Annotated in this window: 53 protein-coding genes and 1 riboswitch (2 of these 54 only partly in view); of the genes, 15 read left to right on the forward strand and 38 right to left on the reverse strand. The window is 68.6% G+C overall.

Translation table 11 applies throughout. The features are described 5' to 3' along the window. The 11 genes from IFT87_RS08015 to IFT87_RS08065 form a co-directional block, all read right to left on the reverse strand. Window positions 1-162, reverse strand: partial view of a hypothetical protein gene (locus IFT87_RS08015; RefSeq protein WP_192008077.1) — the 5' portion only. It extends 909 nt beyond the left edge of the window; only the first 162 of its 1071 coding nucleotides appear in the window; its start codon is at window positions 160-162; its stop codon lies beyond the left edge, outside the window. Then, entirely contained in the window at window positions 155-1609 is a 1455-nt protein-coding gene (locus IFT87_RS08020; RefSeq protein WP_042467778.1) for a lipopolysaccharide biosynthesis protein, read from the reverse strand. Before IFT87_RS08020 ends, IFT87_RS08015 begins: the two co-directional genes overlap by 8 nt. A 3-nt stretch (window positions 1610-1612) precedes the next feature. Further along, window positions 1613-2443 carry a polysaccharide pyruvyl transferase family protein gene (locus IFT87_RS08025; RefSeq protein WP_197975168.1) on the reverse strand — a complete coding sequence of 277 codons (831 nt, stop codon included), beginning with the start codon at window positions 2441-2443 and terminating at the stop codon, window positions 1613-1615. Then, a complete protein-coding gene (locus IFT87_RS08030) occupies window positions 2440-3168 on the reverse strand; it encodes a WecB/TagA/CpsF family glycosyltransferase (RefSeq protein ID WP_157840529.1) in 729 nt (242 codons plus the stop codon). The genes IFT87_RS08025 and IFT87_RS08030 overlap by 4 nt, the downstream gene beginning before the upstream one ends. Window positions 3169-3182: 14 nt before the next feature. Continuing rightward, entirely contained in the window at window positions 3183-4070 is an 888-nt protein-coding gene (locus IFT87_RS08035; RefSeq protein ID WP_037530233.1) for a CpsD/CapB family tyrosine-protein kinase, read from the reverse strand. Beyond that, on the reverse strand, window positions 4067-5443 hold the full coding sequence (locus IFT87_RS08040) for a GNVR domain-containing protein (protein ID WP_052149186.1): 1377 nt from the start codon (window positions 5441-5443) through the stop codon (window positions 4067-4069). Before IFT87_RS08040 ends, IFT87_RS08035 begins: the two co-directional genes overlap by 4 nt. Beyond that, window positions 5427-6740 (reverse strand): ATP-binding protein, encoded by a 1314-nt coding sequence (locus IFT87_RS08045; protein WP_192008079.1) that lies wholly within the window; start codon window positions 6738-6740, stop codon window positions 5427-5429. Before IFT87_RS08045 ends, IFT87_RS08040 begins: the two co-directional genes overlap by 17 nt. 106 nt (window positions 6741-6846) lie before the next feature. Further along, window positions 6847-7929 carry a glycoside hydrolase family 5 protein gene (locus IFT87_RS08050; protein WP_249403276.1) on the reverse strand — a complete coding sequence of 361 codons (1083 nt, stop codon included), beginning with the start codon at window positions 7927-7929 and terminating at the stop codon, window positions 6847-6849. A gap of 280 nt (window positions 7930-8209) precedes the next feature. Continuing rightward, a complete protein-coding gene (locus IFT87_RS08055) occupies window positions 8210-9028 on the reverse strand; it encodes an SLBB domain-containing protein (RefSeq protein WP_183936973.1) in 819 nt (272 codons plus the stop codon). A gap of 10 nt (window positions 9029-9038) precedes the next feature. Further along, window positions 9039-10283: an outer membrane beta-barrel protein gene (locus IFT87_RS08060; protein ID WP_081874419.1), complete on the reverse strand. Its 1245-nt coding sequence runs from the start codon at window positions 10281-10283 to the stop codon at window positions 9039-9041. A 207-nt stretch (window positions 10284-10490) separates the two neighbouring features. Continuing rightward, on the reverse strand, window positions 10491-11213 hold the full coding sequence (locus IFT87_RS08065; RefSeq protein ID WP_051916620.1) for a FadR/GntR family transcriptional regulator: 723 nt from the start codon (window positions 11211-11213) through the stop codon (window positions 10491-10493). 164 nt (window positions 11214-11377) lie between these two features. Further along, a riboswitch (TPP riboswitch) is annotated at window positions 11378-11466 on the forward strand. A 70-nt stretch (window positions 11467-11536) separates the two neighbouring features. On the opposite strand from IFT87_RS08065, the gene IFT87_RS08070 reads away from it, so the two are divergent. From IFT87_RS08070 to pnuC, 3 genes are read left to right on the forward strand one after another with little or no spacing between them, the layout of a single operon-like run. Next, window positions 11537-13849: a TonB-dependent receptor domain-containing protein gene (locus IFT87_RS08070; protein WP_192008200.1), complete on the forward strand. Its 2313-nt coding sequence runs from the start codon at window positions 11537-11539 to the stop codon at window positions 13847-13849. A 14-nt stretch (window positions 13850-13863) separates the two neighbouring features. Further along, a complete protein-coding gene (locus IFT87_RS08075; RefSeq protein ID WP_037530237.1) occupies window positions 13864-15015 on the forward strand; it encodes a phosphotransferase enzyme family protein in 1152 nt (383 codons plus the stop codon). After that, a complete protein-coding gene (gene pnuC / locus IFT87_RS08080; RefSeq protein ID WP_052149181.1) occupies window positions 15012-15629 on the forward strand; it encodes a nicotinamide riboside transporter PnuC in 618 nt (205 codons plus the stop codon). Before IFT87_RS08075 ends, pnuC begins: the two co-directional genes overlap by 4 nt. On the opposite strand, the gene IFT87_RS08085 is transcribed toward pnuC, so the two are convergent. The 12 genes from IFT87_RS08085 to IFT87_RS08140 all read right to left on the reverse strand — a co-directional run bounded on the left by IFT87_RS08085 (window position 15560) and on the right by IFT87_RS08140 (window position 28096). Further along, complete coding sequence (locus IFT87_RS08085) at window positions 15560-16681, reverse strand: copper resistance protein B (RefSeq protein WP_192008202.1); 1122 nt, start codon at window positions 16679-16681, stop codon at window positions 15560-15562. The two genes, pnuC and IFT87_RS08085, sit on opposite strands and share 70 nt — an antisense overlap. Window positions 16682-16734: 53 nt before the next feature. Further along, window positions 16735-18528 (reverse strand): copper resistance system multicopper oxidase, encoded by a 1794-nt coding sequence (locus IFT87_RS08090; RefSeq protein ID WP_192008080.1) that lies wholly within the window; start codon window positions 18526-18528, stop codon window positions 16735-16737. Between the two features lie 80 nt (window positions 18529-18608). Beyond that, window positions 18609-19214: an RNA polymerase sigma factor gene (locus IFT87_RS08095; protein WP_446740630.1), complete on the reverse strand. Its 606-nt coding sequence runs from the start codon at window positions 19212-19214 to the stop codon at window positions 18609-18611. Next, window positions 19211-19651, reverse strand: coding sequence for a periplasmic heavy metal sensor (locus IFT87_RS08100; RefSeq protein WP_306286500.1), 441 nt, complete (start codon window positions 19649-19651; stop codon window positions 19211-19213). The genes IFT87_RS08095 and IFT87_RS08100 overlap by 4 nt, the downstream gene beginning before the upstream one ends. Then, entirely contained in the window at window positions 19648-19926 is a 279-nt protein-coding gene (locus IFT87_RS08105; RefSeq protein ID WP_037531885.1) for a hypothetical protein, read from the reverse strand. The genes IFT87_RS08100 and IFT87_RS08105 overlap by 4 nt, the downstream gene beginning before the upstream one ends. A 99-nt stretch (window positions 19927-20025) precedes the next feature. Beyond that, window positions 20026-20937, reverse strand: coding sequence for an HNH endonuclease (locus IFT87_RS08110; protein ID WP_037531877.1), 912 nt, complete (start codon window positions 20935-20937; stop codon window positions 20026-20028). Between the two features lie 63 nt (window positions 20938-21000). Continuing rightward, window positions 21001-22245, reverse strand: a complete 1245-nt coding sequence (locus IFT87_RS08115; protein ID WP_031441721.1) for a putative DNA modification/repair radical SAM protein — start codon at window positions 22243-22245, stop codon at window positions 21001-21003. Between the two features lie 61 nt (window positions 22246-22306). Beyond that, window positions 22307-22492 carry a hypothetical protein gene (locus tag IFT87_RS08120; RefSeq protein ID WP_031394247.1) on the reverse strand — a complete coding sequence of 62 codons (186 nt, stop codon included), beginning with the start codon at window positions 22490-22492 and terminating at the stop codon, window positions 22307-22309. Window positions 22493-22539: 47 nt separating this feature from the next. Further along, window positions 22540-25935 (reverse strand): chromosome segregation SMC family protein, encoded by a 3396-nt coding sequence (locus IFT87_RS08125; RefSeq protein ID WP_192008081.1) that lies wholly within the window; start codon window positions 25933-25935, stop codon window positions 22540-22542. Window positions 25936-26070: 135 nt separating this feature from the next. Continuing rightward, window positions 26071-26805 (reverse strand): thioredoxin domain-containing protein, encoded by a 735-nt coding sequence (locus IFT87_RS08130; protein ID WP_192008082.1) that lies wholly within the window; start codon window positions 26803-26805, stop codon window positions 26071-26073. A 19-nt stretch (window positions 26806-26824) separates the two neighbouring features. Further along, entirely contained in the window at window positions 26825-27487 is a 663-nt protein-coding gene (locus tag IFT87_RS08135; protein WP_192008084.1) for a DsbA family protein, read from the reverse strand. Then, a complete protein-coding gene (locus IFT87_RS08140) occupies window positions 27488-28096 on the reverse strand; it encodes a DUF721 domain-containing protein (protein ID WP_084215154.1) in 609 nt (202 codons plus the stop codon). A 26-nt stretch (window positions 28097-28122) separates the two neighbouring features. Between IFT87_RS08140 and IFT87_RS08145 the strand changes: the two genes are divergently transcribed. Genes IFT87_RS08145 through nudC form a run of 3 tightly spaced genes read left to right on the forward strand, consistent with a single transcriptional unit; the run spans window position 28123 to window position 31434 of the window. Then, the gene (locus IFT87_RS08145; RefSeq protein WP_037529879.1) at window positions 28123-29154 is read left to right on the forward strand and encodes an A/G-specific adenine glycosylase; all 1032 of its coding nucleotides are present in this window, start codon (window positions 28123-28125) and stop codon (window positions 29152-29154) included. Between the two features lie 10 nt (window positions 29155-29164). Beyond that, window positions 29165-30532, forward strand: coding sequence for a serine hydrolase domain-containing protein (locus IFT87_RS08150; RefSeq protein ID WP_192008086.1), 1368 nt, complete (start codon window positions 29165-29167; stop codon window positions 30530-30532). Continuing rightward, window positions 30529-31434, forward strand: coding sequence for an NAD(+) diphosphatase (gene nudC, locus IFT87_RS08155; protein ID WP_037529880.1), 906 nt, complete (start codon window positions 30529-30531; stop codon window positions 31432-31434). Before IFT87_RS08150 ends, nudC begins: the two co-directional genes overlap by 4 nt. A gap of 1 nt (window position 31435) precedes the next feature. On the opposite strand, the gene IFT87_RS08160 is transcribed toward nudC, so the two are convergent. Next, window positions 31436-32338, reverse strand: a complete 903-nt coding sequence (locus IFT87_RS08160; RefSeq protein ID WP_037529881.1) for a prephenate dehydratase — start codon at window positions 32336-32338, stop codon at window positions 31436-31438. Window positions 32339-32476: 138 nt separating this feature from the next. Here IFT87_RS08160 and IFT87_RS08165 point away from each other — a divergent pair, with 138 nt between their 5' ends. Then, window positions 32477-33181: a c-type cytochrome gene (locus IFT87_RS08165; RefSeq protein WP_031396507.1), complete on the forward strand. Its 705-nt coding sequence runs from the start codon at window positions 32477-32479 to the stop codon at window positions 33179-33181. A 105-nt stretch (window positions 33182-33286) separates the two neighbouring features. Here IFT87_RS08165 and IFT87_RS08170 read toward each other — a convergent pair whose 3' ends face one another. Both IFT87_RS08170 and IFT87_RS08175 read right to left on the reverse strand, forming a co-directional pair. Next, complete coding sequence (locus IFT87_RS08170) at window positions 33287-34171, reverse strand: LOG family protein (protein WP_031439794.1); 885 nt, start codon at window positions 34169-34171, stop codon at window positions 33287-33289. A 46-nt stretch (window positions 34172-34217) separates the two neighbouring features. Next, window positions 34218-34883 (reverse strand): extensin family protein, encoded by a 666-nt coding sequence (locus tag IFT87_RS08175; protein ID WP_037529882.1) that lies wholly within the window; start codon window positions 34881-34883, stop codon window positions 34218-34220. A gap of 233 nt (window positions 34884-35116) precedes the next feature. Between IFT87_RS08175 and IFT87_RS08180 the strand changes: the two genes are divergently transcribed. The 4 genes from IFT87_RS08180 (at window position 35117) to IFT87_RS08195 (ending at window position 40513) form a co-directional block, all read left to right on the forward strand. Further along, the gene (locus tag IFT87_RS08180) at window positions 35117-36271 is read left to right on the forward strand and encodes a phosphoserine transaminase (protein ID WP_037529883.1); all 1155 of its coding nucleotides are present in this window, start codon (window positions 35117-35119) and stop codon (window positions 36269-36271) included. Window positions 36272-36475: 204 nt separating this feature from the next. After that, window positions 36476-38053 carry a phosphoglycerate dehydrogenase gene (serA, locus tag IFT87_RS08185; RefSeq protein ID WP_031439797.1) on the forward strand — a complete coding sequence of 526 codons (1578 nt, stop codon included), beginning with the start codon at window positions 36476-36478 and terminating at the stop codon, window positions 38051-38053. A 39-nt stretch (window positions 38054-38092) separates the two neighbouring features. Beyond that, a complete protein-coding gene (locus IFT87_RS08190) occupies window positions 38093-39193 on the forward strand; it encodes an ATP phosphoribosyltransferase regulatory subunit (RefSeq protein ID WP_056674010.1) in 1101 nt (366 codons plus the stop codon). Window positions 39194-39223: 30 nt separating this feature from the next. Beyond that, window positions 39224-40513, forward strand: a complete 1290-nt coding sequence (locus IFT87_RS08195; protein ID WP_031440105.1) for an adenylosuccinate synthase — start codon at window positions 39224-39226, stop codon at window positions 40511-40513. Window positions 40514-40582: 69 nt separating this feature from the next. Here IFT87_RS08195 and IFT87_RS08200 read toward each other — a convergent pair whose 3' ends face one another. The 6 genes from IFT87_RS08200 to IFT87_RS08225 form a co-directional block, all read right to left on the reverse strand. Further along, window positions 40583-41080 carry a hypothetical protein gene (locus IFT87_RS08200; RefSeq protein WP_192008088.1) on the reverse strand — a complete coding sequence of 166 codons (498 nt, stop codon included), beginning with the start codon at window positions 41078-41080 and terminating at the stop codon, window positions 40583-40585. 56 nt (window positions 41081-41136) lie between these two features. After that, window positions 41137-42204 (reverse strand): chorismate synthase, encoded by a 1068-nt coding sequence (gene aroC / locus IFT87_RS08205; protein ID WP_192008090.1) that lies wholly within the window; start codon window positions 42202-42204, stop codon window positions 41137-41139. Beyond that, window positions 42201-42617: an endonuclease domain-containing protein gene (locus IFT87_RS08210; RefSeq protein WP_192008092.1), complete on the reverse strand. Its 417-nt coding sequence runs from the start codon at window positions 42615-42617 to the stop codon at window positions 42201-42203. The genes aroC and IFT87_RS08210 overlap by 4 nt, the downstream gene beginning before the upstream one ends. Window positions 42618-42694: 77 nt before the next feature. Next, entirely contained in the window at window positions 42695-43498 is an 804-nt protein-coding gene (gene fabI / locus IFT87_RS08215) for an enoyl-ACP reductase FabI (protein ID WP_107930438.1), read from the reverse strand. After that, window positions 43495-44460, reverse strand: a complete 966-nt coding sequence (locus IFT87_RS08220) for a YhjD/YihY/BrkB family envelope integrity protein (protein ID WP_192008094.1) — start codon at window positions 44458-44460, stop codon at window positions 43495-43497. The genes fabI and IFT87_RS08220 overlap by 4 nt, the downstream gene beginning before the upstream one ends. A gap of 7 nt (window positions 44461-44467) precedes the next feature. Then, complete coding sequence (locus IFT87_RS08225) at window positions 44468-45400, reverse strand: DnaJ C-terminal domain-containing protein (protein ID WP_192008096.1); 933 nt, start codon at window positions 45398-45400, stop codon at window positions 44468-44470. Between the two features lie 95 nt (window positions 45401-45495). Between IFT87_RS08225 and IFT87_RS08230 the strand changes: the two genes are divergently transcribed. Beyond that, on the forward strand, window positions 45496-45642 hold the full coding sequence (locus IFT87_RS08230; RefSeq protein ID WP_156360378.1) for a hypothetical protein: 147 nt from the start codon (window positions 45496-45498) through the stop codon (window positions 45640-45642). Between the two features lie 117 nt (window positions 45643-45759). Here the strand turns inward: IFT87_RS08230 and IFT87_RS08235 are convergent, their stop codons facing one another. The 4 genes from IFT87_RS08235 to ku form a co-directional block, all read right to left on the reverse strand. Further along, window positions 45760-46662 (reverse strand): transglutaminase family protein, encoded by a 903-nt coding sequence (locus IFT87_RS08235; protein ID WP_192008098.1) that lies wholly within the window; start codon window positions 46660-46662, stop codon window positions 45760-45762. Then, on the reverse strand, window positions 46659-49166 hold the full coding sequence (locus IFT87_RS08240) for a circularly permuted type 2 ATP-grasp protein (protein ID WP_192008100.1): 2508 nt from the start codon (window positions 49164-49166) through the stop codon (window positions 46659-46661). Before IFT87_RS08240 ends, IFT87_RS08235 begins: the two co-directional genes overlap by 4 nt. A gap of 239 nt (window positions 49167-49405) precedes the next feature. Further along, window positions 49406-51907, reverse strand: coding sequence for a DNA ligase D (gene ligD / locus IFT87_RS08245; protein ID WP_192008102.1), 2502 nt, complete (start codon window positions 51905-51907; stop codon window positions 49406-49408). Between the two features lie 65 nt (window positions 51908-51972). Continuing rightward, window positions 51973-52860 carry a non-homologous end joining protein Ku gene (gene ku, locus IFT87_RS08250; RefSeq protein WP_192008103.1) on the reverse strand — a complete coding sequence of 296 codons (888 nt, stop codon included), beginning with the start codon at window positions 52858-52860 and terminating at the stop codon, window positions 51973-51975. Window positions 52861-52973: 113 nt separating this feature from the next. On the opposite strand from ku, the gene pdxH reads away from it, so the two are divergent. Genes pdxH through IFT87_RS08265 form a run of 3 tightly spaced genes read left to right on the forward strand, consistent with a single transcriptional unit; the run spans window position 52974 to window position 55324 of the window. Beyond that, entirely contained in the window at window positions 52974-53552 is a 579-nt protein-coding gene (gene pdxH / locus IFT87_RS08255; RefSeq protein ID WP_037529979.1) for a pyridoxamine 5'-phosphate oxidase, read from the forward strand. Next, on the forward strand, window positions 53549-54496 hold the full coding sequence (locus tag IFT87_RS08260) for a cation diffusion facilitator family transporter (protein ID WP_037529981.1): 948 nt from the start codon (window positions 53549-53551) through the stop codon (window positions 54494-54496). Before pdxH ends, IFT87_RS08260 begins: the two co-directional genes overlap by 4 nt. A 36-nt stretch (window positions 54497-54532) precedes the next feature. Continuing rightward, window positions 54533-55324, forward strand: a complete 792-nt coding sequence (locus IFT87_RS08265; RefSeq protein ID WP_031393117.1) for a PhzF family phenazine biosynthesis protein — start codon at window positions 54533-54535, stop codon at window positions 55322-55324. Window positions 55325-55442: 118 nt separating this feature from the next. Here the strand turns inward: IFT87_RS08265 and IFT87_RS08270 are convergent, their stop codons facing one another. After that, entirely contained in the window at window positions 55443-55691 is a 249-nt protein-coding gene (locus tag IFT87_RS08270; RefSeq protein WP_031393116.1) for a UvrB/UvrC motif-containing protein, read from the reverse strand. Between the two features lie 15 nt (window positions 55692-55706). Further along, window positions 55707-56579, reverse strand: the 3' portion of a protein-coding gene (gene mnmA / locus IFT87_RS08275; RefSeq protein ID WP_192008105.1) for a tRNA 2-thiouridine(34) synthase MnmA. It continues 252 nt past the right edge of the window; the window shows 873 of its 1125 coding nt (coding positions 253-1125); the start codon falls outside the window, past its right edge; it ends in the stop codon at window positions 55707-55709.

Genomic DNA, 56579 nt, shown 5'->3' on the forward strand with positions numbered 1-56579 from the left:
GATATGGAAGATGTCCGCGGCGGGGATGCGCCGCATCAGCGGACGGAACGCGGTGACCGAGGCCGCGGGCGCGCGGAACGCGCCGTACATGCGGCGGACATAGGGGTTGAGGTCGCTCGGATCACCGGCGGGCCAGGCGAGGACGCGGAGCGGATCAGCCACGGGCCACCGCCGTCCGCGCGAAGCGGATGAGTGCGAGCATGTCGCGGCGGCCGATCACGAACAGCGCGGCGGCATAGACGACCGCGCCGACCGCGACGTGGATGACCAGCGCGAGCAGCGGGGAGGGGACGTCGATCGTCCGGTGCAGCAGAAGCAGCGCCCCGACCATCACCGCGGATGCGGCAAGCGAGGGTGCTATGCGGGCAGCATAGGCCATCGGTTTTATCCTCAGCAGGTGGAGGGCCGCGCCGACCGAAAGCGGGTAGAGCAGGACGGCGCGGACGGTGAAGCCGATCGCGAGCGCCTGGAGACCATAGCGCACGACGACGAGGAACAGCGATATGTTGCTGACCGCGTAGATCGAGGTGAGGACCGTCTGCCAGTGCGGCTTGTCCTTCACCAGGATGATCGCCTGATTATACTGGCCGATCGTCGTCAGATAGGCGGTGCCGGCGATGATCGAGATGATCGGTGCCGCCTCCATCCATTTCGCACCGAGCGCGACGCGCACGACCAGATCGCTGACCGCGATGAGCGACAGGAACATCGGCGCGGTGATCGCGGTGGTGAAGGATACCGCGTTCAGAAACGCGCCGCGAAGCCGTTCCTCGTCGTCGCGAAGCCCGGCAAAGGTCGGCAGCGCGACGCGCGACAGCGCGGATGCCATCAGCTGGTTGAGGCCGAGCAGGATGCGCTTGGCAGCGTTGTAGATTCCCGTCGCCGACGCGCCGAGATAATAGGACGAGAAGAAGGTGTCGCTCTGCGTATTGGCGAAGTTGGTGAAGCCGGTGATCGCGACATGGCGGCCATAGCGCCAGGTCGCGAGCAGCTTGGCGCGTTCGACGCGCAGGCTCGGCCGCCAATCGCTGACGACCCAGAGAAGGATCGTCGACAGCAAGGAGGTGGTGAGCTGCTGGACGACAAGCGCGGTCAGGCCCCAGCCGTTCATCGCGAGGAACAGGCCCGCACCGCCGCCGACAAGCAGCGCGAGGATCGAGCGGATCGCGAGCGGCTTGAACAGCAACTGGCGCGTCATCCACGCCTCATGCGTGCGCGACAGCCCCGAACTGAGCAGCAGGACGGAGGTCAGCCGGAGCGCGAACTCGATCCGCTCATTGTGCATGATCTCCGAGATGAACTGCGCCGACAGCAGCATCAGCGCCGCGCCGATCACCGCGCCGATCTGGATCAGCAGGAAGCAGGCGTTGTAGTCGCCGGCGTCGGGCGCACCGCGCGAGACGATCGCGGTGGCGAAGCTCTCGACCGAGATCTGCTTGAACAGCTCGACGAAGAGCAGGCAGGTGGCGAGGATGCCGAAATCGGCGACCGGGACGAACCGTGCGGTCACCAGGAAGACCAGGAGGTTGATGACCTGGACGAGCGCGCTGTTGACGACCGACCAAATTGCGCCGCGTCCGACCTGTTTACCTAATGAGGGGGCAGCCATAACTCACTCCCACAAATCGTGCGGGAATGTCGCGAGCAGCGCCTGGGGATCGAAGGATATCGGCGGTGCGCCCCCCATTTCGAGCGCTTCGGCGACGCTGTTCGCGGAGTCGATGCCGGATCGTCCGGTCCCGCGCGCATAATCGTCATATTTGAACGGCGGTTCGGTCTCGGTCAGGCGGACATGCCGCGCGGGAATGCCGAAGGCCTCGGCGATCACGACGCCATGGAGCGAGCTGGCGAGCACCAGATCAGACCCGACGATCTGCTCGACCACCGCATTCCAGCCGCGCAGGGGCGACACGAACGGCAGACCGAGCGTCGGCGCGAGCGTGAGGTCGTGCAGGTTGGGGACGAACAGGACCGGCAGGGCGCTATGCCGCTTGAACCGGTCGGGGAACAGCGTCGGCAGCAGCAGCGCGGGGTCGCCATAGACCGCCGGGACGTCCAGCCCGCGCTCCGAAAGGAACGCCGCCGTCAGCGGACCGCGGACCGCGCGGATGTCGAGTGCGTCGAAAGCGTGACGATCGGCGGGGATCTTGCCGTTGACGCCCGAGCCCCAGACGGTGTCGCCGGTCTTGGCGAAATGCATCACCGATCCGACCGTGAACAGCGTCGCGTCGCGCGCCGTCTCCTCGTCGAGGCTGCGGCCGTGCAGCGCGAGGACACGCTCGGCGACGACCGTCGCCAGCCGGTCGCCGAAATTGATCGCGCTGCCCGCTGGACGCCATTCGAACACGTCGACGCGCGGATAGCGGTCGTCATAGGACGGCGGTGGCGCATGGCGCAGACGCGAGAGTGCGCGGTGCAGGCGAGGAGGCATCATCTGTTTCATCGCTTCATCCGTTGTCCGAGCGTCGCGGCCAGGAAGGTCGCGTTCCCGACGAGATAGCGTGACGCCATCCGTCGGGGCTCTTGCAGAAGGCGGAAGGTCCATTCGATGCCCGCGCGCTGCATCCAGAGCGGCGCGCGGACGAACTGGCCCGCAGTGAAATCGAGAAAGGCGCCGATGCACAGGATCACCGCACCGACGGTGCCCGCATTGGCGGCCGCCCATTTTTCCTGCCGCGGCTGTCCCATGCCGGCGAGCACGAGCCGTGCCCCCGATGCGCGGATCCGCTCCGACAGCGCGGGTGCCTCATCGGCGCTGAAAAAGCCGTGATGGCTGCCCGCGATGCGGATGTTCGGGAAGCGCTCCGCCAGGATCGCAGCGGCCTTTTGCGCGACGCCTGGCGGGCTGCCGAGCAGGAAGACGCCCGTTCCCGCCGGCAGCGCGGCGAGCACCGCGGGCGTCAGGTCGGTGCCATTGAGATTGGCCGGGAAGCGCGTGCCGTAGAGCAGCCGGCTGGCGATATCGACGCCGCTGCCGTCGTTGAAGAACACGCCCGCCCGCGTCGCGGTCACGAAGGCGGGATCCGCCCGCGCAAGGTTGACGCTGTGCGCATTGCAGAAGCCAAAGATGGCTGGACCGTCGCCTTCTACCGCGGCAACCACCTGTGCAACGGCACCCGGTACATCGGTGGCGACCACATCGATGTGGCCGATTCGCCGAATCTCCATCATGCCCACCATGCTCAATCGATCAGGATCGAGCCGAGAACGGGGGTGGCATGCTCCTGCAGCACGGCCGCGGCGTTGCGCAGCGCGCGTGCGTCCGACCGGTTGCGGCGCGCGACGATGATCGCCGCGTCGAGCCCGAAACACGCCTCGAGCTGTGTCGCGCTGGCGGGGCCGGCGTCGAAGATCACCAGCCCATAATGATCGCGCAGCGGATCGAGCGTGTTCGCAAGCCGCTGGCGGTCGAAGAGCTCGGACGCGTTGGGGACGCTCGGACCCGCCGACAGCAGCGACAGGCCGGGGATCGCGGTCGTCTGGGCGATCGCCTCGACGCGGCCGCCCGACGACAGCAGCGTCGACAGCCCGGTCCGGTTGGGCAGGCGGAACAGCCCGTGCTGACGCGGCGCGCCGATGCCGCCATCGACGAGCAGCGTCGAATAGCCGGCCTGGGCGCACGCGACGGCCAGATTGGCGGTGAGCACGGTGGTATGCAGCGTCTCGTCGTCGATCCCGATCATCGCGATCCCCTGAAGCGGAGAGCCGTCGGGACGGACGTCGCGCGTCACGATCGCGCGAATGTCACGCGCGGTGACCGCGATGGGATCGTCGGGCGCGAATGCTGCGACGACCAGCGGATCGACGCGCTCATCGCCCTCGGGAAGAACGGTGAAGCCCTGCTGCAGCTCGATCGCGCGGCGCACCTGCTCCTCGGTCGCAAAGCCGAGCTGGACCGCCGCCTCGCCGAACAACAGCCCGGTTTCAGCCTGGCGATGCTCGATCTGGCGATGCGCCTCGGGCGACAGCGACAGCAATTTGCCCAGAAGCTGCCGCTGGCTGGGCGCTTCGGCGCCCGGCGCGACCGCGGGACGAACGACATTTGCCGTTTCGCTCGAACGAAGCCTCATGACGTCTGCCTTCCACCCAGCAGCGACGCGACGCGCGACTGCGAAAACGATACCGAGCCCAGCACGGGCACACCCATGGCCGTCGCTGCGCCACTCGACGTCCGCACCCGCGGCCGCCACAGTTCGAGCGCCAGCGCCGTCCCCGCCGCCAGCATCCCGCCCAGCACTAGGCCGAGCGCCAACCGCATCGGTACGTTGGGCGAGGAGGGGAACATCGGCGGCTGCGCGACGTCGAGCTGGACGACGTTGGTCGACGGCGCCTCGCTCTGCAGCCGCATCGTGCCGAGACGCTGGGTTACGGTGTCATAGGCCGCGCGCGCCGAATCGACGTCACGCTGAAGCACGTCGAGCTCGGCGCGGTCTCCCGCGAGCGACAGCATCTTGCCGCGCTGCTGGTTCAGCAGGGCGCGCATCTGGCTTTCCTTGCTGCTCGCCGCACCGCTGGCGACGCGCACCGCATTGGTGCTCGTCCCGGTCTCGACCGCGAGCCGGCGACGCAGCGCCGACAGTTCCGCCTCGGCGGCCTGACGCTGCGGGTGGTTCGGACCGAGATCCGCGCTGAGCTGTGCGACTTCGGCCGTCTTGGCCGAGATCTGCGTGCGCAGACCCTGGACGACACCGGCCGACTGCACGTCGAGCCCGGTGCTGCCGCCGCCCGCCCGCGCGCCGGCATCCGCCGCCGCCGCTTCGGCCGCGGTTAGCTGGCCGGACAATTCGGTCAGGCGCGCGGCGTCGGTGTTGTTGGTCGTCGTGTCGACGATCCCGGTGCGACGCTGGAACGCGGTCAGCCGGCCCTGCGCCTGCTCGAGCGCGGTGCGGACCTCGCGCGTGCGATCCTCGAACCAGCGCGAATAGGTGCGGGCGGGATCGGTCTGCAGTTGCAGGCGCGCATCTAGGTAGCTGGTGGCAAAGCCATTGGCGACCTGTGCCGAGAATTGCGGATCGGCCGATTTGAAGCGGATCGCGAGCACGCGCGAGGTCCGGCCCGGTATGACCTCGAGCCCGCCGAGCAGCTGGCGACCATACCAGGCGTTGACGTCGCCGGCGCCACCGGTGCGCGCACGCCACTGGTCAGCAACCTGCGGGTTGGCGGCAAGCTTCAGGTCGCGGACGACCGCGGCGGCGATCGCCTCGCTCTGCAGGACGTCGGCCTGGGTCGCGACGAGCGCGGCCACGCCATCCTGCTGCGGCGCCGCCTCGTCGGTAACCGACTGGGCCGGGCCGCCGTCGAACAGCAGCGAGGACTGCGCGACATAGGTCTTGGGCGTGACGGCCGTCCAGAGTGCGACCAGCACGACGATCAGCAGAATGATCGCCAGCTCGATACGCCAGCGCGCCTTGAGCGACGCGATCAGATCAGCGGGTATTAGCAAGGTTGCTCTCCTGCGGTGCGCCAAGCCGGGCCGCCGTGGTGGAAACAGGGGTCGTCATCAACAGCGCGATCAGCATCTGCGGCGCGGTACTGTCACGGAAATACACGCCATCGTGTTCGCCGTCATTGCCCCGTTCGCGGACCAATGCGGGGTCTAGCATCGAAATGGCACGATCATATCGATCGGTATCAAGCAAAACGACGTCCATCGTCGCGGCAGTGCGGGCCAAGGCCTCGAGCGCATCGCGCTGTTCGAGCGTGCAGCCGAGCACGACCTTCGCGAACAGCCGCGCATCGGGTTCGTTCATCTGCGCCCAGTGGCTGAACGCATCGACGAAGCCGGTGCGGGTATGCGCCTTGGTGACGATATCCGCGTCGCTGCTGACAGCGGCGAGCGATGAATGCCCGGCCAGCATGCGCAGGTGATAGGGCGAGCCACAGGCGGCATCGGCGATCATCACGCGCGCATCGGTATCGAAGCGGACGCCGGTATTGGCCTCGCCACGTGCGATCAGCGCGTCGACGCTGTCGGCGCCGATCCGGCCCAGCGACACGATCCGCATGTGCCGGCGCAGCGACGGGTGGCCAGCGACGACGTCGGACACGGTCCGCGCGATTCCCACCAGCACGAACAGCACCGGCACGAGCGCGTCGGACAGCAGCTTCATCGCCGCAGCGACGTCGCTCTTCACGCTCGCATCCTCGATCCGGTCGAACTCGTCGAAGATCAGGATCGTCGGCGCGGTGACGCGGTCTGCCACCAGATCGACGAACGCCCGTGGGCCGAAATTCTCCGGCATCTGTTCGAGCTTCTGCGCAAAGGCACGCTGTCCGCCGGGCGCGAAGGCTGCGGGCGGGAGCGCGTCGAGATAGAGCCTGATGATGTCGGCGAAGGTCGCATGCGGTTCGCACGCGAAATAGAGCACGACGGCGCCCGATTCATCCGCATGCTCGCCGAGCACGCGCACCAGCGACGTCTTGCCCGAGCCGCGTGCGCCGTGGATCACCGCATGCTGGTGAAAGTCGAGCGTCGCGGCGAGCAGATGGTCGAGCTCGACCGCGCGTCCGAACAGCTCGCCGCGGGTCCGCACCGGGCGTGCGGCATCGAACGTGTCCGCGATCCTGCGCCGGTCGCCGATCAGCCGCGTCGCGGTGCTTGCCGGGACGGGATCCGCGGGCAGGTCGACGACCGGCGCGGCGGGCGGGGTGTAGCGATGCGTCAGCTCGATCACGGGGGGCTCGGCCCATCCGCGGCCGTCCAGCCAGCGCGTCAGCGATGCAATCCATGACTTCAACATAATTCTTGTATCTGCCTTGCCGATCCGGGGAGCGGGTACGCGACGTTGCTGCAACGCACAATAGGATTGCCGTACGGCTCCACGGGGCCACTATACCCTGTGATCATTAAGATTTGTGCCGTATCAGGATAGACATTTGCGGTTTGTCCCCGGTCTTGTCGGGTTGCACGCTGTACATATACGGCCCCCACAGGGCGCCGCCTGCCCAATAGGTCCAACCGAGCCAGACGTCCGAGCCCGCGTCAAGTGTGCCGAGCACCGCATCGAGCGCGGCGAGGCAGTTCGGGTCGCTGCTCGCGCCGAATTCGCCGAGAAATCCCCGTGCCTTGTTGGCGCGCAGCCAGGCGGTGGCCGAATCGAACGCCTGTGCGGCGGCCTTTGGCGACACGCATTCCGGATGCGTGCCCGAGGAGTCGGCATCCGGATATTGGTGCATCTCGAACGCCATGTTGTTCGCCGGGTCGACGAGCGTTTTCAGCGCCTCGCCGTTCGAGTCGCTGCCTTTCGTCCAGGAATGGGCACCCGACCAGTTCGTTCCCGGGACGAGCACCAGATTGCGCGCGCCCGTCGCGCGGATTGCTTGCAAGGACGCCTCCGCAATCGGTCGCCACGCCGTGGCGGACAGGCCATTGGGTTCGTTCATCACGCCGAACCCGATACGCTTGTCCCCGGCATAATGGCGGGCGAGGCGGGTCCAGAGGTCGGCGAGCATCGCGCCGCGCGGGTCGATCTGGTCGAGCCGTTGGCCGCGGTATTTGGCGTAATTGTGCACGTCGAGGATGATCAGGCCGAACCCGCCGAGCCCAGCGATCGATTCGTCGAGCCGCGCGAGTTCCGCGGCGTCGATCGGGGCATTGGGCTGCGGTTGCAGCCGTTCCCAGAGAACGGGCACGCGGATCGCATTCATGCCCGCGGCGACGAAGGGCGCGGTCTCCTGTGGCTTGGGGTAGAAATAGTCGAAGCCGTAGCGCCCGGGAATGCGCTTGGAGGCAAAGCCGCCCGTCGCGATGTTGACGCCGGTATAGCGCGGATGCGCGGGCTTGCGCGGCCCTGTCGCGGAGGGGGCATCGGCGGCGGGATCGAGCGTGATCGGCAGACCGGTGCGCGCGGGCGCAATCATGACCGCAACGCCAGCCGTCGCGACCAGCGCAGCGCCTCCCAGCGCAATGAACAGGCCGTTATGTCGCATCGGCACGCCCATCACCCAAGCCGGTGACCCGTGCAAGCGTCACTCGACCAACGCCGGGGGAATCGCGACGGCTGGCCCGGATGGCAAGGCGTGCTGGTGCGGGCGGCGACGGACATGGCGGGGCAGTAGGGCATGAAAAAGGGCGCCCCGTTGCCGGAACGCCCTCTTCTCAGGCCGTGACCGCAGACGTCAGGCTGTTGCGAAACGGACCTGGCGACGACGAACGCGCAGGGCATCGCATGAAACGAGACATTCCGACCCCCGGACGCCGATCACTGATTTAGAGCCATTTTTCATTGATGAAGACCGAGTCCTCGGCCTTCAGTTCGCCGTCGAGATCGACCTTCTTCAGCTTCTCGCCGTCGCGGAAGATCGTGACGTTCCGCGTCGATCCGGCGAGCGTCGGACCACCGGCGCGGGCAAGCGCCTGGCGAACCGTCATCCCGGTCTTTAACGGGAAGGATCCGGGCGAATTCACCTGACCATAGACATAGATGACGGGCGCGACCGGAACGAAGAGCGTGTCCTTCGCCTCGAGCAGCGTCGCCGCGCTCCATTCGCCGCTGAGGTCCGAGAGGAGGATACGGTGTTCGACCGGATCGCCGACCCGCTTCAGGATCGCATAGTCCGCGCTGGTCCCACGCGTGCCGCCCGCGCGGGCGAGCGTCATGCCGACGGTCAGCTGCAGATCGAGCGGATAGATGCCGGGGGTTCCGACCTCGCCGAACACGGTCACCGAACTGCTGACGAACTGCGTGACCTCGACATTGACGACGGGCTTGACGAAATAGCCGCCGCTCCGCAGCCGGGCGGCGATGTCCGCGGCCAGTTCACGCGCGGTCTGGTTGCGCACCTGGACCGCGCCGAGGAACGGCAGGGTGATCGTGCCATCGCTTTTGACGCGCGTCTTGACCACCTGGCCCGGGCCCTGGCCGAAAATCGTCACCTCGACCTCGTCATCGGGGGCCAGGCGATAGCCGTCGTTGGGTACGGCACCCGCCGGCGCGGGTGTCGGGCGCGCGGTTGGTACCTGCGCCCCGGCGGCCGCAGCGGCCATGAGCAACGGCAGAACAAGCGAATGCGCCATGCGGATCTTCATCATCATCCCCTTAGAAACGGGCCGTGACACCCGCCGATGCGGATGTGGCCGTATAGTCGTAAATCGCATTGTCCGCCGTGCGGCGCTGGTGAGCGACGTTCAGGCTGAGCCGCAGCGACCGGTGAAAATCGAATGCATAGCTTCCGCCGACGACGTTCAGCCTATCCTTGCCGCGTGGTGGTTGAAGCGTAAGCGCCAGATCCTCGCCGCGCGGGTCGCGTCGCGCGCGCTGGGCGAACAGCGTGGCGGTGCTACGCGCCGAGAGCAGATAGGACACGTTGAGGTTGTAGCTGTCGGCGATGATATAGGTCGCGCCAAACGAGCTCTGATTCTGCACCGCACGGCGGCCGGAGCCGACGATCGTGAACCGGGGCACCGGGCGTATCGTCACCTGCGCGTCGAACGACGGGCCGCTGAAGGACGGCACGGCCGCGCGCTTGGGGTCGGCATGCGTGATGCCGCCGCCAAGCCGGAAGCTGACGCGCGGCGCGACCGAACGTTCGAAGACCAGCTGGACGTCGGTGATCATCGTCGAATCGTCGATCCCGGTCAGATCCTCGATACCCGGGCGCGCGATCTTCGCAACCGAGCCAATGAGCTGCAGCGTACCGAGGCTGGGCCGCCCGTAGCCGATCCCCGCGCGCAGCGCCGACTGGTTCGTGTCCAGAACCTTGCGGCTGCTGTTGGTGAGCGACACGCGGTTGACGCCCACCGCGGGAAAGAAACCCGCCGCGGCGCGGCAGCTCGCGCCGACGTCATAGACCTGGCGCAGGAAGCTCTCGGTCACCACGGTGTTGGTGTCGCCGAGATCGAACTGCGCGCGTTCGAGCGCCGCGCTGCCGGTCACGCTGCAGGGCGCGCCGACCGGGGTCGTCACGCTCGAGGTCAGGTTGATCCGCTCGCGATCGAGGCCGCTGAACCGGGTGTTGAAATCATAGCCGACCGTGCCGCCGGCGGTGACGCGGGTGCGTCCGAAGATGCGGTTCAGGTCGACCGCCAGCGCCGGCGAAACGCGGATATTGTCGCGCGGTCCGCTGCCGCGCGCGTCGTTGAGACGCAGCACGTTGCTGTCATAGACACTGGTGATCACCGGCACGACACGAAACCGGTCGACATTGCCCGCGACGGGCACGCTGACGGGTGTGTTGACGTTGACCGTCTGTGCCTGCGCACCGCTCACCAAACCGCCGGTCATGGCCGCCGCGAGCGCGACCTTGCCGATCCGTGCAGTTCGCTCGTCTCGAGCCCTTCGCATTGTTTCCCGTCATGTTTTCAATTGCTACCCGCATGATGCGCGGTCGCATTTCGTCCTTCGAGCTATTCCGGCGCTTGTCAAATCTCGACTCGCGGCACCGGGCCCAAGGGCACCGCGTCTCGATAAGTGAAAAGCGCGATCAGGTCGAGTGACGGCGTCGCACGGTGCTGTCCCTTGATCGTACACCGGGTCGCGACGATTCGGGTGTCAGGCCTCGGCGATCAGGCTGAGCACGTCGCCGATCAGGCGTCGCATCGCGTCGCGCGCACCATCGGCATCGCGCGCGGCGATCGCGACGGCGACCGCGGCATGGTCGGCGATGTTCGCGCTGCGCCCCTTGATACGGTTGGTGAAGCGGATCGAGGTGCGAAGCGCGGTTTCGACCACCGACTGGAACTGTGCGTAGAAGGGGTTGCGCGACGCGCGCAGGACGGCGACGTGGAACGCGATGTCCGCGTCGAGTGGATCGTCATAGCTGCGCTCAGCCGCGGCCATCCGCGCCAGCCCCGCCTCGATCGCGACCATGTCCTGTTCGGTGTGGTACAGCGCCGCGAGCGCCGCCGCTTCCGGTTCGATCCCGATCCGCAGCTGGTTGAACTGCTGGAGCAGCTCGACCGAGAATTTGCGGTCCAGCAGCCAGCGCAGCACATCGGTGTCGAACAGGTTCCAGCTGCTCGCTGGCTGGACGATCGTGCCCTGTCGCGGGCGCGCGCTGACCAGTCCCTTGGCGGTCAGCATCTTGACCGCCTCGCGGGTCACCGATCGGCTGACGCCATGCGCCACCGCGATCTCCGCCTCGGTCGGGAAGGGCCGATCCGTATATTGGCCGGTCACGATGGCCTTGCCGAGCAGGTCGAGCATGCCATGCGTAAGGTTCCGTCCCAGATCCCGATTCTCCAGGGCAACGACGTCGGTCAGCACACGCTCCATAAAGCCTGTGTGGCGCAAACCGGTCCGGCTGTCACCCACTGCAAGCGTCTGGGTGGCGTGGATTGTCATATAATTCTGCCGCGCGTGTGCCGGGAAGGCGCTGCGGAAGGGCGAACGGGCAATAACGCTATCCCCGGAAGACCGAACCGCCTAGACGGCGCGCTCCCCGGGGGGCCGCTGACGCGCGGCTGAGAGGTGGGCTGCAGCCCATGACCCGCTGAACCTGATCCGGTTGATACCGGCGTAGGGAGGGCTGGCGGCGCGTCCGTCGTCCCTCCGTGTGGAGTGGACGCAAGACCGTGATGATCCTTCGATTTGACCTGATGACGGGCCGGCCGCCCCGTGTTGCGTGCAGTGCGCTGGCAGTGGCACTTGCTGCTGTGGTGGCCTTCACCCCCGCCGGCGCGCAGACGCAGGCGGATTCGCGGGACGGCGCCGACCCGGTCGATATCCGCGTCGTCGGTCTTCTCGATCCCGAGGGGCTGCTCCCCGACCAGACGGTGCCCAAGTCCGAGAGCGCGATCGCCGCGGCGTTCATCACCAAGCAGGCGCCGACGCTCAACGCGTTCCAGCTGGTCAACCTCCTGCCCGGCGCGACCGTCGCGTCGAGTGATCCTTACGGCTTGTCGACCAGTTCGAGCCTGACGTTGCGCGGGCTGGGGCAGGACGAGATCGGTGTGACGATGGAGGGCGCGCCGCAGAACGACATTGGCTATTATTACGCCTATCCCTCGCAGTTCGCCGATACCGAGAATCTGCAACGCATCGCGCTGGCGCAGGCCGCGGTCGATATCGCGTCGCCGACGCTGGGCGGTGCGGGCGGGTCGCTGTCGCTCTGGCTCGACGATCCGAGTGCGGCGCCGCGCGGGCTCGTCGACCTGTCGATCGGGTCCTATGCGGCGCGGCGCGGCTTCGTCCGGCTCGATAGCGGGCGGATCGGCCAGACGGGGCTGCGGGCGTTCGTCTCCTATTCGAACACGCGCGCGAACAACTGGCGCGGTGCCGGCCATGACACGCGCCAGCATGTCGATGCCAAGCTGCTCGGCGAATGGGGCAACGGCAACCGCGCGAGCCTGGCGCTGTCGTTCAACGATGCAAACTCGTCGACCTATCGCAGCCCGACGCTCGCCGAATGGCGCGCCCAGGGACGCGATTTCAACTTCGATGCGCGGTACAGTGCGGGCAACACCAATTACTGGCGGCTCTACCGCGCGCCGTTCCGCAACCTCTATGCGTCGGCGCCGGTGCATCTGGCGCTGGGCGCGGGGGTGACGCTCGACAGCACCAGCTATCTGCAGTTCGGCTACGGCAATTCGCCCTATGGCACGCAGCTCGGCACGACCGGCAATTTCCTCGGCATCGAGCCGCTCGCCGATCCGATCGCGCTGCCGGGCGCGGTCGACGGGGTCGCGACGGTGCTGGGCAACTATACAGGTGACCAGCGCCGCGTGGGCACGGTCAACACGCTGACGATCGAGCGGGGCATCCACCGGCTGACCGCGGGGCTGTGGTTCGATCACGGCATCGACCGCGTCGTCCAGTCCTACACCGCGGTCGGCGCCGATGGCGCACCGGCCGATCGCTGGGGCTATCGCGCAAAGGCGATCCGGACCGCCGACGGCCGGTTGCTCGCCTATGAGAACCAGCGGACCGTGACGGTGACCAAGGCGGCGTTCCTGGCCGACCATGTCACGCTGACCCCGCGTCTTGCGGTCGATATCGGGTTCAAGGGCGTCAATGTGCTGCGCAGCGGGCGCAATTACTTGCCCGGCCCGCAGGACAGCGTCCGTCTCGACAGCTTCGCCGCGCTGCCGCGGGCGGCGGTGCATTACGAGATCGACGACCGGCAGCAGCTGTTCGCCAACATCACCACCAACTTCCGCACGCCGAACGAGTTCACGCTCTACGACAGCTATGCGGGCGGTGCGCTGGTCAGCGCGGGGACGACCGCGCTGAAGAACGAATATGCCGTCTCGCAGGAGCTGGGCTATCGCTATATCGGTACAGCGCTGTCCGCATCGGTGACGGGGTTTCATTATGATTTCCGCAACCGCCAGCTGGCAACGGTCATCAATAGCGGCGGCGCGCTGGTCAATTCGACGCTGAATGCCGGGGGACAGAGCTCCTACGGGATCGATGCCGAGATCGACTATCGCCCGGCGCGCGGTGTCAGCGTCTATGTCTCGGGCGAATATCTACGCGCGCGAATCAGCGACGACCTGCCGGTTGGCGACGATTATCTGCCGACCCGCGGCCGGCATGCGGTCTCGAGCCCGACCGTCCAGGTCGGTGGCGGCGGGACCTATGACGACGGACGGTTGTTCGGCAGTGTCGCGGTGAAATATGTCGGCCGGCAATATGCGACCTTCGTCAACGACGAGAGCATCAAGGGCTATGCGACGCTCGACCTGTCGGTCGGCGTGCATCTGGCGTCGATGCTCGACGGCAAGCGGACCGACCTGCGGCTGAACGCGATCAACGTGACCGATCCGCGCGTGCTGGCGGGGGTGCAGTCGGTCTCGACCAATGCGCGTGACGTGATCGGGCGCGGCGGGACGCTGATCGCGGGATCTGCGCCGACCTATTATGTCGGAAGTGGTGCGGCCGTCATGGCGACCATCTCGCGCGGCCTGTGACCGGAGCGCGCGCGATGATCGGCGCGGGCTCGCCGGCGGCGCATCTGGTCCACGGGATGGGCACGGACATGGCCGCACCGAGCTGGCCGGCGATCACCGCCGAGGAAGCCGCGACGGTGGTCGCGCAGTTTCCGGCCGCCGGTCTGCTCGAGCATGTGCACTGGCATTCGCCGCGTCCTTTCTCCGCAGCGGCGCTCGTCGAGACCTGGCAGGGCATGTTCCTGCTCAAGCGGCATCACCGCCGGATGCGGACGCCCGATCAGCTGGGCGCGGAACACCGGTTCATCGCGCATCTGCGGACGCGCATTACGGTGCCGGAGGTCATGACGCTCGCCGCCAGCGACAGCGGCGCGCTGGCCCGTGGCGACTGGACCTATGAACTGCATCGCAAGGCCGCCGGCGTCGACCTGTATCGCGACCGGCCGTCCTGGACGCCGTTCCTGTCGCTCGCGCAGGCGCGTGCGGCGGGCGTTGCGCTGGCGCGGCTGCACCGCGCGTCGCAGGGGTTCGATGCGCCGGCGCGCGTGCTGCAACCGCTGGTCGCGAGCTTCACCATCCTGCCCGATCCCGATCCTATGGCGGCGGCGGGACGCTATGTCGTGGCGCGGCCGGCGCTCGCCGCGTTCCTCGCCCGGAGGCCGTGGCGGCGTGAACTCGCGTCGCTCTTCAGCGCGCTCGGCGACGGGTTGCAGCCGCGGCTCGCCGCGCAGCCGGCCTTGTGGACGCATAATGACTGGCATCCCTCCAACCTGCTCTGGGAGGAGGAGGACGTGCGGACCGTCATCGATTTCGGGCTGGCGGACCGGACCTGCGCGCTGCACGACGTGGCGATCGCGATCGAACGCAGCGGTGTTGCCTGGCTGGCGCTCGGGCAGGGCGCGGACGCCGCGATCGGCCAGCCCGAGGCGGCGTGTGCGCTGCTGGCGGGCTATGCGGCGACGACCGCGTTCGGTGCGGAGGACCGGGCGACGCTCGTCCGGCTGCTGCCGCTGGTGCATCTCGAATTCGCCCTGTCGGAGGTCGCGTATTTCGCAGGGGTGCTCGGCGACATGAGCGCGGCGGCGCTGGCCTGGGACGGCTATCTGATCGGCCATGCGGCGTGGTTTCTGTCCGAACCGGGGCAGGCGTTCCTCCGCCGGATCGCCGATGCGGAGAACGGCGCGTGACGATGCTCGAGATCGCCGCGGTCGCGGTCAGTTTCCTCGGCATCTGGCTGACCGCGGTGCGGCGGCTGTGGTGCTGGCCGGTCAATTTGCTGGCCTGTGCGCTGTACTTCAAGCTGTTCCTCGACGTGCGGCTCTATGCGGACATGATGCTGCAGGCGGTGTTCGCGGGTGCGCTGGTCTATGGGTGGCGCAACTGGACGCGCGGGCGGCAGGATGCGGGCGACGTCGCCGTCGTGCCGCTACGGCCGATCCCCGCGCTGGCGGGGCTTTGCGCCGGTGCAGGTGCCGCGCTGGGAATCGGGTTCGTCATGAGCCGCTATACCGACGCGGCGCTGCCGTGGATCGATGCGACGCTGAGCAGCTTCAGCCTCGTCGCGCAATATTGGACCGCGCGGCGGCACAGTGCGAGCTGGCTGCTGTGGATCGTCGTCGACATCGTCTATGTCGGGATGTTCGTCGCGAAGGGCCTGATGCTGACCGCGGGTCTCTATGCGGCGATGATCCTGCTCGCGCTGCTGGGCTATCGGCAGTGGCAGGCGGCGCGTCAGAACCAGGCGCGCACACCGAGCGCGAGCGAGACCCCGCCCGTGCTATCGCCGTCGCTGCGCGCATAGCGGGCGGTGGCGCCGTAGCGCCGTTCCCAGGCCAGCCCGACATAGGGCGCGAATTCGCGGCGGATCTCGTAGCGTAGCCGCAGGCCCAGTTCGGCGGTGGACAGCCCCGCGCCGATCCGGCTGCCGGGCATGTCCTGCGCGGCGAGGTTCAGCTCGACACGCGGCTGGAGGATCGCGCGCTGGGTGATGCGCTGGTCGTACCAGGCCTCCGCACGCGCCAGCACGTCGCCCTTGTCGGACAGGAACAGCGTGCCCTCGACGTCGAACCAATAGGGCGCCAGACCCTCGACCCCAAGCGCGGCATAGGTCCGTTTGGCACCTGCGCCGAGATCCTGGCGGACGCCCGCCTGCAGGTTCCAGTACGGGTCGAGCGCGCGCGAATAGAGCGCCTGCACTTCGGCGGCCTCGACCCGGTCGCCGAGACCTCCTTCGCCCTCGGTCTTGACGACAAGGCGGTCGATGTCGCCGCCGAACCAGCCCGCGCCGTCCCAGCGATAGCCGTCGCGACCGTTGCGCACCTGCAGCTCGGCGAGGTTGAAGAGGATCTGGCTGAAGCGCATGCCACCATGCTCGTCGCGCATCATCCGGTTGGCCGTCGCCATCGTCGCGGAATCGTAGAAGCGCGCCGCCGCCAGCGTGGTCGGCGGGGCGGGGGGTGGCGCGGTGCCCGCGGGCTGGTCGGTGCCCGCCGGGGCGGCGGAACCGTCTGACGCGGGCGGGGCGCAATGGCCCATCGCGGCGTGTTCGGGCGGGCAGGGGTCAGCGGCGGCTGGGATGGCTGGCGGTGGCGGGGCCGCGCCAGTGGCGGCGGGTTGGCAGTGGCCCATTGCGGCATGCTCGGTCGAACAGGCGGCGGTCGGGGACATGTCGATCGCCGGCATCGTCGATGCAGCGGGCTTCGCAGCGCGTGCGCGCGCCGGCGCCGCCTTGCGTGCCGCGGGGTTTGCCGGGGCGGGCTTTTTGGGTGCCGGCCTTTTTGGTGCGGGCTTTCTGGGCGCAGGTTTGGCGGGCATCGCCATGCCGGGCATCTTCATTCCGTGCATGTCGTGCATCTGTGCCGCGGCGGGCGTGGCGGTGACGGTCGCGAGGAAGAGGGCGAGCGTCTTCACGCTGCTGCTCCCGCTTCGCTGTCGGGGCGGACGGTGACGACCTGCATCATGCCGGCATGCATGTGGTAGAGCATGTGGCAATGGAACGCCCAGTCGCCGACCGCGTCGGCGGTGAGGTCGAAGGTCGCGGTGCCGCCGGGGGCGACGTTGATCGTGTGCTTGCGCGGCGCATGATCGCCGTGGCCGGTCACCAGCTCGAAGAAATGACCGTGCAGATGGATCGGGTGCGCCATCATCGTGTCGTTCACCAATGCGACGCGGACGCGTTCGCCCTGACGGAACGGGATCGGCGCCTTCACCTCGTTCAGCTTCACCCCGTCGAACGCCCACATATAGCGTTCCATGTTACCGGTCAGGTGGATCTGCAGCTGCCGCGTCGGCGCGCGCAGATCGGGATTGCGCTCGAGCGCGACGAGATCGCGGTACACCAGCACCGTGTGGCCGGTGTTGCTCAGGCCCTGTGGCGGCTCGCCGGTGCGATCCATCGGCATCGGCGCGACGGTCTGCACGGTCGGCGTCTTCGGCAGGCCCGGCGCGTTGGCAAAGTCGCGCATGCTGTGGCTCATGGCGGGCATCGGCGCCTCGCCGGCGGGAGCCTGCGCGGGCTTGTCCATGCCCGGCATTGCGCCGTGGTTCATCCCCGCCATGCCGCCCATCGCGCCATGATCCATCGCGGCCATGTCGCCCATGCCCATGTCCTTCATCGTCGCGAGCGGGCGTCTGCGCAGCGCAGGAACCGCAGCGACCATCCCGACGCGCGGCGCGAGCGTGGCGCGCGCCATGCCGGACCGGTCCCAGGCCTCGGCGACGAGCGTGTGGGCGACGGGCGCGGCGGGTTCGACGATCACGTCATAGGTTTCGGCGACCGCGATCTGGAACTCGTCGACCGCGACGGGGCGCACGTTCTGGCCATCGGCCTGCACGACCGTCATCTTCAGTCCCGGAATACGGACGTTGAAATTGGTCATCGCCGAGGCGTTGATGATGCGTAGGCGGACGCGCTCGCCGGGCGTGAACAGCGCGGTCCAGTTGTCCGCGGGGCCATGCCCGTTGACGAGATAGGTATAGGTCGCGCCCGTCACGTCGGACACGTCGGTCGGGTCCATCCGCATCCCGCCCCACATCCGCCGTTCGCCCGCCGGCTGGTCCCGGCCCGCGAGCAGGCCGCCGAGCGTCTGCTTCTGATAGTTGAAATAGCCGCCTTGGAGCTTCAGCCTGCGGAAGATGGCGTGCGGGTGAAGCGGGCTGTGATCCGACAGGACGATCACATGTTCGCGGTCCGACATGATCGGATCGGGACCTTCGGGGTCGATCACGATCGGGCCGTAATGCCCCATCTGCTCCTGCAGCCCCGAATGGCTGTGATACCAATAGGTCCCCGCCTGCACGACGGGGAAGTCGTAGGTGAAGGTGGTTCGCGCCGGGATGCCGGGAAAGCTGATCCCGGGCACACCGTCCATCTGGAACGGCACGAGCAGTCCGTGCCAGTGGATCGACGTCTCCTCGTCGAGGCTGTTGGTCACCGACAGCCGGACCTGCTGCCCCTGTTTCAGCCGGATCAGCGGCGCAGGGCTGGTGCCGTTGATGCCGATCGCGTGGCTGCGCGTGCCGTCGATCGTCCGCGTCACATGCGCAACGGTCAGCGCGATATCGGTGCCGGACAGCACCGACAGCGGTGTCGCGATCCCGGCGGACACGGGCTGGGCCCAGGCGGGCAACCCGGGCAGCGCGAGCGCGCCGCCGCCAAGCGTGGCGTCGCGGAGGAATTGGCGGCGGGTCGGTCGGGTCATGCGGATCCTCGGGCCGGGAGCGGTCACGTCTGTCAGGTCATACGCCGCCGATCGGCTTGCCCCTCATGACGTTAGACAAATCAGGCCGCGGCGGCGAGCGCGGCGCGCGCGCGGCGGATCCGGGTCTCGACCGCCTTTGCGCTGATCCCCAGCGCCTGCGCGGCCTCTGCCTGGCTCAGCTCGTGGATCGTGCACAGCAGCAGCGGCTCGCGCAGCGGGGCCGGCAGCCGCGCGATATCGGCCAGCGTGCGGGCGAGGTCGTCGCGACCGATCGCGTGCGTCTCCGTATCCGCCGCCCCGTCCGCGACCCGCTCGCCCGCCTCGATCGGCAACACGCGGGCGAGCATATGGCGGACGCGGCGGCGACGGTGCCAGTCGCGGCATTTGTTGATCGCGATCCGCGCGAGCCATGTGCGCAGCGACCGGTCGCGGTCATAGCGGGACAGCGCGGCGTGCGCCGCGACAAAGCTGTCCTGCAACAAATCGAGCGCCTCGTCGGGATCGCCGATCTGCGCGAGGATCAGGCGGTAGAGCGGCTGTTTGTGCCGCCGCATCAGTGCCGTGAACGCCGCCTGCCGGTCCGCCGCGGGCCCGGCGAGATGCGCGGCGACCAGCGCGGCGTCGTCATAGGCATCGAGATCGATGCTCGTGCGGCGCGCGGTCCTGTCGGGGCGGGGCGGGATCAATGCGCGGGGGTCAGCGCCTGCACGACGACCCGGTCGAACGCCGCGGTCTGGTCGGCGCGCATCACGCCGCGCATTGCAAAGACATGCGCGAGCGTCGCCTTTTGCAGCGCGCCCATCGTCCGGTGCGACCGGTCGACCGCGGCGGCGACCGCGGGGCCATTGGCATGTTCGCGCTCGATCGCGGCGGCGAGACGGACATTGTCGGCACGCAACTCCGCTTCCAGGGCCGCGCGGCGGACCGCGAACTCGGCCTCGAGCCGGTCGAGCGCCGCCTCCTGCGGGGCGTCGAGCACCACGTCGCGGTGGAGCAGCGTGTGGAGTTCGGTGCCGTGCGCTGTACCCGGCGTGCGGATCCAGCCGCCGATAAACACCCCGGCGATCGCCGCGAGGAAGGCGAGGACGATCGTCGGTGCCGCACGCCGGACCACGGACGTCACTGCCCGAGCAGCAAGGTCGAGGGAGCAAGCGCGCCGTCGGTTCCGATCGGGATCGACGCCTGCGCCGGCGCGCCATGGCCGATCGGTGCCGCCCCGCCGATCAGTCCCAGCACCAGCGCGGTACCGACCGACCACCGCCCGACCAGGAGGCTGGCGTGCCGACTGCGCGCATTCTCGGCGATCGCATCGAACACCGACGCCTCGACGCCATCGAGCGCGCGCGGCACCGGCATCGCCGCCAGCCGGGTCAGTCCTTCATCGACAGGATCCTGCATCGTCTGCTCCCTCTGCATCCAGACATACGCACCGCCGCGCGCGATCCCGCATGGTTTTTGGCGGGTGGCGAGAATGAGCTTGCCGCCGCGATGCCGACGCTACCGCTTGAAGCAGTGCGCGCGGTGCCATTGCAGGAAATGGGGGTGCGGCCGATCGGCGGCGCGGGCCGGCGCGGTGGCATAGCCGCTCGCGTTGACGACCCCGCGGATGGTGTCGGGATCATTGGCCTGGCGCGATACGAGGATGGCGAGATCATCGGCGAGCGACAACAGCCCGCGATCGAACATCCAGTGCGCGGTGCCCGACAGCGCGAGCCCGTTGCTGACGATATCGGGGCCGTTCGCCTCGACCGGGCGGATATGCGCCGCCTCGACCTCGGCGCGGCCGCCGCCGTTGATCAGCTTCAGCCCGGTGATCGCGCAGCGTTCGTCATAGGCGCGCAGGACGGTGCGGCGGAATATCCGGTCGCGGACTATCCGGGAGGTAAGGCTGGCGATGCGCGGACGCTCGCCTTCGATCAGGAACGGGCGGCGTTCCTCCTGCCAATGGCCATCGTCTATTGTGTCGGCCACGGCATCGCCGGTGCGCGGCAGCAGCGGGGTCTCGTCGTCGAGGCCGAGCGTGACGATGCGGTTGAAGTCGGCAGGCGAGATCGGGCGCACGGCGGACTGGGCACGGCCGGATATCCGCCCCTGATCGTTGAGAACGCCGCGTTCGACTGGACCGTCGGCGCCAGAAAAGGGCACGGGGGTGGCAAAATCTAGATAGGAGCCGGGTTCGATCAGCGCGAGAAACATGGCCGCCGTCGACGGATCGGGGATGATCCGCTCGACCTTGGCGACCGCGAAATAGCCGCGCGTGGCCGCGACCTTGCGGGGTTCGTAATAGAGGATCCAGTCGCCGATACTGGGCTGCGCACGGCTCAGATACTGGGCGGGGAACTGGTATCGTTCGGCCGGGCTGTCGTCGTAGATCGAGTCCGAGCGGTGAATGAATACGCCAAAGGCCATTGCTGACCTTAGCGCATCACTCCCGATCCACCAGCCACGACAGCGCACGCCCCGACCAGAGGATCAGGCGAACATTTCCATCTGGCGTGGCTTCGGCGCGACGATCGGGCGGAGCTCGGCGCGGTCGGACAGCGCGACCGGGCGCCAGTCCTCGGCGATGATGAACGGGCGGATCTTCGCGACCGACACGGTCAGCCGCGCGACATCGGCAAGGTGGAGGCGGCGCCAGCGGCGGCTGGTCAGGATGCCGTTGACCGCCTTTACGCCGAGCCCGGGGACGCGGAGCAGCATCTCGCGCGGGGCACGATTGACGTCGACCGGGAACGACCCGCGGAACTTCAGCGCCCAGGCCAGTTTCGGATCGATGTCGAGCGGAAGCATGCCCGTTGCATCATCCGCCGCGGCGACGACCTCGTGCGGCTGGAATTCGTAGAAGCGCATCAGCCAGTCGGACTGATAGAGCCGGTGTTCGCGCATCAGCGGCGGGCGCTGCAGCGGGAGCACCGCACTGGCGTCGGGGATCGGGCTGAACGCCGAATAATAGACGCGGCGAAGACCGAACCGGTCGTACAGCGTCGAGGCCTTGCGGACGATGTCGCCATCGGTCGCGGCATCGGCGCCGACGATCATCTGCGTCGACTGGCCCGCGGGGGCGAAACGCGGCGCGGACTTGTACTTGGCCTTGGCGTCCTTGCCGTCGACGATCGAGGCCTTGACCTCGCGCATCGCGGTCTCGATCCGGACGCCGTCCTTCTCGGGGGCGAGCCGCTTGAGCCCGCCTGCGGTCGGCAGCTCGACGTTGATCGACAGGCGATCGGCATAGAGTCCCGCCTGATGGACGAGCTCGGGATCGGCGTCGGGGATCGTCTTGAGGTGAATATAGCCGCGGAAATGATGATCCTCGCGCAAGCTGCGCGCGACCTCGACCATCTGCTCCATCGTGTAGTTGGACGAGGCGATGATCCCCGAGGAGAGGAACAGCCCCTCGATATAGTTGCGCTTGTAAAAGGCTATCGTCAGGTCGACGACCTCCTTGGCGGTGAAGCGCGCGCGGCGGACGTTCGAGCTCTTGCGGTTGATGCAGTAATGGCAGTCGAAGATGCAGCTGTTGGTCAGCAGGATCTTGAGCAGCGAGATGCAGCGGCCATCGGGCGCATAGGCATGACAGATCCCCATGCCCTCGGTCGAGCCGAGCCCCTTGCCGTCCTTCGAATTGCGCTTGGCTGTGCCCGACGACGCGCAGGATGCGTCGTACTTCGCGGCATCGGCCAGGATCTCGAGTTTCTCACGGGTGTCGAGCTGGGCCATGCGTTCATCTTACGTTCCGCACAGATGCCTGTCGATTGATGCGGATCAACTGTCCGGGGGATTATCCAAACAGGCCAGCGACGTAGCGGATGATGTCGACGAAGCTGCCGAGGCTGATCGGGAGGAGCATCAACGCGAGCGCATAGACGAGGAGCATGCGGCTGAGCGCCTTCTCATGGCGGAAGGCGGGCTTGCGCGGCGGGAGATCGTCCTTGCGCGGCCAGATCGTCGAGTCGTCGAGGAACATCCGACCATTATAGCGCGATTGCTCGCGTTTCGCAGCGGGTGACGCCTTTATGCCGCGACGAGGATGGTGGCGGCCTGAAGATCGACCGAGACGAGGCGACTGACCCCGGGTTCGATCATCGTCACGCCGAACAGCCGGTGCATGCGGCTCATCGTGACCGCATTGTGCGTGACGACGAGGTAGCGCGTGGCGGTGTCGCGCGCCATCCGGTCGAGCAGGTCGCAGAAGCGGTCGATATTGGCGTCGTCGAGCGGCGCGTCGACCTCGTCGAGCACGCAGATCGGCGCGGGATTGGTCAGGAACAGCGCGAAGATGAGTGCGACCGCGGTCAGCGCCTGCTCGCCGCCCGACAACAGCGTCAGCGACTGGAGCCGCTTGCCGGGGGGCTGGGCGAGGATCTCGAGCCCCGCCTCGAGCGGATCGTCCGAATCGACGAGCTCGAGATGCGCGCTGCCGCCATTGAACAGCGTTGCGAACAGCCGCTGGAAATGGCCGTTCACCGTCTCGAACGCCGCGAGCAACCGCTGTCGCCCCTCGCGGTTGAGCGTGCCGATCGAGCCGCGCAGCCGGTGGACCGCCTGACCCAGCTCGTCGCGGTCGGCCGCATTGCCGACCGCCTCGGTTTCGAGTGCGGCGAGCTCTTGGTCGGCGACGAGGTTGACCGCGCCGATCCGCTCGCGCTCGGCGGTCAGGCGGTCCTGTGCGCGGCTCTCGTCCGCAGGGGTGCGGACATCGGCGGCCGCGAAGTCGAGGCGTTCGGGCAGGACGGGGGCGGGGCAGGCGAAACGCTCGCCCGACAGCCGCCCTAGTTCGCGGCGCTGCTGCTCCTGTGTGTCGACACGGACGAGCGCGCCGGCGCGGTGCTCGCGTGCCTCGGCGAGCGCTTCGGCCGCGCGGCGATGCGCGTCGTCGGCGGTGCGAAGCGCGGCTTCGGCGGCGCGTTCGGCGGTCTGGAGCGTGTCGGCGTCCGCGCGCGCGGCGGTGTGCTCGGTATCGAGCGTGGCGATCGCGGCATCGAGGGTGGCGGGGCGGTCGGCGAGTGCCTCTGCATCGGCGGCGACGTCGCGGGCCCGGCGGTCCAAGGCGGTGATGCGGGTTGCGGCTTCGCCTGCGCGCGCACGCCAGCTGCGGGTATCGGCCTGTGCGGCGGCGAGGCGTTCGCGCGTTTCGGCACGCAGCCGGTCCTGCGCGGCGCGGTCGCTGCGCGCCTGTGCGACCGCGCCGCGGCGGGCCTCGGCGTCGCGGTGGAGCGTCGCGACCGCGTCGGCGCTGGCGCGGCCGTCGGGCAGTGCCGCGGCCGCGGCCTCGGCGGCAGCAAGGTCCGCGGCGGCGTCGGCCTGTTCGGCATGGACGCGGTGTGCGCGCTGGTCGAGATCGGCACGCTGTCCGGCGCGGCGTTCAAGCGCGGCGACGGCGCGATCCTCGCTGCGCTGCGAGTCACGGATGCGGGTCTCGGCGGCGGACAGGTGGGCGCGGGCGTCCTGGGCGGCTTGGCGGTGCGCGGCGATATGCTGGTCGATCGCGGTGCGCGCCGCGTCATGCACGGCGAGCGTGGCGGCGGCGGCTGGGCGCGCGGCTTCCAGCGCGTGCAGGCGGTTGCGCCGTTCGAGCCGCTCGGCGGCCGCGGCGCCGCTGCCCTGTGCGACGAAGCCGTCCCAGCGGCGCAACACGCCGTCGCGGGTGACGAGGCGCTGGCCGACCGCGAGCGACTGGCCGTCGTCACGGTCGGTGACGAAGACCTGGGCGAGCCGGCGCGCGAGAGAGGCGGGTGCGTCGACGTCGGCGGCGAGCGCGGTGGTGCCGGGCGGGGGCGCGGGATCGCCAAGTGCGGGCACCGCGCCGGCCCAGGCGGCGGGGTCGGTATCCAGATCGTCGCCGAGCGCGGCGGCGAGCGCACGCTCCAGCCCCGGCGTGGCGGTGACATGGTCGAGCAGCCGGTCGCGGCCACCGCGCTGGGTCGCGCGGGTGAGCGCGGCGGCCTCGCTGTCGAGCGCGGCGAGTTCGGCGCGGGCGGTGGCGCGCGCGGTCTCGGCGGCATCGCGCAGGCCACTCGCGGCGCGTTCGTCGCTATCGGCCTGCGCGAGCGCGTGGCGGGCGGCGGCGGCGTCCTCCAGCGCGGCGAGGCGCGCCTCGGCGGCGGTGGCGCGATCGGCCTCGAGCGGGGCGGAATCGCCGAGTGCGCGGTGTGCTGCTTCGACCTGCGCCGCGTCGCGTGCAACGCGATCGGCGCGGGCGCGCGCGGCGGCGAGCGCGGCGGCGGCGACGCGCGCCTCGGCGACGTCGCTCGCATGGCGGGTCATCGCCTGCGCCAGCGCGACCTCGACGTCGCGCGCGGCGCGTTCGGCCTCGGCCTGCGCTGCATCGAGCGCGGGAAGCGCGGCGGTGGCGGTGGCGATCGCGGCATCGAGCGCGGCGATCTCGGTCGTCAGCCGGGTCAGCGCGTCGGCAGCGTCGCTGGCAAGGCTGCCCTCGCGCAGCCGGTCCTCGGCTATGCGGCGGCGCGAGTCGGCGAGATCGGTGAGGCGGCGGTCGAGCGCGGTGCGTTCGGTCCGCAGGCCGGCCAGCTTATGGCCGGTGTCGGCGGCATGGTCGCGCGCGGCGAGCGCGGCGGCGCGGGCGGTCGCGACCGCGGCGGCGGCGTCGTGTTGCGCCTTCGCGGTAAGGGATTCGGCGGCGGCGGCAGCGGCCACCCGCGCCTCGGCCTGCGCGGCGTCGGCGGTCGCGGCCTCGGCGGCGGCAGCGGCGTCGCGCCAGCGCGCGAAGATCGTCCGGGCTTCCGCGACGCGGATCTGGTTCGACAGCAGGCGATAGCGTTCGGCGGCGCGCGCCTGGCGTCTGAGCGCGGCGGCGCGTGCGTCCTGGTCGGCGATGACGGCGTCGAGCCGGGCCAGATTGGCCTCGGTCGCGCGCAGCCGCGCCTCGGCATCCTTGCGGCGGACGTGGAGCCCGGCGATCCCGGCGGCATCCTCGAGCATCGCGCGGCGGTCGGCGGGCTTGGCGGCGATGACCGCGCCGATCCGGCCCTGGCTGACCAGCGCGGGGCTGTGCGCCCCGGTCGCGGCGTCGGCGAAGAGCAGCCCGACATCCTTCGCGCGGACGTCGCGGCCGTCGATCCGGTAGGCGGACCCTGCGCCGCGTTCGATCCGGCGGACGATCTCGCGTTCGTCGGCGCCGTCGGGGCCGGCGATCTCGGCGAGGATCGACACTTCGGCGAAATCGCGCGCGGGGCGGGTTGCGGTCCCTGCGAAGATCACGTCGTCCATGCCCGCGCCGCGCAGCGACTTGGCGCTGGCCTCGCCCATCGTCCAGCGCAGCGCCTCGAGCAGGTTCGACTTGCCGCAGCCATTGGGGCCGACCACGCCGGTCAGCCCGGGTTCGATCACGAGGTCGGCGGGTTCGACGAAGCTCTTGAACCCGGTGATGCGGAGGCGTTTGATCTGCATGGCGCGCGCTCTCCCTTCACGATTGGCGAGCGTAGCGCGCTCCTGCTCTCCCGCGAAGGCGGCAGCCCGGACTGGGTCCCCGCCTTCGCAGGGACACATTCCGGGCTGCCAAATGCCCGCCGGACGGGATGCGGCTTACGCGCCGGCGGCCTTCAGCGCCTTTTCCATCTCGCTCCACGACAGCACGTTCTCCATCTTCTTGCCGTTCAGCAGGAAGGTCGGCGTGCCGGTGACGGTGCCCGACTGCATCGCGCTTTCGGTCGGCTTGGCCATGATCTCGAGCTGCTTCTGGTCGGCGAGGCAGGCGCGCGCCTTGGCCTCGGGGATGCCGCGCTGCTTGACGAAGTCGATCGCCCCCATGTGCTCGGCGAGCTTGGTCGCGACCGCGGTCGGGGCGAGATTGGCGAGGCTCTGCTGCATCGCCGGGGGCATCGTCTGAAGCTTGTCGAGGAAGGCGTTCTGGTTCTGGTACATCTGCTCGAGGATCGGGAAGAACGGTGCGGTCCCGCCGCACTGGCCGAGCAGCGTCAGCGCGACGTCGGGCGCGCCGTGGACGAGGAAGTCGCGGAATTCGAAGCTGACCTTGCCGGTCGAGACGTAATTGTCGGTCAGCGGCTTGAACGCCTCGCGCGCGAACGCGCCGCAGGTCGGGCAGGAGCGCGCGCCATATTCGACCAGCTTGATCGGGGCATTGGGGTTGCCCATCAGATAGCCCTCGTCGGTCTTGACGACGGTCTCGGTCCAGTTCTGACCGGCGGGTGCGGCCGCCGCGGCGACGGGGGCTGCGGCCTGGGTGGTGTTCGACGAGTCGCCCCCCGAACAGGCAGCGAGCGCGAGCGGCAGGGCGGCGATGGCAGTGACGAACTTCATGCGGGATACTCCAACGAAATTAGCGGGCGCCGGCAGTGCGCAGCGCGGGTTCGAGCTGGGCCCAGCCGCCATGCGGCATGACCTTGCCGTTGATGAAGAAGGACGGCGTCGAATCGACCTCGGGCGGTGCCGCCGCGGTGATGGCGAGGATCCGGTCGATCTCCGCCGTATCCGCGAAGCACGCGTCGATCGCGGCGGCGGACAGCCCGCGTGCCTTGACCAGATCGGTCAGCCCCGCGCCATCGGCATAGGCCTTGAGCTGCGCCGGCCGCGGATAGAGGTTGATGCGCGCGGCGTTGACCTGCTGGAACTCGATCCCCTTTTCGAGCCAGGCGGGCTGCGCCGCGAAGATCGCCGCCGATGTCGGGAAGAAGCCACGTGGCCCGGTGCAGCGTGCGAGCACCGCCGCGGCGAGATCGAGCCGGTCGCGGATCATGTGGCGGAATTCGAGGCTGGTCGATCCCGACGCAATCATCTTGCCCTTCAGCACCGCCTGCGACTGGGTCGAGAAATCGGCACAGTGCGAGCAGGTGTAGCTGGCATATTCGACGAGCTTGACCCGGGCTGCGGGGCTGCCGAGCACATAGGTACCGCTCGCCGTCCGGGTGACGGGCACGGGCTTCGGGGCGGGCACGGCCGCGGTGAGCAGCGCGAAACCGAACAACGCAAAGAACAGACGCATTCAGCTGATCCTGGGAAGGCCGCTCGTCGAGGCGACGCCGGCGGCGAGGGATTCGAGGACCGCACGCAGTTCGGGATCGGCGATGCCCTTCAGGCTCAGACCGAGATCGGCGGGGACGGTGCGGAGCGGGGGTGGCGCCGCCTTGACGCGCGGCTTCGCAACCTCGCCCTGGCGGATGGTGATGCGCGCGACCGCGGCGTAGCCGAAGAAGCGGTTCACGCGCTCGGTGATCTCGGGGATGACGTGCTGCATCATCGGCGCATGCGCGCCGCGCACGGTCAGGGTCAGAACGCCATCCTGTTTCTGTCCCATCGGGAAGCGGATCGATTCGGGCGTGCTGACACCGGAAAAGCGCTCGCCGACGATCTCGGGCCAGCGGCTGACGACCGAGGACTGGATGAAGCCGAAGCGCCGGAACGCCGCGCCGCCGATCGCGGGGAGCAGCTCGGCGACGGCGCGCGACCGGTTGGCGCGCGGCGCATCGGCGTCGACTTTGGGTTTGCGGGCAGCAGCTTTGCGGGCGGCGGTCTTGCGCGCGGGCGGAACGTCCGTCGTGCTGGCCGCGGTCGCGGACTTTTGTTCGGTGGTGATACCGGGCGGGTTGCTCATCGCGCCACCCATGCCATAGGCGGCGCGTGAACGCCAAGCGCTCTTCGGTCCCCGTGGCCCTGCTCGACTGGTATGACGCGCATCGTCGCGTGCTGCCGTGGCGCGCCCGGCCGGGCGAGACGGTCGATCCCTATCGCGTCTGGCTGTCGGAGGTGATGCTGCAGCAGACCACGGTCGCCGCGGTCACCCCGCGCTTCCTCGCCTGGACCGCGCGCTGGCCCGATTTTGCGAGCCTCGCCGCGGCGGACGATGCTGATGTGATGGCCGCCTGGGCGGGGCTCGGCTATTATGCCCGCGCGCGTAACCTGGTGAAGGCGGCCAAGGCTGTCGTCGCGGAGCATGATGGCGTGTTTCCGCGGACCGAGGCCGAGCTGCGCACGCTCCCCGGGCTCGGCGCCTATACCGCGGCGGCGGTGGCGGCGATCGCGTTCGGCGAGCGCGCGGTGGTGGTCGATGCCAATGTCGAGCGCGTCGTCGCGCGTCTGTTCGCGATCACGACGCCGCTCCCCGCCGCGCGCCCGGCGATCCGGGCGGCCGCGGACACGATCACGCCCGACATGCGAGCCGGCGATTTCGCGCAGGCGATGATGGATCTGGGATCGTCGATCTGCACGACGCGCAACCCCAAATGCCTGTTGTGCCCGCTCCGCCCCGACTGCGACGGCTTTGCGCAAGGCGAGCCCGAACGGCTGCCGGTCAAGGCGAAGAAGGCCGCCAAGCCGCAGCGTCACGGGACGATCTTCTGGCTCGAGCGCGACGGACAGGTGTTGCTGGTGCGCCGCCCCGATACCGGGCTGCTCGGCGGCATGCGCGCGCTGCCGACCGGGCCCTGGACCGACCAGCCGCCGGGGTTCGAGGCCGCGCCGGCACAGGCCGACTGGCAGATGCTCGACGACCGCGTCACGCATGGCTTCACGCATTTCGACCTCGAACTCGGTCTTGCGGTGGCGCGGGTGGAGGCGCATCAACCCGGCGAATGGTGGCCCGTCGAGACCCTGGATACCGCCGGGCTGCCGACCGTTTTCGCCAAGGCCGCCCAGGCTATACGGGCGCGATAGGGAGGCCTGCATGACGCGTGCACACTGGATTTCGACCGGCGTGATTGCCGCACTGGCGGCGACCGCAGCCCTGGGGCAGGCGCAGCGACAGGCCGCCCCCGGCACTATCGCCGTCACCGAACGCGCGGGCGATCCCGCACGCGCCGCCTTGCCGAGCGTCGAACGGCTGTTCGACGGCTATGTCCGCGACAACAAGATGCCCGGTGTCGTCGGCGCGTTCGGTCTGGGCGACCGGCCGACCCTGTTCCTGGCCAGCGGCAAAATCGGCGACGAGCCCGGGCGGCCGTTCGCCGACGCCGATTCGCTGTGGCGGGTCTATTCGATGACCAAGCCGATCACCGGGATGGCGGCGATGATGCTGGTCGAGGACGGTCGGCTGAACCTCGACGATCCGCTGAGCAAATACATCCCCGCGTTCAAGACGATGACGGTCGCGACCAACCCCGACACGTCGCTGGCGACGCGGCCCGCGACGACGCCGATCACGATCCGCATGCTGCTGACGCATACTGCGGGGCTCGGCTACAGCATCAATGTGAAGGGCCCGCTGCTCAAGGAATATGAGCAGCGTGGCGTGCTGCCGATGTCGGTCAATGCGCAGATGGAAACGCAGATGGCCAAGGTGCGCCCGACCTCGCTCGAGGACTTCGCCAACCGCGCCGCGACGCTGCCGCTGGTCGCCGAGCCGGGGACGAAGTGGAGCTATTCGATCGGGCTCGACGTGATGGGCCGGGTGATCGAAGTGGCGAGCGGGATGTCGTTCGAGCGGTTCCTGCAGACGCGGATGTTCGCGCCGCTCAAGATGAATTCGACCTTCTTCATGGTGCCACAGGACCAAGTGAAGCGGCTGGCGACCAACTATGCGTTCGTCGGTGATAACCGCACCCCGCTCGACCCTGCGGCGGCGTCGGTGTTCGCGGAGCGGCCGAGCTTTCCCTATGGCGGCGCGGGGCTGGTGATGTCGGCGCGCGATTATGACCGGTTCCTGCACATGCTGCAGGATGGCGGGACGCTGGGCGGCGTGCGGGTGATGAAGCCCGAGACGGTCGCGCTCGGCATGTCGAACCTGATGCCCAAGGGGGTGTCGTTCGGCGGGATCGGCACCGGGACCGGTGCGGCGACTGTAGGTAACGCAATGGGGTTCGGCGCGGGTGGGTCGGTCTATCTGGCCGACGTGCCGGGCGGCGCGTCGAAGGGCACCTATGGCTGGGGCGGCGCGGCGGGGACGTTTGCCTGGGTCGACCCGGTCCGTCATGTCCGGAGCACGGTGATGGTCAATTATTTCCCCGGCGAGAAATGGCCGTTGCGGAAAGAGGTGGTCGGCGCGCTGGTCGCCGATGTCGCGCGAAGCGGATCCGCGGGGGGCGTGCGCCGATGAGCTTGACCGCGGATCTCATGCCCGATGTCGCACCGGGTTTTACCGGGGGGATGCTCGATCGTGCCGATGCTCTGCGCCACGATGCAGACGCTCTGGCGGCGGCGCAGGGCGACTGGCGGGCGCGGCTGCTCGCGCTCGACGGTCTGTTGCCCGCCGTGACGGGCGAGGGGCGGCTCGAATGGACGTCGATGGCGGACCTGCCCGACGATGCCGAGCCGATCCTGCTCGGGCTCGACGAGAGCGGGCGGCCGCATTTCACCGCGCTGCTGGCGGGCATGGGGGTCGACAACGCCCCGGCGATGCGCTCGCCCGCGCTGATGGCGGTGCTGGGCAGCCTCGCGCCGGGCGAGGCGGCGACCTATGCCGCGGCGCGCAGCGTGCTCGACTGGCATGTCCGGCACCGCTTCTGCGCGAAATGCGGGACCGCGACGGCGATGTTCCGCGCGGGCTGGGCGCGCAAATGCCCCAATTGCGCGACCGAGCATTTCCCCCGCGTCGATCCCGTCGTCATCATGATCGCCGAGCATGACGGCCGCGCGCTGCTCGGCCGCGGCAAGGGCTGGCCGCCGGGGCGCTATTCGGCGCTGGCGGGGTTTCTCGAGCCCGGCGAATCGATCGAGGAGGCGGTCGCGCGCGAGATTGCGGAGGAATCGGGCGTGCGCGTTGGCCGTGTCCGCTATGTCGCGAGCCAGCCCTGGCCCTTCCCCTCCTCGCTGATGATCGCGTGCGTCGCGGAGGCCGTGGACGATGCGATCACGCTCGACGTGAACGAGCTGGAGGATGCGATGTGGGTGCCGCGCGAGATGGTGCGCGCGGTGCTGCGCGGCGAGGAGGGGCCGTTCCTGCCGCCACCGCCCTATGCGATCGCGCACACGCTGCTGACCGTCTGGGCGAAGGGGTGACTCAGCCGCGCGTGCGCGCCTGGCGGTAGGTGCCGAGCACGCGGAGCCATTTCGAATGGAAGCCGAGTTCCTCTAGCGCGTGGTCGAGATTGGCGTCGCCCGGCTTGCCGACGACATCGGCGTAGAACTCGGTCGCGGCAAAGCTGCCGTTGCGCTGGTAGCTCTCAAGCTTGGTCATGTTGACGCCGTTGGTCGCGAAGCCGCCCATCGCCTTGTAGAGCGCGGCGGGGACGTTGCGGACCTCGAAGATCAGCGTCGTCATCCAGTCGCCGCCTGCCGGCTCCTGCGCCGCCGGTGGCTTGCCGCCGCGCGCGAGCGTGACGAAGCGGGTCGTGTTGTGATCGGCATCGGCAATGTCAGTCGCAAGCAGATCGAGCCCGTAGAGCGCGGCGGCGGCGGGTGGCGCGAGCGCGGCGATCGTCGGGTCGGCAAGCTCGGCGACCTTGGCCGCGGCGCCCGCGGTGTCGGGATAGCTGACCGGCTCGATCCCGTGCGCCTTGAGCCAGTGGCGACACTGGCCGAGCGCCTGCGGATGGCTCATCGCCTGGCGGATACCGTCGCGCGGACCGATCCCCATCAGCGCGTGGCGGATCGGCAGGAAATGCTCGCCCGTGATCACCAGCCCCGATTCCGGCAGCAGGAAATGGATATCGGCGACGCGACCGTGGAGCGAATTCTCGATCGGGATGATCGCACAGTCGGCGCGGCCGTCCTTCACCGCGTCGATCGCATCGGCGAAGTCGAAACAGGGCAGCGGCAGGCCGTCCGGAAATGCCTCGGTCGCCGCGACATGGCTGTTGGCGCCGGGCGCGCCCTGAAACGCGACCGCGCGCGCGGGCTCCGCCATCGCGGCTTGGGTCATCCGCGCGACGATCGGACGGGCGGGGGCGGCGAAGTTTTCCATCGTCACGGCGCGTAGCCAGCGGGCCGGATGCAATCAAGGGCGCGCGGCGCCCGCGCAAGACGGGGCGCAGCGTTTGCTTGCGGTGTCGGTCAGGCTTTTCTATGGCTGTCCTAAATCAAATAGGGGTGGGTGCGCTTTATGGACGACAGGACCAATACGATCGCCGGCTGGGTGCTCGCAGGTTGTGGTGCGGCGCTTGGGCTGTCGATCGTGGGGGGCATGTTGTTCCACGGCGAGCGCCCCGAGAAGATGGGCTATGCGATCGAGGGCGTCGTCGAGGAGGGTGCCGGCGGTGGCGCTGCCGAGGTGGCGATCGCGTCGCTGCTGCCGACCGCCGATGCTGCCAAGGGCGCCGAGGTCTTCAAGAAGTGCGCCGCGTGCCACACGATCAACCAGGGCGGCGCGAACGGGATCGGTCCGAACCTGTACGCGACGCTGGGCGAAGGGATCGCGCAGGGCAAGGGCGGCTATGCCTTCACCGACGCGCTGAAGGGCGTCGGCGGCAAGTGGGACTTCGACAAGATGAACGCGTGGCTGACCAGCCCGCGTAAGTTCGCGCCGGGCACCAAGATGACCTTTGCGGGATTGGGCAGTGCCGAGGACCGCGCGAACGTGATCCTGTATCTCAACCAGCAGGGGTCGAACCTGCCCTTGCCGGCAGCGCCTGCCGCCGGTGCAGAACCCGCCGCCGCTGGAGATCAGCCTGCGACCGCCAACGCCGCCGAGGCTGCGGTCGAGAATGGCGGCGATACCGCGGATATCGCGAACACCGGTACGGCGGCTTCGGGTGCGCCGTCGGTCGATCCGGAAGCCGCACGCAAGGGTGCGCGGACGGAGCAGTAATCGCGGCTCCCTCTCCTCAGTGAGGAGAGGGGCTGCTGCGGGGTGTGCGCTGTTTGGCAGCCCCTCACCCCGGCCCTCTCCCCCGAGGGGAGAGGGGGCAGAAGATCAGGCTTCCGCGGCTTCGGCCGCGGCACGCTCGCGGTAGAAGGACTGGACCGCGGCCCAGGCTTCATCGGCGGTCTCGACATAGCGGAAGATCGACAGGTCCTTCTCGCTGACCACGCCTTCCTCGACCAGCGCGTCGAAGTTCACCACGCGCTCCCAGAACTGGCGACCGAACAGCAGCACGGGGATCGGCTGGATCTTGCCCGTCTGGATCAGCGTCAGCAGTTCGAACAGCTCGTCGAACGTGCCGAACCCACCCGGGAACGCCGCCAGCGCGCGGGCGTGGAGCAGGAAGTGCATCTTGCGCAGCGCGAAATAGTGGAACTGCACCGACAGCGACGGGGTGACGTACGGGTTGGGGGCCTGCTCATGCGGCAGGACGATGTTCAGCCCGATCGATTCGGCGCCGACATCGGTCGCGCCGCGGTTCGCTGCTTCCATGATCGACGGGCCGCCGCCCGAGCACACCACGAACTGACGCCAGCCGCGCTCGTCGCGGGGCAGGACGCTGACCTTGGCGGCGAGCTCGCGCGCGACGTCGTAATATTTCGACTTCTCGACTAGCCGCTCGGCGATCTTCTTCGACTTCTCGTCGCTGGCGAGTTCGAGCAGCGCCTGTGCCTTGGCGGGCTCGGGAATGCGCGCCGAGCCGTAGAAGACGAAGGTCGAGGCGATCTTCGCTTCCTCGAGCACCAGTTCGGTCTTGAGCAGCTCGAGCTGGAAGCGCACCGGGCGAAGGTCTTCGCGGAGCAGGAAGTCCATGTCCTGGAAGGCGAGCCGGTAATGCGGATGCTGGGTCTGCGGCGTGGAAACGATCTCGCGGGCGGTTTCAGCGTCCTGGCTGGCGTTCGCGAAAACGCGTGAGGGAATGCGGGTATCTGTCATTTCGGCGGATTTAGTCGAAAGCCGTGCGCAGGGCTAGACCGGTGTACTAGTGGCAGAAATTCGCGCGATCGTCCTCGAGATGGAGGTGATTGCGGTGCGCGGCGTTATAGTCGGGGCTGAGCACCGTCCCGAACCGCTTGCAGGCCGAGGCGCGGATCGTCTGGAGGAACTGCCGCACCTGCGGGTCGGGCGACGACCAGTCGTTCAGGATGCTGATCCGTCGTCCGTCTTTCAGCACGAACCCGCCGATATCGACCGCGTTGGCGACCGCATGGCCCGAGCGGCGGCTCGCGTTGCGGGCCGAGCCGACCACGTTGCGGCACGCATAGCTGCCCATGCTGTCGATCCGCGCGAGTTCGCTGCCGAGCATCTGATAGGCGGCGGGGGCGACCGCGTTGCGCGTCCAGCCGATCAGCGCGCGCGCCGCGCCGCAGCGGACCGCGGTGAGGTTGGCGACCGGGACGCCGATATCGACCAGCTTGACGGTGCCCGCGAGCCCGCAGCCGGGACCGGTCTCGCGGTCGGGCAGGAGCTGGAACGAGACGTGGAGCTGGCGCAGGTCGGCGAGGCATTGCGCGGTCTCGCGGTTGCTCGGGACCGAGAGGTTGGGGCGGGTCTGTTGCGGCGCGGCGGGGCGATCGGCGCGGCCGCAGGCGGCAAGCGCGAGAATGGGCGCGAGCGCGAGCAGGACAGGGTAAAGGACGCGGTACATGGGGCCATCATCCCCGCGTGGCACCGGCTTGTCACGCGTTGCGGGGCGGCGTTGCGGCGAGTCGAGGCGTGGACGTGTGCGGCGCTGCCCTTCGACTTCGCTCGGGGCGAACGGGGGAGCGTGGCGACGGAAGCGCATGCGCGGACAAGGTTGACTCGCCGCGCCACGTCGTTAGGGCCGGCGACGGGCCACGCGGTCCCAACGCCGCGCGTGCTCTCTGTGAGGAGAGATACATGACTGATACGACCTACGCCACCGCCACAGGTGCGCCTGCGCTGCCTGCGACCAAGCCGGCACGCCCCTTTTTCTCCAGCGGTCCCTGCGCGAAGCCTCCGGGCTGGTCCGCGGACAAGCTCGCCACCGATTCGCTCGGCCGCTCGCATCGCTCGAAGATCGGCAAGACCCGCCTCCAGTACAGCATCGACCTGATGCGCGAACTGCTGAAGCTCCCCGATACGCACCGCATCGGCATCGTCCCCGGCTCCGACACCGGCGCGTACGAGATGGCGATGTGGACGATGCTGGGCGCCAAGCCCGTCACCGCGCTCGCCTGGGAAAGCTTCGGCGAGGGCTGGGTGACCGATGCGGTCAAGCAGCTCAAGATCGACCCGACCGTGGTGCGCGCCGATTACGGCCAGCTGCCCGATCTGGAATCGGTCGACTGGTCGAACGACGTGCTGTTCACCTGGAACGGCACCACCAGCGGCGTGCGCGTGCCCAACGCGGACTGGATCCCCGACGACCGCGAGGGCCTGTCGTTCGCCGACGCGACGTCGGGCGTGTTCGCCTATGACATCGACTGGACGAAGATCGATGTCGCGACCTTCTCGTGGCAGAAAGTGCTCGGCGGCGAGGGCGCACACGGCGTGCTGATCCTCGGCCCGCGCGCGGTCGAGCGGCTCGAGAGCTACACCCCCGCCTGGCCGTTGCCGAAGGTGTTCCGCCTCGTCTCGAAGGGCAAGCTCGCCGAGGGCGTGTTCAAGGGCGAGACGATCAACACGCCGTCGATGCTGGCCGTCGAGGATGCGATCTTCAGCCTCGAATGGGCGAAGTCGCTGGGTGAGGACGGGCTGATCGCGCGGTCCGACGCCAATGCCGCGGCTCTGGACAAGATCGTCGCGGAGCGCGACTGGCTCGGCCACCTCGCGGCCGATCCGGCGACGCGCTCGAAGACGAGCGTCTGCCTGACGGTCGAGGGTGCCGACGAGGCGATGATCAAGGCGATGGCCGCCGCGCTCGAAAAGGCCGGCGCGGCGTACGACGTCGCGGGCTACCGCGACGCGCCGCCGGGCCTGCGCATCTGGTGCGGCGCGACCGTCGACACCGCCGATATCGTCGCGCTCGGGCCGTGGCTCGACTGGGCCTACGCGACCGCCAAGGCTGCCTAAAACCCGCTACTGCCGCCCGTTTTTCCCACCGCCCTTTTCCGTCATCCCGGCGAACGCCGGGACCCATGGACACGGAGCATCCGCTCACTAAGCGGACCGCAACCCTGGGCCCCGGCGTCCGCCGGGGTGACGGGACAGGGTGAGGACGGACTTTCAAAACCGAGCGCGCACCTCCGTTCCCCCGACATTCCCAGGAGCAATCCCATGCCAAAAGTCCTCATTTCCGACAAAATGGATCCCCGCGCCGCCCAGATCTTCCGCGAGCGCGGCGTCGAGGTCGACGAGATCACCGGCAAGACGCCCGCCGAACTGATGGCGATGATCGGCGAGTATGACGGTCTCGCGATCCGCAGCTCGACCAAGGTGACCAAGGAGATCCTCGAGCACGCGACCAACCTGAAGGTCGTCGGCCGCGCGGGTATCGGCGTCGATAACGTCGACATCCCCGCCGCCTCGGCGAAGGGCGTCGTCGTGATGAACACGCCGTTCGGCAACTCGATCACCACCGCCGAGCACGCGATCGCGCTGATGTTCGCGCTCGCCCGCCAGCTGCCCGAGGCCGATGCCTCGACGCAGGCCGGCAAGTGGGAGAAGAACCGCTTCATGGGTGTCGAGCTGACGTCGAAGACGCTCGGCCTGATCGGCGCGGGCAATATCGGCTCGATCGTCGCCGACCGCGCGCGTGGCCTCAAGATGAAGGTCGTCGCGTTCGATCCGTTCCTGACGCCCGAGCGCGCGATCGAGATCGGTGTCGAGAAGGTCACGCTCGACGAGCTGCTCGCACGTGCCGACTTCATCACGCTGCACACGCCGCTGACCGACCAGACGCGCAACATCCTCTCGGCCGAGGCGCTCGCCAAGACCAAGAAGGGCGTGCGGATCATCAACTGCGCGCGCGGCGGGCTGATCGACGAGGTTGCGCTGAAGGCGGCGCTCGATTCGGGCCAGGTCGGTGGCGCGGCGCTCGACGTGTTCGTCGAGGAGCCCGCCAAGGCTTCGCCCTTGTTCAACACGCCGAACTTCATCAGCACGCCGCATCTTGGCGCGTCGACGACCGAGGCGCAGGTCAATGTCGCGATCCAGGTCGCCGAGCAAATGGCCGATTTCCTGATGTCGGGCGGCGTCACCAACGCGCTCAACATGCCGTCGCTGTCGGCGGAGGAAGCGCCCAAGCTGAAGCCGTACATGGCGCTGGCAGAAAAGCTCGGCGCGCTGGTCGGGCAGCTGACGCATGGCGCGGTGACGCGGATCTCGGTGCATACCGAGGGCGCGGCGGCCGAGCTGAACCCCAAGCCGATCACCAGCGCGGTGCTGGCGGGCTATCTCCAGACGCAGACCGCCACCGTCAACATGGTCAATGCCCCCGTGCTGGCGCGCGAACGCGGGCTCGAAGTGCGTGAGGTGCGGACCGAGCGCGAGGCGGATTACCACACGCTGCTGCGCGTGTCGGTCAGGACCGAGGATGGCGAGCGCTCGGTCGCGGGCACGCTGTTCGGCGATTCGGCGCCGCGTCTGGTCGAACTGCTCGGCATCAAGATCGAGGCCGATCTGGCGGGGCCGATGCTCTATGTCGTCAACGAGGATGCGCCGGGGTTCATCGGTCGTCTCGGGACGGCGCTGGGCGAGGCAGGGGTCAATATTGGCACCTTCCATCTCGGCCGCCGCCAGGCGGGCGGCGAGGCCGTGCTGCTGCTGTCGGTCGATGAGGCGGTGACGCCGGAGCTGCTGACCAAGGTGCGCGCGCTGCCGGGGGTTAAGACTGCGATGGGTCTCAACTTCTAAGGCTCGCGAACGGGGGGCGAAGTGGTTAGAGGCACGCGCATGACTGCTTTGCTCCCCGAAGGTTTTCGCGACCGCCTGCCCCCCTTCGCCGATTCGGCAGCCGCGCTCGAAGCGCGTGTGCTCGAGGCTGCACGCCTGCACGGCTATGAGCGCGTCGATCCGCCGCTGGCCGAATTTGCCGACGGGCTAGAGATGCGGTTGAAGGCCGGCGGCCTGCACGATGCGGTGCGGTTTGTCGATCCGGTGTCGCAGCGTACGCTCGCGATCCGGCCCGACATCACCGCGCAGGTCGCGCGGATCGCGGCCACGCGGATGGGGCATCACCCGCGGCCGGTGCGGCTGAGCTATGCCGGCTCCGTGCTCAAGCTGCGCGCGTCGCAGCTCGCGCCCGCGCGCGAGACGCGGCAGATCGGTTGCGAGCTGATCGGGCTTGATTCGGTCGCCGCCGCGCAGGAGGTCGTCGCGGTCGCGGTCGACATGCTCGGCGCGGCCGAGGTCCGCGGCGCGTCGATCGACTTCACGCTGCCCGATCTGGTGTCGACGCTTGCGGCGGGCCCGCTGCCGGTCGCGCCCGATCAGGTCGCGACGTTGCGCGACCGGCTCGATGCCAAGGATGCCGGCGCGGTCGCCGCGCTTGCGCCCGCCTATCTGCCGCTGATCGAGGCGGCGGGGCCGTTCGCGCCGGCGATGGAGCGGCTGCGGATGTTCGATACGACGGGCGCGCTCGCGTCGCGGCTCGACGCGCTCACGCGGATCGCCGCGGCGCTCGACGGCCGCGTCGCGCTGACGCTCGACCCGACCGAGCGGCACGGGTTCGAATATCAGACCTGGCTCGGCTTCTCGCTGTTCGCGGATGGCAGCGCGCGCGAGGTCGGGCGTGGCGGCACCTATACCGTGGTGCATGAAAGCGGTGCCGAGGAAGCCGCGACGGGCTTCTCGCTGTTTGCCGACCCGCTGGTCGACCGGGTCGTCAGCGTTGATCGCCGTCGGCTGTTCCTGCCGCTGGGTACGCCGGCGGCCGACGGTGCGGCGATGCGGGCGCAGGGCTGGGTCACGGTCGCCGCGCTCGACGCGGGCGATACCCCCGAAGCGCAGGTCTGCACGCATCTTTGGGTGGCGGATGCGCCCCGCGCGCTGTAGGCGCTGCGGGTAATTCTCAGGAGATAGAGTTTGGCCAACGTAGCAGTCATCGGCGCGCAATGGGGCGACGAAGGCAAGGGCAAGATCGTCGACTGGCTCGCCGAGCGTGCCGACATGGTCGTGCGGTTCCAGGGCGGCCACAATGCCGGCCACACGCTCGTCGTCGGCGAGAATGTGTACAAGCTGTCGCTGCTGCCCTCGGGCATCGTCCGCGGCACGCCGTCGTTCATCGGCAACGGCGTCGTGCTCGATCCCTGGGCGCTCAAGGACGAGATTGCGCGGCTGGGCGCGCAGGGTGTCGTCGCGACGCCCGAGACGCTGCGCATCGCCGATACCTGCGCGCTGATCCTGCCGTTCCACCGCGATCTCGACGGTCTGCGCGAGGATGCGAGCGGCGCGGGCAAGATCGGCACGACGCGGCGCGGCATCGGCCCGGCCTATGAGGACAAGGTCGGTCGCCGTGCGATCCGGGTGTGCGATCTGGCGCATCTCGACGATCTGGGGCCGCAGCTCGACCGTCTGACCGCGCATCACGACGCGCTGCGCGCCGGGTTCGGCGAGCCGCCGATCGACCGTGCGGCGCTGATCGCCGAGCTGCGCGAGATTGCCGGCTTCGTGCTGCCGTTCGCCAAGCCCGTGTGGCGCGACCTGAACGCGGCGCGCTCGGCCGGCAAGCGGATCCTGTTCGAGGGCGCGCAGGGCGTGCTGCTCGACGTCGATCACGGCACCTATCCGTTCGTCACCTCGTCGAACACGATTGCGGGCGCTGCGGCGGGCGGTTCGGGCCTGGGGCCAAGCGCGGTCGGGTTCGTGCTCGGGATCGCCAAGGCGTACACGACGCGCGTCGGGTCGGGGCCGTTCCCGACCGAGCTCGAGAACGAGACCGGCGAGCGGCTCGGTGTGCGCGGGCATGAGTTCGGCACCGTCACCGGACGCAAGCGCCGCTGCGGCTGGTTCGACGCGGTGCTGGTGCGCCAGTCGGCGGCGGTCGGCGGCATCACCGGGATCGCACTGACCAAGATCGACGTGCTCGACGGGTTCGAGACGGTGTCGATCTGCACCGGCTATCGTCTGCGCGGCGAGACGCTTGATTACTTTCCGGCGCATGCCGCCGACCAGGCGCTCGTCGAGCCGATCTACGAGACGATGGAAGGCTGGCAGGAAACCACTGCCGGTGCGCGTAGCTGGGCCGACCTGCCGGCACAGGCGATCAAGTATATCCGGCGTATCGAGGAGCTGATCCGTTGCCCGGTGGCGCTGGTCTCGACCAGCCCGGAGCGGGCGGACACGATCCTGGTAAGGGATCCGTTCTCGGACTGAGGCAACAGGCGCTGACATGAAAAAGGCCGGGCGATTGCCCGGCCTTTTTTTTGGATCAGCCTGTGTGGCTCAGCGTGGCGGCGTGCCGCCCACGGTACCGCCGGTCGTTGCAGTCCCGCCCATGGTGCCGCCCATCGTGCCACCTGCGGCCGTGCCGCCCATCGTTCCACCCATGGTGCCCGGGCCGGTGCTGCCGGTCGACATCGAACCGGAGGTCGTGCCGGTCGTGGTGCCGGTGCCCGTCACCGTATCGGGACCCGTGGTCGTACCGGTCGTCGTACCCGTCGTGCCGCGCGTGCGGCTATGGGCGCGGGTACCGCGCTGCGTGCGGGTCTGGGTCGCGGAATCGGTGGCCGTGGTGCCCGACTGCGCCGTCGAACCCGTGGACATGCCGCCCATCGCGCCGCCGGTGGTGCCGCCACCCATGGTACCGCCCATGGTGCCACCAGTCGTGCCGCCGCCCATCGTACCGCCCATGGTGCCACCTGCGGTACCGCCGGTGGTCTGGGCCATGGCGGCGGCCGGAAGGATCAGGGCTGCCGCTGCGATCGAGGTCAGAATACGCATGTTTCTCTCCTATCGTGTTGGAGACACAGCGTTCCGGTTCGACTTATGTTCCCCCGTCAGCCGCATTGGCCGCGGTGGAGCAGCGCCTGATCGGCAAGGACAAGTGCGACCATCGCCTCGACCACGGGGACTCCGCGGATGCCGACGCAGGGGTCGTGGCGGCCCTTGGTGGCGATCGTCGCGGCCTCGCCGGACGGACTGATCGTCTCGACGGGGGTGAGGATCGAGCTGGTCGGCTTGAACGCGACGCGCAGGCGGATCGGCTGGCCGGTGGCGATCCCGCCGGCAATCCCGCCGGCATGGTTGGCCAGGAATTCGGGGCCTTCTGCGCCCGGTCGCATGGGGTCGGCATTGGCCTCGCCCGAGAGCGCGGCAGCAGCGAACCCGTCGCCGATCTCGATCCCCTTGACCGCGTTGATGCTCATGCAGGCCGAGGCGAGTTCGGCGTCGAGCTTGGCATAGAGCGGCGCGCCCCAGCCTGCGGGGACGCCGGTCGCCTCGCACGCGATCACCGCACCGAGCGACGATCCCGCCTTGCGCGCGGCGTCGACCAGCGCCTCCCAGCGCAGCGCAGCCGTGGCGTCGGGGCAGAAGAACGGGTTTTGGTCGATCTGTGCGTCGTCGAAGTTGGCAGGGTCGATCGCGTCGCCGCCAATCGCCTCGACCCAGGCGCGGACGCGGACTTGGGGCACGACGAGCCGCGCCACCGCACCGGCGGCGACGCGCGCCGCGGTCTCGCGCGCCGACGACCGGCCGCCGCCGCGATAGTCGCGAAAGCCGTATTTGGCGTCATAGGCATAGTCGGCATGGCCGGGACGATAGGCCTTGGCGACGTCCGAATAGTCCTTCGAGCGCTGGTCGACATTCTCGATCATCAGGCTGATCGGCGTGCCGGTGGTGCGGCCGTCGAACACGCCCGAGAGGATCCGCACCGCGTCGGGCTCGCGCCGCTGCGTGGTGAAGCGCGAGGTGCCGGGACGGCGCTTGTCGAGCCAGGGCTGGATATCGGCTTCGGTGAGGGGGATGCCGGGGGGGCAGCCGTCGACCACCGCGCCGAGCGCGGGTCCGTGGGACTCGCCCCAGGTGGTGAAGCGGAACATCCGCCCGAACGTGTTGACGCTCAAAACCCTCTCCCCTCGGGGGAGAGGGAGGGGCCCGCCGCAACGCGGTGGGAGGGTGAGGGGGCGTTGGCGCGGGCGACGATCGCCGCAGCAACACCATCGATATTCGTCATCACGTCATCATTCCCGAACCGGCATATCCGGTAGCCTTCGGCTTCTAATAACGCGGTTCGCCGTTTGTCATAGGCCTGCGCATCGGCGGACGCGTGCGTGTCACCGTCGATTTCGATGACGAGCGCAATTTTGGCGCAAAGAAAGTCGACGATATAGGGACCAATCCAAACTTGGCGGCGGAATTTGAGGCCGGCCAGCTGGCGGTTGCGGAGGATTTGCCAGAGGCGATGTTCGGGCTCGGTGGGCGCTTTGCGTGCATCACGTTGACGGTCTCGCGCTGCGACGCCGGGTGGCCGTTTCATCCCCTCACCCTCCCATGCTTCGCACGGGTCCCTCCCTCTCTCCTGAAGGGAGAGGGGGTAGTCTGTGCCTCTTCCGCCTACACCAGCGCGATGTCGGGGGCGTCTTCGGCTTTCATGCCGATCACGTTGTAGCCGGCGTCGACATGGTGGGTTTCGCCCGTGACGCCCGATGCGAGGTCGCTGAGCAGGTACAGCCCGGCGCCGCCGACATCGTCGATCGTCACGTTGCGCTTGAGCGGCGAGTTCAGCTCGTTCCACTTCAGGATCAGGCGGAAGTCGCCGATCCCACTCGCGGCCAGCGTCTTGATCGGGCCGGCCGAGATCGCGTTGACGCGGATATTGTCGCGGCCAAGATCAACCGCGAGATACTGCACGCTCGTCTCGAGCGCGGCCTTGGCGACGCCCATCACGTTGTAATGCGGGATGACCTTCTCGGCGCCGTAATAGCTGAGCGTCAGCATCGATCCGCCCGGGTTCATCATCTTCGCCGCGCGCTGGGCGACCGCGACGAACGAATAGACGCTGATGTTCATCGTCATCAGGAAATTGTCGAGGCTGGTATCGACGAACCGTCCGCGCAGCTCGTTCTTGTCCGAAAAGCCGATCGCATGGACGACGAAGTCGATCGTCGGCCATTCCTCTGCCAGCTTGGCAAAGGTCGCGTCGAGCGCACCCATGTCGGAGACGTCGCAGTCGAACAGCCGCGCGACGCCCAGTTGCTCGGCGAGCGGGCGGACGCGCTTCTCCATCGTCTCGCCCTGATAGCTGAACGCGAGCTCCGCGCCGGCCTCGGACAGCTTCTTGGCGATCCCCCAGGCCAGCGACTTGTCGTTCGCCAGCCCCATGATCAACCCACGCTTGCCCGCCATCAAACCGTTCACGCCGTTCTCGCCTTCGCCTCTACCTCGTCAGCCGGTTGCTCTAGCGCTGTTTCGAGGGGTTCCGCCAGTGCCGCGTTCAAATGTGCCCCGAATACCAGCCCCAGACCGATGACGTAGAAGAACAGCAGCATGATGACGACGCCCGCCAAGCTGCCATAGGTCAGGTCATAGCCACCCAGGCTCGACAGGACGATCGGCAGCAACGCGGTCGCGCTGATCCACCAGACGGCGGTGAAGAGCGCTCCGGGCCATTTGCGGCATTTCGAATAGCGATAGCGCGACGGCGTCACCGAGTAGAACAGCAAGTACAGCGCGCCGAACATCAGCAGCGCGGGGATTAGACGCGACAGGCCGACCCAGCCCGCGGCGTCCTGCGCGAAGGGGACGAGGCGGTAGATGAACTGTTCGGCCGCGGTCAGGATGCCCTGTACCAGGAAGGAGAGCAGCGCCATGATCACCGAGCCGACGATCACCGCGGACGATCCGAGCCGCGATTTCCAGAAGGGTGCGGTCGCCTTGATCCCGTAGGCGCGGTGGAAGATGTCGCGGATCGTCTCGACGAAGCTGCCGACGGTCCACAGCCCGACGAGCGCGCCGAGCCACAGCAGCGAGCCGGTGCGCGCGGCGAGCACGTCGGCGATCGGTTTGCGCAACAGGTCGGCGACGTTGGGGGGTAGAACATGGAGGAAGGATTCGACCGCACGGATCGTCTCGGTGCTCTGCCCGAACAGCGACAGGATAGCAGCCGCCACGATGAAGAACGGAAAGACCGTCATCAGCGCGAGATAGGCGAGGTTGCCCGCGTGGATGAAGCCGTCGTTGAACACGCCGACCGCGGCACGCTTGACGACCTCGAACGCATGGCTGCCCGGCTTGACCTTCGCCATGCCGCGATTGAGGCGCCGGCGCGTGCCGCCATGATCATGGGCGCGCGCCTCGGGCGTAAGATTGCTGTCGTTCACAAGGCGTTCAGACGCCCATGGCCCCCCGCGGGTTCCCGGTATTGCTCTTCGCCCAGCCCTCGACGAAGTCGGCAAGCGCCTTGTTGTCGGCCGGAATGTCGATCATCAGCGTGACGAGCTGATCGCCGCGGCCACCGGTCTTCTTGTGGAAGCCCTTGCCCTTGAGGCGCAGCGTCTTGCCCGAGGTCGTGCCCTTCGGGATCGTCAGCATGACCGGCTTTTCGACCGTCGGCGCCTTGATCGAGCCGCCGAGCACCGCCTCGGCGAGGCTGATCGGCAGGTCGATGCGGACGTCATCGCCGTCGCGCGTGAAGAAGCGGTGCGGCTGGACGTCGATCGTCAGGATCGCATCGCCGGCGCCGCCCGGGCCCTGCTCGCCCTTGCCCGCGAGCTTCATCTGCGTGCCACTCTCGACGCCTGCGGGCAGTTTCAGATCGAGCGTCTTGCCATCGGAGAGCGTGACACGCTGGGGCTCGAGCGTCGCCGCGTCGACGAACGGGACCTGCAGGCGATAGGCGACGTTTTCGCCCTTGGGCTGCGGGCGCCGGCCGAAGCCGCTCGCGAATCCGCCGCCACCGCCGCGCTGGGCGCCGCCGAACAGCCCCTCGAAGATGTCGCTCATGTCGGGGCCGCCGCTCTCATAACCTTCGCTGCGAAAGCCACCGCCGGGCTGGGGCCGCCCACCACCGCCGCCACCGAAGCCGAACGGCGCGGCGGGGTTTCCGTCGCCATCGATCTCGCCGCGATCGAAGCGCGCGCGCTTGTCCTTGTCGTTCAGCAGGTCGTACGCGTTGGTGACCTGGCTGAACTTCTCCGATGCCTTCGGATTGTTTTTGTTGCGATCGGGATGAAGCTCCTTGGCGAGCTTGCGATACGCCTTCTTGATGTCGGCTTCGTTCGCGTCGCGGGCAACGCCCAGGGTCTTGTACGGATCGGCCACTTAGGTCCCCACTCTGTCTTGCGCGTCTATGTGGGGCCGCCGCGGGCGCAACGCAATTCCCGTACCGTGCGTTTGGCGGGCGAGAGGAGACGATGATGGCTGACAAGCAACCGATGCAGGGCGTGCCCGAGGGCGATGACGGTGCCAAGCAGAAGGACGGGGTGAACGATGCGCCGGCCAAGGACAAGGGCGGCGAGAGTGGCGGCGGATCCTATCCGAACCCGCATGAGGGGAAGGACTGACGCGTGTCTCGTCATTCCCGCGAAGGCGGGAACCCATACCGGCAATCCTGCGAGACTATCGCAACCGTACGAGTATATGGGTCCCCGCCTCCGCGGGGATGACGACCGTGGAGCAGGTTACCCGGCGACCCGGACCGGTGCCTCGTCGAGCGGAGCGACGTCGACGCTGACGTCCATGCTCTGTGCGCCCGAGCCCAGCACCACGCCGTCGACCGGCGCGATCTCGGCATAATCGCGGCCGACCGCCATGACGATATGGTCGCTCGCCATCCAGATGCCGTTGGTCGGATCCATCCCGACCCAGCCGTGTACCGGCCCGCACCACAATAGGACCCAGGCGTGCGTCGCATCCGCGCCGACCAGCCGCGGCTGGCCTGCGGGCGGGATGGTGCGGATATAGCCCGACGCATAGGCGGCAGGCAGGCCGGCGGCGCGCAGGCCAGTGATCATGATCTGCGCGAAATCCTGGCACACGCCCTTGCGGTGGAGGAACGCCTCATGCGGCGGGGTGTCAACAAGCGTCGCATCCGCATCGAATACGAATTCGCGCTGAATCCGGCGGGCGAGTGCGATCCCCGCCTCCAGCGCGCCACGCGCGGGGTCGAGATCGGCCGCGCAATAATCGGCGATCGCATGGTCGAGCGGGATCAGCGGCGAGGGATAGAGATAGGTGGCGGGGCTCGCCGCGGAGAGGTCGGTGCTGGCGCGTGCCAGCGCCGCGATCTCGGCGAGCGTCGGGTCGCCGGCGGCGGGGACGGGGACGAGCCGGTCGACCGTGATCCGCGACCGGCTCTCGATCGTCAGGTGGCGGACAGGGCTGTCGACCACGAGCCGCGTGACGTTGGCGAGCCCGGCCTCGGCCCGCGCGGGGCTGATCCGGCCCGCGGGGTGGACCGAGAGCGTGTAGGCGTCGAGCCGTTGGCCCGGCCAGTCGATCGGCTTCAGCCGGAGATTGCAGCGCGCGAACTTGACGCTCGCGCCATAATCGAAGGTGGTGACGTGGCGGATGTCGTAGATCATGCGAGCGTCAGTTCGCTGGTGCGGAGCGGTTCTGCGCCCTGCAGGAAATAGCGTCTCGCCAGCGCGTCCGACACACCCGCCAGCCGACGTTCGACATCGCCCAGCGTATCCGCGTCCAGCTCGGCGGCGGTCGCGGTCATCACGATCGCCATGAGTGCGGTCGCCTGGGCCTGTTGCGGTTCGGCCATCTCGTCGTCGCTGAGCACCGGCAGCTCGGCGAGCCGCGCGGCGATGCGGTCGGCGGAGAAGGCGAGGCTGCGCGGGTTGCCGGGGTCGAGCGCGACGAGATCCATGACCGGCACGCGCGCGATTCCCGTGGGATAGCGCTGGCGATAGGTGATCTGGCTGTCGGCGAGGTCGAGCAGCACCGACAGGTCGTCGGGCGAGGCGCCGGGCATGCCGAACAGCCGGATCGCGCGTGCCATCGCCATCGCGCGCTCGATCCGGCGGCCGAGATCGTGGAACCGCCACGCCGCGGTGCGTCCCATATGCTCGGCGGACAGCCCGGCGATCGCGGCATAGCGGCGCTGGAGCGAACCGGCGCGTTCGAGCATCCCGCGATGCGTGGGGAAGGGCGCCTCGAGCAGCCGGACCATGTCCGAGGACAGCCGGTCGCGCGATCCCTCGCCGATCGCACGCGCATGGCGGTTGATCGTCGCGACCGACTGCCAGCCCTCGTCCTCCATCGCGGTGCGCGCGAACGCGGTCAGGTCGGCACGGCGCAGCGCGGGGGGATGCGGTGCGGCACCGCTGCCGACGATCAGCCCGACGAGCTTGCCGACGGTCTGCGACGACAGCACGGCGCCGCCGTCCGCGTCGATCGAATTGCCGAGCATCACGCGGATCGCCGCGAGCAAGGCCTCGCCGCGCTCGAGATAGCGGCCGAGCCAGTAGAAATTGTCCGCGACGCGGCTGGGCAGCGTGCCGGGATTGCGGCGGACGTGGAGCGAATCGGGCGCGGTAAGCAGCGAGACGGGTGCGACCGGCTCCGGCCCATAGACGCAGACATCGGCGGACCAGATGCCCTCGCCCATCACCGCGGCGCGCGCGTCGGGATGCTCGCCGATCCGCGCGAACCCGCCAGGCAGCACGGTCCATTCGCCGTCGCCGCCGCGTGCTGCAAAGACGCGCAGCGTGAACGGGCGCGGCTCGAGCGTGTCGCCAACGACGACGGGCATGGTCGACAGGCGAACGATCTCCTGCCCGACATAATCCTGCGGGCGGCGGGCCATGTCGGCGAGCAGCGCGGCACGGTCGGCGCCGGTGATGTCGGCACCCGCGGTCGCGCCGTTGGGCAAGCCGAGCGGGCGGGTGTGATAGGCGGGGGCGATCAGCAGCCGGTCGAGATCGGCCTCGACCGCGGTGCGCGCCGCGTCCTGCCCGCACCACCAGGTCGCGATGTTGGGCAGCAGCAGGTCTTCGCCGAGCATCGTGCGTGCGAGTTGCGGCAGAAAGGCGGAGAAGGCGGGGGCCTCAAGCACCGCGGAGCCGGGCGCGTTCGACAGCACGACATTGCCCGCGGCATAGGCGTCGATCAGGCCGGGCACGCCGATCTGTGAATGCGTGTCGAACGCCAGCGGATCGAGCAGCCGCGGATCGAGCCGCCGCCACAACGCGTCGATCCGCTTCAGCCCGCCGATCGTGCGGACATAGAGCTTGTCCTCGAGCGCGGCGAGATCTGCGCCCTCGACGAGCAGCAGCCCCAGATAGCGCGCGAGATGCGCCTGTTCGGGATAGCTCGGGTTGAACCGGCCGGGGGTGAGCAGCCCGATGCGGGGATCGGTGCGCTTGCACATCGCCGCCAGCCCGGCGCGGAACGCGGCGAAAAAGGGCGCGTGGCGCTGGACGTTCAACCGCGCCTGCAACCCGCCGAGCGTGCGGCCGACCGCGAGCCGGTTCTCGAGCGCATAGCCCGCACCCGCGGGCGCGCGCAGGTGGTCGGCGAGCACGCGCCATTCGCCGCTCGGTCCGCGGCCGAGATCGATCGCGATGAAATCGAGATGGCGGCCGCCCGGCGGATCGAGCCCCACCATCGGCCGCAGGAAGAACGGGCTGCCGGTGACGAGCGCGGCGGGGATATGGCCGTCCGCGACCAGCTTTCCCTCGCCGTACAGATCGGCGATCACCGTTTCCATCAACGTCGCACGCTGGACGACGCCCGCCGCGATCCGCGCCCATGCGTCCGCCTCGATCAGCAGCGGGACGGGGGAGACGGGCCAGGGACGCTCGTCGGGTTCGTCGGCGATGCGGAAGCCGGTGCCGATGTCGACCGCGTGACGCTGGACGCGTTCGCGGACATGGCCGAGATCGTCCGAGGCGACCATCGCGAGCTCGGCGAAGGTCGCGGTCCAGGCGGGGTCGATGCTGCCGTCGGCGGCGGGGCAGAGCATGTCGGCAGCGGTGCTGCGCACGCAATAGTCGGCGATCCAGCGCTCGGCATGGCGTGTCGCGTCATAGGCGCTTGATTGCGCCGTATCGGTCGGGGGCGTGGATTGCGTCGCCATCTCCATGCCTTGCTGCCCTTGATGCGTGGCGGGGGGTGTTTCACCTTTCGCCGCCGCGGTGCAACCTAAAAGCGTGTCTGCGGGGCGTGTTTCGCCTACGCCTTCCACCCCGGCGGAGGCCGGGGCCCAATTGGGTGGAGGGGGGTAACGGCTTGCTACCCCTTATCACGGGCGTCCCCCAATTGGGCCCCGGCCTTCGGCGGGGTGGAGTGCGGGGGTTAGGGGAGGCTGCCGCGTGTTCAGAAATCCGGCAACACCTGGTCCGCCACACCCCAGCCCTTCAACCCGCGTGCCCCGGCGCGTGCGATCAGGTCTTCGGCGTCGCGCACGCCCCAGCGGACGGCGGTGTCGATGTCGCGCAATTCGCTCCATGATACGGGGGCGGCGACAGGCGCGCCGGCGCGGGCGCGGGCGGAATAGGGCATGACCGCGGTGCTGCCGCGCTGGTTGCGCAGCCAGTCGATGAAGATGCGGCCCTTGCGCTTGGCCTTGGCCATCGATGCCACGAACCGGTCGGGTTCGGCACTTGCCAGCGCCCGCGCGAAACGGTCGGCGAAATCCTTGACCGCGGGCCATTCCGCCCTGGGGGTGAGCGGCACGACGACATGGACGCCCTTGCCGCCCGACAGCATCGCGAAGCTGACGAGCCCCAGTTCGGCGAGCTGCGTCTTCAGATACTCTGCGGCCTTCTTCGTATCGTCGAAGTCGAGGCCCTCGTCGGGGTCGAGATCGAAGACGAGCCGGTCGGGCTTTTCGAGCGTCTCGTTGGAGGATCCCCAGCCGTGGAACTCGATCGTCCCCATCTGGACGCAGGCGACCAGTCCGTCGGCGTCGTCGACATAGAGATAGTCCTCGGTCGACCCATCCTTCTCCCGGATCGGCACCTGATGGACCGCGTCGCCGAAGCTGCCGGCATCGTGTTTCTGGAAGAAGCAGGCGCGCGACCGGCCTTGCGGGCAGCGGACGAGGCTGATCGGGCGGTTGCCCGCGAAGGGGAGGATGAGGCCCGACAGTGCAGCATAATAGTCGGCGAGATCGCCCTTGGTGACGTCGGACTCGTCGAAGATCACGCGGTCGCGGTTGGTGATCTTGATCTTGGCCTCAGGCGCGGCATCGGGGAGCGGGGCGGGGGTCTCCGCAACGACGTCCTTTGCCGCCTTGTCCTCGCGCAGGCCGATGAAGCTCGAATGGCGCAGCACGCCGTCGGGGGTGGTTTCGGCAAAGGCGATCTCCGCGACGAGCTTCGGCGTCACCCAGTGCGCGCCGCGGACCGCGGCTTTCGGGGCCTCGACGGTCGGCGTCTTGCGGTCGAGCGCCTCGAGCTTGCCGCGCAGCTCGTCCATCAGCGCCTGGTCGAAGCCGGTGCCGACCTTGCCTGCATAGCGATAGGTCTTGCCCTCGCGGACGCCGAGCAGCAGCGACTTGAAGCCTCGCTTCTTGTCGGAAGGGAGCCAGCCGACGATCACGAATTCCTGGCGCCGCGTGCATTTGACCTTGAGCCACGCCTTGGTCCGCTTGCCCTGATAGGGCGCGTCGGCGCGTTTCGAGACGATGCCTTCGAGGCCCTCGCGGCACATCGTCTCGAACAATTGCTCGCCCGCGCCGATGACGTGGTCCGAATAGCGCAGGCGGTCGTCATCGGCCGGGATCAGCGGTTCGAGCCTCGCCTTGCGGTCGAGATTGGACAGGCCGGTCAGGTCCTCGCCGTCGAGTGCGAGCAGGTCGAACGCGAACAGCGTCATGTCGCCGCCGTTGGAGATCGCGTCCTTCAGCGTCGAGAAATCGGGGTGGCCGTTCTTGAAGGCGACGATCTCGCCGTCGATCAGTGCCGATTTTACGGGGAGCTTCGCGGCGGCGGCGGCGATTCCAGCGAACTTGTCGGTCCAGTCGAGGCCGGTGCGGGTGAAGACCTTGGCCTTGCCGTTCGCGACCGCGACGAGCGCGCGGTAGCCGTCATATTTGACCTCGTGCAGCCAGGCGGTGCCGGTGGGAACGGCGTCGACGAGCGTGCAGAGCTGGGGGTCGCGGAATTCGGGGAGCGCGCCGTCATCCTGGCGAAGGCCAGAATCCGGAGTATCGGCCGCGACGCTTTTCGCTCTGGGTCCCGGCTTCCGCCTAGATGACGGGGGAGGGGCGGGTTTGCTCGCGCGCGCCGGCTTCTTGCCTTCCGCGATCTCCGCCATCGTGCGCCCGGTCGAGATGCTCGTCAGCGCTTCGTCGACCAGCGTGTCGGTGCCGCCCGCCGCGGCGTCGTCGATCTTGCGGAGCAGCCAGTTCTCGCGCTTTTCCTTCGCGCGGGGTTTCAGGCGGATCAGCAGCCATTCGCCCTTCATCCGCTCGCCATCGAGGACGAAATGGAGATGCCCCTTGTCGAGGTCCTTGGCCGACTTGCCCTTGATCGGTGCCCAGGTGCCGCGGTCCCACAGCATCACCGTGCCGCCGCCATATTCGCCCGCGGGGATCGCGCCTTCGAACGTGGCGTAGCTCAGCGGATGGTCCTCGGTGCGGACCGCGAGGCGCTTTTCGTCCGGGTCGAGGCTGGGGCCGCGGGTGACCGCCCAGCTTTTGAGGACGCCGTCGATTTCCAGGCGCAGGTCCCAGTGGAGGCGGGTGGCGTCGTGCTTCTGAACCATGAAGCTGTTGCCGTTGCCGGGGGTCAGCGTGCCGGCCGGTTCGGCGGTCTTCGCGAAGTCCCGCTTGGCGTTGTACCGCGCGAGGGGGTCGGGGGTGTCAGCCACCATCGGTCTCCCGCGAACGCGGGAGCCCAGGCTGGGTCCCCGCCCGCGCGGGGACACAACAGGGGGCGTTACGCACGTTTCTTGGCCGGGGTCTTGGTCGCAGACTTCGTCGCGGTTTTGGCCGGAGCTTTCTTGGCGGGCGCCTTCTTCGCAGCCGCGGCCGTGCCGCCCGATTTCTCCATCGACTTCTTCAGCGCCGCCATCAGGTCGACGACGTTAGACCCCTTGCTCTCGCCGCTGTCCTTGTCGTCGATGATGGTCTTGCCGTTCGCCTTGCGCTTGCGTTCGATCAGGTCCTTCAGCGCGTCGACATACCGATCATGGAAGTCCTGCGGGTGGAAGTCGCCGCTGCGCTTCTCGATCAGCGCCTCGGCGAGTTCGAGCAGCTCCTCGGAGGGCTTGTCGTCGGGGATGTCGCGGAAATAGCCCTGCGCCTTGTGCACCTCGTCCGCGTAGCGCAGCGTCTCGAGCACCAAGCCGCGCCCGCACGGCTTGAGGCTGACGACATATTCGCGGCCGCGCATCGCCAGCTGGCCGAGCCCGACCTTTTTCGTACGGCGCAGCGCCTCACGCAGGACGATGAACGCCTCCTCCGCCAGATCGTCCGCAGGGACGACGAAATAGGGCTTCTCGTAATAGAGCACGTCGATCTCGCTCGCATCGACGAACTGGGTGAGTTCGAGCGTCTTCTTCGATTCGAGCTTCACCGCGTCGATCTCGTCCTGGTTCAGCAGGACATATTCGCCCTTTTCGACCTCATAGCCCTTCATGATCTCGTCGGCGTCGACCGGGCCGACGCCGGTGACGACCTTGTCGTAATGGATCGGCTGGCCCGAGGGTTCGTGGATCTGCTTGAACGAGACGGCCGCACCCGATTTGGTGGCGGAGTAGATCTCGACCGGGATCGAGACCAGCGCGAGCCGGATCTGTCCCTGCCAATAGGCGCGCGCTGCCACGGTGCGGTTTCCTTCGTTGCGAAACCGATTCAATCGTCGGCGTGGCGAGTCGTTCCGTGAGCGCCGTGCCGTGCGCTGTTTCGCGGCCCGCCAAGTTTCGCTATGGCGCTGCCATGTCCGATAACCCGATCACGCTGTTCGAGGCCTGGTACGCCGAGGCCAGGCAAACAGAAATCAACGACTCCAACGCTGTAGCCCTCGCCACTGCGGATGCGCAGGGACGTCCGTCGGTGCGGATGGTGCTGCTGAAAGGGCATGGCCCCGATGGTTTCGTCATCTACACCAACCGCGAGAGCCGCAAGGCGGGCGAGCTGACCGCGAACGCGCATGCGGCGTTGCTCTTCCACTGGAAGTCGCTGCGCCGGCAGGTCCGGATCGAGGGGCGCGTCAGCCTTGTGAGCGATGCGGAATCGGACGCCTATTTCGCGACGCGCGGCCGTGATTCGCAACTCGGGGCATGGGCGTCGGAGCAATCGCGCCCGCTCGACACGCGCGACACGTTCGAACGCCGTTTTGCCGAGGCGCAGGCGCGGTTCGAGGGTGGCGACGTGCCGCGCCCGCCGCACTGGGGCGGGTACCGGATCGCGCCCGATCGCATCGAGCTGTGGCAGGACCGCGAACACCGCCTACATGAGCGGCGACTGTTCTTGCGCGACGGTGAAGGCTGGACCGAAGGATTGCTGTTCCCATGACCCAGGACGAACGCCGCAGGGTTATCCCGCTGGCGACGCGCGCGGCGCTCGCCAGCGTCGCGATGGCGTGTTTCCTGCTGCTGCTGAAGGGCTTTGCGGCGTGGACGACCGGATCGGTCGCGATGCTCGGCTCGCTCGCCGACACCGCGCTCGACCTGCTCGCGAGCCTCGTCACGCTGTACGGCGTGCGGCTGGCGGCGACGCCTGCCGATCACGACCACCGTTTCGGCCACGGCAAGGCAGAGGCGCTCGCCGCGCTGTTCCAGGTGATGCTGATCACCGCGTCGGCGGCGGGCATCGCCTGGCGCGCGATCCTCGCATTCAACGATCCGCAGCCGACCACGGGCGCCGATTTCGGCATCGGCGTGTCGGTCGTCGCGATCGTCGCGACGGTGTTCCTGCTCGCCTATCAGCGCCGGATCATCCGCCAGACCGGATCGGTCGCGATCCTGGCAGACAATGTCCATTACCAGTCGGACGTGCTGCTCAACGGGTCGGTGATCGTCGCATTGGTGCTCGACCAGTATCTGGGGTGGAGCGGGGCGGATCCGATCTTCGGCATCGTCATCGCCTTGTGGCTCGCCTGGGGTGCCTTCTCGGCATCGTCGAACGCGATCGACCAGTTGATGGACAAGGAATGGCCCGAGGACCTGCGCGCGCAATTCCTCGACGTCGCCGCGCGCCAACCCGGCATCCGCGGCATCCATGACTTCCGCACTCGCCGGTCGGGCAGCCATGATTTCGCGCAGTTCCACATGGAGGTCGCGCGCGACCTGACCGTCGCGCATGCGCACGACATCGTCGAGGCGGTCGAACGCAACCTTCGCACCGCCTTTCCCAAGGTCGAGGTGCTGATCCACCTCGATCCCGAAGGGCATGTCGATACCGACAATCCGCTGGTCGAGGCGGACGTGACGCCGCATTGGTTTGGCAAGCGGGTTTAACCTGCGGCGATCGACAACGGGCAGAGGGGCAGCAGCATGAGAATACCGTTCGCGCAGATCGATGCGTTCGCCGACACGGCCTTTGCGGGCAATCCGGCGGCGGTGATGCCGTTGTCCGCGTGGCTCGACGATGCGGTGCTGCTGGATATTGCGCAGGAGAACAACCTGAGCGAGACCGCGTTCATCGTCCCCTCCGCCGAAGAGGGCGTCGATTTCGACCTGCGCTGGTTCACGCCGGGCGCGGAGGTCGCGTTGTGCGGTCATGCGACGCTGGCAAGCGGGCATTTCGTGCTGTCGTCGGATACTGCCCGTGACCGCGTCCGGTTCGCGACGCGGCAGGCCGGGATCCTCGAGGTCGCCTGCGCGGATGGCGGATACACGCTCGAGCTGCCAGCCTGGGCGCCCGCGCCGAAGGCGATGCCGGAGATCGTCGCGGCACTGACGATCGATTCGCCGGTCGAGACGCTGTGGCACGACAAGGGCTATGCGCTGGTGATCGTCGAGGACGAGGCGATCGTCCGCAACCTGAAACCCGATTTCGTCGCGCTGGCGAAGTTTCCGATCGTCGCGATCGTCGCGGCGAAGGGGGCGGCGACCGCGATCGTCAGCCGCGTCTTCACGCCTTATTATGCTATCGACGAGGATCCGGTGACGGGGTCGGCGCATGCGGTGATGGTGCCGTACTGGGCGCAGACGCTGGGCGACAGTTTCACCGCGTTCCAGGCAAGCGCGCGCGGGGGGCGGCTGACGTGCCGGCTCGAGGGCGACCGGGTGGTGCTTGGCGGTGCGTGCGTGACGGTGATCGAGGGCACGTTCCTGCTGCCGTGATCACGGTCTAACTCTACGTCATCCTGACGAAAGTCAGGATCCAGAGCCAGGATCGTCTTGCTTCGTTACCCTGGATCCTGACTTTCGTCAGGATGACGGAAGAGGAGCGGCGTGGCGGCTAGCGCTTGCGGCCCTTGGTCATCGGGTCAGGCTTCTTGGGTTTCACCCAGCCGGGCGGCGGGGTCAGACGTTGCTGGCTGGTGCCCAGACCCATCGCGCCAGGTTGCTGGCGGGTGAGTCCCGCGGTGTCGGCGACGGTGCCGCCGCCGCGGAGCAGGCTGATCTGGTCGCGCAGCCGCCCCGCGCTCTCGAAGTCCATCGCCGCGGCGGCGGCTTCCATCTGGCGGCGCAGGTCGTCGATATCCATGCCACGCCCAACGCGTCAGGCGGCGGCGAGTGCCGCCTCGGTCGACGCGATCCAGCCGCCGCCGAGCACGCGGTCGCCGGCATAGAGGACGGTCGCCTGCCCCGGGGCTACACCATATTCGGGTGAGTCGAACACGACGCGGTCGCCGATCAGGCGGGCCGGGACGGGCTTGGCCATCGAGCGCACCTTGGCGGTGAGCGGCCCGGTGAAATCGTCGCCGAGCCAGTTGATGTCGCTCAGCTGCGCCGCCGAAACCGCGAGCGCACGGCGCGGACCGACCACGACGCGCCGCGTGTCGGGTTCGACGCGCACGACATAGAGCGGCTCGGGGCTGCCGCCGATCTCCAGTCCGCGACGCTGGCCGACGGTGAAGTGGATCAGCCCGCGATGCTCGCCGAGCTTCATGCCGCCGATATCGACGATATCGCCCGCGGTATCCGCCTCCGGGCGCAGCTTCTTGACCAGTCCGGCGTAATCGCCGTCGGGGACGAAGCAGATATCCTGGCTGTCGGGCTTGGCCGCGACGCCGAGGCCGAGTTCGGCCGCGATCTCGCGCACGCGCGGCTTGGGCAGGCCGCCGAGCGGGAAGCGCAGATAGTCGAGCTGCGCCTGCGTCGTCGCGAACAGGAAATAGCTCTGGTCGCGGGCAGGATCCGCGCCGCGGTGGAGTTCGGCGCCGTGCGCGCCCTCGACGCGGCGGACATAATGGCCGGTCGCCAGGCAGTCCGCGCCGAGATCGCGCGCGAGCTTCAGCAGATCCGTGAACTTGGGCCCCATGTTGCACTGGACGCACGGAATCGGCGTGCGCCCCGCGAGATAAGCGTCGGCAAAGGTGTCGACGACCTGTTCGCGAAAGCTCGATTCATGATCGAAGACGTAATGCGCGAT

Origin of the sequence: Sphingomonas sp. CFBP 8765, assembly GCF_014841445.1 — a bacterium.
In the GTDB taxonomy this organism is placed as follows: domain Bacteria; phylum Pseudomonadota; class Alphaproteobacteria; order Sphingomonadales; family Sphingomonadaceae; genus Sphingomonas; species Sphingomonas aerolata.

Excerpts from the sequence above, each read along its gene's own strand:
- IFT87_RS08020 (WP_042467778.1), bottom strand. The coding sequence starts at position 1,609 with ATGGCTGCCCCCTCATTAGGTAAACAGGTCGGACGCGGCGCAATTTGG.
- IFT87_RS08025 (WP_197975168.1), bottom strand. The coding sequence starts at position 2,443 with ATGAAACAGATGATGCCTCCTCGCCTGCACCGCGCACTCTCGCGTCTG.
- IFT87_RS08030 (WP_157840529.1), bottom strand. The coding sequence starts at position 3,168 with ATGGAGATTCGGCGAATCGGCCACATCGATGTGGTCGCCACCGATGTA.
- IFT87_RS08035 (WP_037530233.1), bottom strand. The coding sequence starts at position 4,070 with ATGAGGCTTCGTTCGAGCGAAACGGCAAATGTCGTTCGTCCCGCGGTC.
- IFT87_RS08045 (WP_192008079.1), bottom strand. The coding sequence starts at position 6,740 with ATGTTGAAGTCATGGATTGCATCGCTGACGCGCTGGCTGGACGGCCGC.
- IFT87_RS08050 (WP_249403276.1), bottom strand. The coding sequence starts at position 7,929 with ATGCGACATAACGGCCTGTTCATTGCGCTGGGAGGCGCTGCGCTGGTC.
- IFT87_RS08055 (WP_183936973.1), bottom strand. The coding sequence starts at position 9,028 with ATGAAGATCCGCATGGCGCATTCGCTTGTTCTGCCGTTGCTCATGGCC.
- IFT87_RS08060 (WP_081874419.1), bottom strand. The coding sequence starts at position 10,283 with ATGCGAAGGGCTCGAGACGAGCGAACTGCACGGATCGGCAAGGTCGCG.
- IFT87_RS08065 (WP_051916620.1), bottom strand. The coding sequence starts at position 11,213 with ATGGAGCGTGTGCTGACCGACGTCGTTGCCCTGGAGAATCGGGATCTG.
- IFT87_RS08070 (WP_192008200.1), top strand. The coding sequence starts at position 11,537 with ATGACGGGCCGGCCGCCCCGTGTTGCGTGCAGTGCGCTGGCAGTGGCA.
- IFT87_RS08075 (WP_037530237.1), top strand. The coding sequence starts at position 13,864 with ATGATCGGCGCGGGCTCGCCGGCGGCGCATCTGGTCCACGGGATGGGC.
- IFT87_RS08085 (WP_192008202.1), bottom strand. The coding sequence starts at position 16,681 with ATGCACGACATGCACGGAATGAAGATGCCCGGCATGGCGATGCCCGCC.
- IFT87_RS08090 (WP_192008080.1), bottom strand. The coding sequence starts at position 18,528 with ATGACCCGACCGACCCGCCGCCAATTCCTCCGCGACGCCACGCTTGGC.
- IFT87_RS08105 (WP_037531885.1), bottom strand. The coding sequence starts at position 19,926 with ATGCAGGATCCTGTCGATGAAGGACTGACCCGGCTGGCGGCGATGCCG.
- IFT87_RS08110 (WP_037531877.1), bottom strand. The coding sequence starts at position 20,937 with ATGGCCTTTGGCGTATTCATTCACCGCTCGGACTCGATCTACGACGAC.
- IFT87_RS08115 (WP_031441721.1), bottom strand. The coding sequence starts at position 22,245 with ATGGCCCAGCTCGACACCCGTGAGAAACTCGAGATCCTGGCCGATGCC.
- IFT87_RS08120 (WP_031394247.1), bottom strand. The coding sequence starts at position 22,492 with ATGTTCCTCGACGACTCGACGATCTGGCCGCGCAAGGACGATCTCCCG.
- IFT87_RS08125 (WP_192008081.1), bottom strand. The coding sequence starts at position 25,935 with ATGCAGATCAAACGCCTCCGCATCACCGGGTTCAAGAGCTTCGTCGAA.
- IFT87_RS08130 (WP_192008082.1), bottom strand. The coding sequence starts at position 26,805 with ATGAAGTTCGTCACTGCCATCGCCGCCCTGCCGCTCGCGCTCGCTGCC.
- IFT87_RS08135 (WP_192008084.1), bottom strand. The coding sequence starts at position 27,487 with ATGCGTCTGTTCTTTGCGTTGTTCGGTTTCGCGCTGCTCACCGCGGCC.
- IFT87_RS08140 (WP_084215154.1), bottom strand. The coding sequence starts at position 28,096 with ATGAGCAACCCGCCCGGTATCACCACCGAACAAAAGTCCGCGACCGCG.
- IFT87_RS08150 (WP_192008086.1), top strand. The coding sequence starts at position 29,165 with ATGACGCGTGCACACTGGATTTCGACCGGCGTGATTGCCGCACTGGCG.
- nudC (WP_037529880.1), top strand. The coding sequence starts at position 30,529 with ATGAGCTTGACCGCGGATCTCATGCCCGATGTCGCACCGGGTTTTACC.
- IFT87_RS08160 (WP_037529881.1), bottom strand. The coding sequence starts at position 32,338 with ATGGAAAACTTCGCCGCCCCCGCCCGTCCGATCGTCGCGCGGATGACC.
- IFT87_RS08165 (WP_031396507.1), top strand. The coding sequence starts at position 32,477 with ATGGACGACAGGACCAATACGATCGCCGGCTGGGTGCTCGCAGGTTGT.
- IFT87_RS08170 (WP_031439794.1), bottom strand. The coding sequence starts at position 34,171 with ATGACAGATACCCGCATTCCCTCACGCGTTTTCGCGAACGCCAGCCAG.
- IFT87_RS08175 (WP_037529882.1), bottom strand. The coding sequence starts at position 34,883 with ATGTACCGCGTCCTTTACCCTGTCCTGCTCGCGCTCGCGCCCATTCTC.
- IFT87_RS08180 (WP_037529883.1), top strand. The coding sequence starts at position 35,117 with ATGACTGATACGACCTACGCCACCGCCACAGGTGCGCCTGCGCTGCCT.
- serA (WP_031439797.1), top strand. The coding sequence starts at position 36,476 with ATGCCAAAAGTCCTCATTTCCGACAAAATGGATCCCCGCGCCGCCCAG.
- IFT87_RS08190 (WP_056674010.1), top strand. The coding sequence starts at position 38,093 with ATGACTGCTTTGCTCCCCGAAGGTTTTCGCGACCGCCTGCCCCCCTTC.
- IFT87_RS08200 (WP_192008088.1), bottom strand. The coding sequence starts at position 41,080 with ATGCGTATTCTGACCTCGATCGCAGCGGCAGCCCTGATCCTTCCGGCC.
- IFT87_RS08210 (WP_192008092.1), bottom strand. The coding sequence starts at position 42,617 with ATGAAACGGCCACCCGGCGTCGCAGCGCGAGACCGTCAACGTGATGCA.
- IFT87_RS08230 (WP_156360378.1), top strand. The coding sequence starts at position 45,496 with ATGGCTGACAAGCAACCGATGCAGGGCGTGCCCGAGGGCGATGACGGT.
- IFT87_RS08235 (WP_192008098.1), bottom strand. The coding sequence starts at position 46,662 with ATGATCTACGACATCCGCCACGTCACCACCTTCGATTATGGCGCGAGC.
- IFT87_RS08240 (WP_192008100.1), bottom strand. The coding sequence starts at position 49,166 with ATGGCGACGCAATCCACGCCCCCGACCGATACGGCGCAATCAAGCGCC.
- ligD (WP_192008102.1), bottom strand. The coding sequence starts at position 51,907 with ATGGTGGCTGACACCCCCGACCCCCTCGCGCGGTACAACGCCAAGCGG.
- pdxH (WP_037529979.1), top strand. The coding sequence starts at position 52,974 with ATGTCCGATAACCCGATCACGCTGTTCGAGGCCTGGTACGCCGAGGCC.
- IFT87_RS08260 (WP_037529981.1), top strand. The coding sequence starts at position 53,549 with ATGACCCAGGACGAACGCCGCAGGGTTATCCCGCTGGCGACGCGCGCG.
- IFT87_RS08265 (WP_031393117.1), top strand. The coding sequence starts at position 54,533 with ATGAGAATACCGTTCGCGCAGATCGATGCGTTCGCCGACACGGCCTTT.
- IFT87_RS08270 (WP_031393116.1), bottom strand. The coding sequence starts at position 55,691 with ATGGATATCGACGACCTGCGCCGCCAGATGGAAGCCGCCGCCGCGGCG.